The organism is Streptomyces sp. NPDC034043 (assembly GCF_055575675.1).
Genome location: NZ_JBVISF010000014.1, coordinates 56,362 through 112,514 on the forward strand (window position 1 = coordinate 56,362; position 56,153 = coordinate 112,514).

General features: G+C 72.5%; 56 protein-coding genes (2 of these 56 only partly in view). 40 read left to right on the top strand and 16 right to left on the bottom strand.

The annotated features are described in order from the left end of the window. The 18 genes from proS to ACZ51S_RS28100 all read left to right on the top strand — a co-directional run. On the top strand, positions 1-489 hold the final stretch of the coding sequence (gene proS / locus ACZ51S_RS28015; protein ID WP_468962346.1) for a proline--tRNA ligase. It extends 924 nt beyond the left edge of the window; only the last 489 of its 1,413 coding nucleotides appear in the window; its start codon lies beyond the left edge, outside the window; its stop codon occupies positions 487-489. A 202-nt stretch (positions 490-691) separates the two neighbouring features. Continuing rightward, positions 692-1,288, top strand: a complete 597-nt coding sequence (locus ACZ51S_RS28020; RefSeq protein WP_468478196.1) for a hypothetical protein — start codon at positions 692-694, stop codon at positions 1,286-1,288. Between the two features lie 281 nt (positions 1,289-1,569). Next, positions 1,570-2,007, top strand: a complete 438-nt coding sequence (rpsP, locus tag ACZ51S_RS28025) for a 30S ribosomal protein S16 (protein ID WP_125817063.1) — start codon at positions 1,570-1,572, stop codon at positions 2,005-2,007. A 2-nt stretch (positions 2,008-2,009) separates the two neighbouring features. Beyond that, on the top strand, positions 2,010-2,249 hold the full coding sequence (locus ACZ51S_RS28030) for an RNA-binding protein (RefSeq protein WP_007266827.1): 240 nt from the start codon (positions 2,010-2,012) through the stop codon (positions 2,247-2,249). 78 nt (positions 2,250-2,327) lie between these two features. Next, positions 2,328-2,915, top strand: a complete 588-nt coding sequence (rimM, locus tag ACZ51S_RS28035) for a ribosome maturation factor RimM (protein WP_388942029.1) — start codon at positions 2,328-2,330, stop codon at positions 2,913-2,915. Further along, entirely contained in the window at positions 2,915-3,736 is an 822-nt protein-coding gene (gene trmD / locus ACZ51S_RS28040) for a tRNA (guanosine(37)-N1)-methyltransferase TrmD (RefSeq protein WP_468478197.1), read from the top strand. Before rimM ends, trmD begins: the two co-directional genes overlap by 1 nt. Positions 3,737-3,869: 133 nt before the next feature. Continuing rightward, the gene (gene rplS, locus ACZ51S_RS28045) at positions 3,870-4,220 is read left to right on the top strand and encodes a 50S ribosomal protein L19 (protein WP_030227407.1); all 351 of its coding nucleotides are present in this window, start codon (positions 3,870-3,872) and stop codon (positions 4,218-4,220) included. A gap of 44 nt (positions 4,221-4,264) precedes the next feature. After that, positions 4,265-5,032 (top strand): signal peptidase I, encoded by a 768-nt coding sequence (gene lepB / locus ACZ51S_RS28050; RefSeq protein WP_468478198.1) that lies wholly within the window; start codon positions 4,265-4,267, stop codon positions 5,030-5,032. A gap of 124 nt (positions 5,033-5,156) precedes the next feature. Next, positions 5,157-5,984, top strand: coding sequence for a signal peptidase I (lepB, locus tag ACZ51S_RS28055; protein WP_468478199.1), 828 nt, complete (start codon positions 5,157-5,159; stop codon positions 5,982-5,984). 105 nt (positions 5,985-6,089) lie between these two features. Further along, on the top strand, positions 6,090-6,998 hold the full coding sequence (gene lepB, locus ACZ51S_RS28060) for a signal peptidase I (protein WP_468800456.1): 909 nt from the start codon (positions 6,090-6,092) through the stop codon (positions 6,996-6,998). Positions 6,999-7,042: 44 nt separating this feature from the next. Continuing rightward, on the top strand, positions 7,043-7,801 hold the full coding sequence (gene lepB / locus ACZ51S_RS28065; protein ID WP_468478201.1) for a signal peptidase I: 759 nt from the start codon (positions 7,043-7,045) through the stop codon (positions 7,799-7,801). After that, positions 7,791-8,294: an NUDIX hydrolase gene (locus ACZ51S_RS28070; RefSeq protein ID WP_468478202.1), complete on the top strand. Its 504-nt coding sequence runs from the start codon at positions 7,791-7,793 to the stop codon at positions 8,292-8,294. Before lepB (ACZ51S_RS28065) ends, ACZ51S_RS28070 begins: the two co-directional genes overlap by 11 nt. A gap of 55 nt (positions 8,295-8,349) precedes the next feature. Then, on the top strand, positions 8,350-8,670 hold the full coding sequence (locus tag ACZ51S_RS28075; protein ID WP_388942009.1) for a DUF2469 domain-containing protein: 321 nt from the start codon (positions 8,350-8,352) through the stop codon (positions 8,668-8,670). 116 nt (positions 8,671-8,786) lie between these two features. Then, positions 8,787-9,158, top strand: a complete 372-nt coding sequence (locus ACZ51S_RS28080; protein ID WP_468478203.1) for a YraN family protein — start codon at positions 8,787-8,789, stop codon at positions 9,156-9,158. Next, positions 9,158-10,780: a YifB family Mg chelatase-like AAA ATPase gene (locus ACZ51S_RS28085; RefSeq protein WP_468478204.1), complete on the top strand. Its 1,623-nt coding sequence runs from the start codon at positions 9,158-9,160 to the stop codon at positions 10,778-10,780. Before ACZ51S_RS28080 ends, ACZ51S_RS28085 begins: the two co-directional genes overlap by 1 nt. Next, positions 10,777-11,955 (top strand): DNA-processing protein DprA, encoded by a 1,179-nt coding sequence (dprA, locus tag ACZ51S_RS28090; RefSeq protein ID WP_468962347.1) that lies wholly within the window; start codon positions 10,777-10,779, stop codon positions 11,953-11,955. The genes ACZ51S_RS28085 and dprA overlap by 4 nt, the downstream gene beginning before the upstream one ends. 209 nt (positions 11,956-12,164) lie before the next feature. After that, positions 12,165-13,001 (top strand): RNA polymerase sigma factor WhiG, encoded by an 837-nt coding sequence (gene whiG, locus ACZ51S_RS28095; protein ID WP_388942000.1) that lies wholly within the window; start codon positions 12,165-12,167, stop codon positions 12,999-13,001. Positions 13,002-13,082: 81 nt separating this feature from the next. Continuing rightward, a complete protein-coding gene (locus tag ACZ51S_RS28100; RefSeq protein WP_468962379.1) occupies positions 13,083-13,640 on the top strand; it encodes a TetR/AcrR family transcriptional regulator in 558 nt (185 codons plus the stop codon). Here the strand turns inward: ACZ51S_RS28100 and ACZ51S_RS28105 are convergent. Then, on the bottom strand, positions 13,637-14,200 hold the full coding sequence (locus tag ACZ51S_RS28105; protein WP_468962348.1) for a peptidoglycan DD-metalloendopeptidase family protein: 564 nt from the start codon (positions 14,198-14,200) through the stop codon (positions 13,637-13,639). The genes ACZ51S_RS28100 and ACZ51S_RS28105 overlap by 4 nt on opposite strands. A 249-nt stretch (positions 14,201-14,449) precedes the next feature. On the opposite strand from ACZ51S_RS28105, the gene rpsB reads away from it, so the two are divergent. The 9 genes from rpsB to ACZ51S_RS28150 all read left to right on the top strand — a co-directional run bounded on the left by rpsB (position 14,450) and on the right by ACZ51S_RS28150 (position 24,356). Next, a complete protein-coding gene (gene rpsB / locus ACZ51S_RS28110) occupies positions 14,450-15,328 on the top strand; it encodes a 30S ribosomal protein S2 (protein WP_468166680.1) in 879 nt (292 codons plus the stop codon). A gap of 134 nt (positions 15,329-15,462) precedes the next feature. Beyond that, positions 15,463-16,299 carry a translation elongation factor Ts gene (gene tsf, locus ACZ51S_RS28115; protein ID WP_388941992.1) on the top strand — a complete coding sequence of 279 codons (837 nt, stop codon included), beginning with the start codon at positions 15,463-15,465 and terminating at the stop codon, positions 16,297-16,299. Between the two features lie 162 nt (positions 16,300-16,461). Further along, complete coding sequence (pyrH, locus tag ACZ51S_RS28120) at positions 16,462-17,241, top strand: UMP kinase (RefSeq protein ID WP_388941988.1); 780 nt, start codon at positions 16,462-16,464, stop codon at positions 17,239-17,241. Positions 17,242-17,335: 94 nt separating this feature from the next. Continuing rightward, positions 17,336-17,893 (top strand): ribosome recycling factor, encoded by a 558-nt coding sequence (frr, locus tag ACZ51S_RS28125; RefSeq protein ID WP_243630638.1) that lies wholly within the window; start codon positions 17,336-17,338, stop codon positions 17,891-17,893. Then, positions 17,893-18,969, top strand: coding sequence for a phosphatidate cytidylyltransferase (locus ACZ51S_RS28130; RefSeq protein WP_468803757.1), 1,077 nt, complete (start codon positions 17,893-17,895; stop codon positions 18,967-18,969). Before frr ends, ACZ51S_RS28130 begins: the two co-directional genes overlap by 1 nt. A gap of 177 nt (positions 18,970-19,146) precedes the next feature. Further along, the gene (gene rlmN, locus ACZ51S_RS28135) at positions 19,147-20,262 is read left to right on the top strand and encodes a dual-specificity RNA methyltransferase RlmN (RefSeq protein WP_388941981.1); all 1,116 of its coding nucleotides are present in this window, start codon (positions 19,147-19,149) and stop codon (positions 20,260-20,262) included. A gap of 265 nt (positions 20,263-20,527) precedes the next feature. Continuing rightward, positions 20,528-21,625, top strand: coding sequence for a thiamine ABC transporter substrate-binding protein (locus ACZ51S_RS28140; RefSeq protein ID WP_468803756.1), 1,098 nt, complete (start codon positions 20,528-20,530; stop codon positions 21,623-21,625). A gap of 50 nt (positions 21,626-21,675) precedes the next feature. Beyond that, positions 21,676-23,292 (top strand): ABC transporter permease, encoded by a 1,617-nt coding sequence (locus ACZ51S_RS28145; protein ID WP_468962349.1) that lies wholly within the window; start codon positions 21,676-21,678, stop codon positions 23,290-23,292. After that, entirely contained in the window at positions 23,292-24,356 is a 1,065-nt protein-coding gene (locus tag ACZ51S_RS28150; protein WP_468962350.1) for an ABC transporter ATP-binding protein, read from the top strand. The genes ACZ51S_RS28145 and ACZ51S_RS28150 overlap by 1 nt, the downstream gene beginning before the upstream one ends. Before the next feature lie 102 nt (positions 24,357-24,458). Here the strand turns inward: ACZ51S_RS28150 and ACZ51S_RS28155 are convergent, their stop codons facing one another. The 6 genes from ACZ51S_RS28155 to ACZ51S_RS28180 form a co-directional block, all read right to left on the bottom strand. Next, on the bottom strand, positions 24,459-25,364 hold the full coding sequence (locus ACZ51S_RS28155) for a DMT family protein (protein ID WP_388941968.1): 906 nt from the start codon (positions 25,362-25,364) through the stop codon (positions 24,459-24,461). 120 nt (positions 25,365-25,484) lie between these two features. Further along, positions 25,485-26,576, bottom strand: a complete 1,092-nt coding sequence (locus tag ACZ51S_RS28160) for an LOG family protein (protein ID WP_468962351.1) — start codon at positions 26,574-26,576, stop codon at positions 25,485-25,487. 26 nt (positions 26,577-26,602) lie between these two features. Then, complete coding sequence (locus ACZ51S_RS28165; protein ID WP_468477903.1) at positions 26,603-27,685, bottom strand: hypothetical protein; 1,083 nt, start codon at positions 27,683-27,685, stop codon at positions 26,603-26,605. Further along, positions 27,667-28,428, bottom strand: coding sequence for an ABC transporter ATP-binding protein (locus ACZ51S_RS28170; protein WP_468477902.1), 762 nt, complete (start codon positions 28,426-28,428; stop codon positions 27,667-27,669). Before ACZ51S_RS28170 ends, ACZ51S_RS28165 begins: the two co-directional genes overlap by 19 nt. A 174-nt stretch (positions 28,429-28,602) precedes the next feature. Beyond that, the gene (locus tag ACZ51S_RS28175) at positions 28,603-29,964 is read right to left on the bottom strand and encodes an aspartate aminotransferase family protein (protein WP_388941956.1); all 1,362 of its coding nucleotides are present in this window, start codon (positions 29,962-29,964) and stop codon (positions 28,603-28,605) included. Positions 29,965-29,967: 3 nt separating this feature from the next. After that, on the bottom strand, positions 29,968-30,471 hold the full coding sequence (locus ACZ51S_RS28180; RefSeq protein ID WP_007266859.1) for an Lrp/AsnC family transcriptional regulator: 504 nt from the start codon (positions 30,469-30,471) through the stop codon (positions 29,968-29,970). A gap of 170 nt (positions 30,472-30,641) precedes the next feature. Between ACZ51S_RS28180 and ACZ51S_RS28185 the strand changes: the two genes are divergently transcribed. Together ACZ51S_RS28185 and ACZ51S_RS28190 are read left to right on the top strand one after the other, a co-directional pair. Then, positions 30,642-32,081: a gamma-aminobutyraldehyde dehydrogenase gene (locus ACZ51S_RS28185; RefSeq protein WP_468477901.1), complete on the top strand. Its 1,440-nt coding sequence runs from the start codon at positions 30,642-30,644 to the stop codon at positions 32,079-32,081. Positions 32,082-32,193: 112 nt separating this feature from the next. Beyond that, positions 32,194-33,369, top strand: a complete 1,176-nt coding sequence (locus ACZ51S_RS28190; protein WP_468803752.1) for a polyamine ABC transporter substrate-binding protein — start codon at positions 32,194-32,196, stop codon at positions 33,367-33,369. Between the two features lie 73 nt (positions 33,370-33,442). Here the strand turns inward: ACZ51S_RS28190 and ACZ51S_RS28195 are convergent, their stop codons facing one another. The 5 genes from ACZ51S_RS28195 to ACZ51S_RS28215 form a co-directional block, all read right to left on the bottom strand. Then, positions 33,443-34,654 (bottom strand): serine hydrolase domain-containing protein, encoded by a 1,212-nt coding sequence (locus ACZ51S_RS28195; RefSeq protein WP_468803751.1) that lies wholly within the window; start codon positions 34,652-34,654, stop codon positions 33,443-33,445. 120 nt (positions 34,655-34,774) lie between these two features. Then, on the bottom strand, positions 34,775-35,509 hold the full coding sequence (locus tag ACZ51S_RS28200; protein WP_468477898.1) for a response regulator: 735 nt from the start codon (positions 35,507-35,509) through the stop codon (positions 34,775-34,777). After that, positions 35,506-36,714 (bottom strand): sensor histidine kinase, encoded by a 1,209-nt coding sequence (locus ACZ51S_RS28205; protein ID WP_468477897.1) that lies wholly within the window; start codon positions 36,712-36,714, stop codon positions 35,506-35,508. The genes ACZ51S_RS28200 and ACZ51S_RS28205 overlap by 4 nt, the downstream gene beginning before the upstream one ends. After that, the gene (locus tag ACZ51S_RS28210) at positions 36,711-37,415 is read right to left on the bottom strand and encodes a glycerophosphodiester phosphodiesterase (RefSeq protein WP_468477896.1); all 705 of its coding nucleotides are present in this window, start codon (positions 37,413-37,415) and stop codon (positions 36,711-36,713) included. The genes ACZ51S_RS28205 and ACZ51S_RS28210 overlap by 4 nt, the downstream gene beginning before the upstream one ends. A gap of 27 nt (positions 37,416-37,442) precedes the next feature. Then, positions 37,443-38,468 (bottom strand): adenosine deaminase, encoded by a 1,026-nt coding sequence (locus ACZ51S_RS28215; protein WP_468477895.1) that lies wholly within the window; start codon positions 38,466-38,468, stop codon positions 37,443-37,445. Positions 38,469-38,577: 109 nt separating this feature from the next. On the opposite strand from ACZ51S_RS28215, the gene ACZ51S_RS28220 reads away from it, so the two are divergent. After that, entirely contained in the window at positions 38,578-39,291 is a 714-nt protein-coding gene (locus ACZ51S_RS28220; RefSeq protein WP_468962352.1) for a DUF4190 domain-containing protein, read from the top strand. Positions 39,292-39,341: 50 nt separating this feature from the next. Here ACZ51S_RS28220 and ACZ51S_RS28225 read toward each other — a convergent pair whose 3' ends face one another. After that, positions 39,342-39,755 (bottom strand): NUDIX domain-containing protein, encoded by a 414-nt coding sequence (locus ACZ51S_RS28225; protein ID WP_468477893.1) that lies wholly within the window; start codon positions 39,753-39,755, stop codon positions 39,342-39,344. Continuing rightward, positions 39,752-40,306 carry an NADAR family protein gene (locus ACZ51S_RS28230; protein ID WP_468962381.1) on the bottom strand — a complete coding sequence of 185 codons (555 nt, stop codon included), beginning with the start codon at positions 40,304-40,306 and terminating at the stop codon, positions 39,752-39,754. The genes ACZ51S_RS28225 and ACZ51S_RS28230 overlap by 4 nt, the downstream gene beginning before the upstream one ends. Before the next feature lie 180 nt (positions 40,307-40,486). Here ACZ51S_RS28230 and ACZ51S_RS28235 point away from each other — a divergent pair, with 180 nt between their 5' ends. The 7 genes from ACZ51S_RS28235 to ACZ51S_RS28265 all read left to right on the top strand — a co-directional run bounded on the left by ACZ51S_RS28235 (position 40,487) and on the right by ACZ51S_RS28265 (position 48,346). Next, positions 40,487-42,031, top strand: a complete 1,545-nt coding sequence (locus tag ACZ51S_RS28235) for a gamma-aminobutyraldehyde dehydrogenase (RefSeq protein ID WP_468803749.1) — start codon at positions 40,487-40,489, stop codon at positions 42,029-42,031. Between the two features lie 33 nt (positions 42,032-42,064). Then, positions 42,065-43,312 (top strand): polyamine ABC transporter substrate-binding protein, encoded by a 1,248-nt coding sequence (locus ACZ51S_RS28240; protein WP_468887264.1) that lies wholly within the window; start codon positions 42,065-42,067, stop codon positions 43,310-43,312. 76 nt (positions 43,313-43,388) lie between these two features. After that, complete coding sequence (locus ACZ51S_RS28245; protein WP_468477889.1) at positions 43,389-44,537, top strand: ABC transporter ATP-binding protein; 1,149 nt, start codon at positions 43,389-43,391, stop codon at positions 44,535-44,537. Further along, positions 44,534-45,463 (top strand): ABC transporter permease, encoded by a 930-nt coding sequence (locus ACZ51S_RS28250; RefSeq protein WP_388941926.1) that lies wholly within the window; start codon positions 44,534-44,536, stop codon positions 45,461-45,463. The genes ACZ51S_RS28245 and ACZ51S_RS28250 overlap by 4 nt, the downstream gene beginning before the upstream one ends. Continuing rightward, positions 45,463-46,257 carry an ABC transporter permease gene (locus ACZ51S_RS28255; protein WP_467890998.1) on the top strand — a complete coding sequence of 265 codons (795 nt, stop codon included), beginning with the start codon at positions 45,463-45,465 and terminating at the stop codon, positions 46,255-46,257. The genes ACZ51S_RS28250 and ACZ51S_RS28255 overlap by 1 nt, the downstream gene beginning before the upstream one ends. Before the next feature lie 22 nt (positions 46,258-46,279). Further along, positions 46,280-47,698, top strand: coding sequence for an NAD(P)/FAD-dependent oxidoreductase (locus ACZ51S_RS28260; RefSeq protein WP_468803747.1), 1,419 nt, complete (start codon positions 46,280-46,282; stop codon positions 47,696-47,698). Positions 47,699-47,878: 180 nt separating this feature from the next. Continuing rightward, entirely contained in the window at positions 47,879-48,346 is a 468-nt protein-coding gene (locus tag ACZ51S_RS28265) for a bifunctional DNA primase/polymerase (RefSeq protein ID WP_468477887.1), read from the top strand. Between the two features lie 79 nt (positions 48,347-48,425). Here ACZ51S_RS28265 and ACZ51S_RS28270 read toward each other — a convergent pair whose 3' ends face one another. Beyond that, entirely contained in the window at positions 48,426-48,938 is a 513-nt protein-coding gene (locus tag ACZ51S_RS28270) for a phosphatase PAP2 family protein (protein WP_468803746.1), read from the bottom strand. Between the two features lie 407 nt (positions 48,939-49,345). Next, positions 49,346-50,680: a 4-aminobutyrate--2-oxoglutarate transaminase gene (gene gabT, locus ACZ51S_RS28275; RefSeq protein WP_388941913.1), complete on the bottom strand. Its 1,335-nt coding sequence runs from the start codon at positions 50,678-50,680 to the stop codon at positions 49,346-49,348. Between the two features lie 240 nt (positions 50,681-50,920). Between gabT and ACZ51S_RS28280 the strand changes: the two genes are divergently transcribed. From ACZ51S_RS28280 to ACZ51S_RS28290, 3 genes are all read left to right on the top strand, one after another. After that, positions 50,921-53,284 (top strand): ATP/GTP-binding protein, encoded by a 2,364-nt coding sequence (locus ACZ51S_RS28280; protein ID WP_468803745.1) that lies wholly within the window; start codon positions 50,921-50,923, stop codon positions 53,282-53,284. Between the two features lie 111 nt (positions 53,285-53,395). After that, complete coding sequence (locus tag ACZ51S_RS28285; protein ID WP_468803744.1) at positions 53,396-54,976, top strand: PucR family transcriptional regulator; 1,581 nt, start codon at positions 53,396-53,398, stop codon at positions 54,974-54,976. A gap of 198 nt (positions 54,977-55,174) precedes the next feature. Beyond that, positions 55,175-56,153: the 5' portion of an aldehyde dehydrogenase family protein gene (locus tag ACZ51S_RS28290; RefSeq protein ID WP_468962354.1), read on the top strand. The gene runs 467 nt beyond the window's last position; 979 of the gene's 1,446 nt are visible here — the first part of the coding sequence; the start codon lies at positions 55,175-55,177; its stop codon lies off the right edge, out of view.

Genomic DNA, 56,153 nt, shown 5'->3' on the forward strand with positions numbered 1-56,153 from the left:
GGTGCCCAGCTCAAGGCCGCGGGCATCCGCGCCCACGTCGACGACCGCGTCGACACCCCCTTCGGCCGCCGCGCGGTGGACTGGGAGCTCAAGGGCGTACCGGTGCGCATCGAGATCGGCCCCCGCGACCTGGAGGCCGGCACCGCGATGCTGGCCCGCCGGATCCCGGGCGGGAAGACCCCGGTGCAGATCGACGCCCTCGCCGACCTGCTGCCCAAGGTGCTCGACGAGGACCAGGCGCAGCTGCTGCGCGAGTCCCGCGAGCGCCGGGAGTCCCGTACCAGCGACGTGACCACGATCGAGGAGGCCGCCGAGGCCGCGATCGCGGGCGGCTGGGCGCGCATCCCGTGGGCCGACCTCGGCCCCGAGGGCGAGGCCAAGCTGGGCGAGCAGGCCGTCTCGGTCCGCTGCCTGATCGCCGAGGACGGGTCGGTTCCGGTGGCCGACGACGCCCCCGGTACGCTCGCGATCGTCGCGCGCTCCTACTGATTTCCCCTGGCGCCCCTGGCGTGCGGCAGCGGCCGCACTCCGGGGGCGTCGGCGTCGATACCCCTCGTTACGTACCGACTCATCCGGGGATATGCGCACCCGTCCTCGCTAGGACGCATCAGACTGAACTGACTGGTACGTGCAAAAAATTTGGAATGGCCCGGAATCGGAACACCGGGGCACCCCGGCTCGTTGTCACGACGTGAGCACGACACCACCTGTTCTCGCCGCAGAGCTGGCGCAGGCGTGGGCCGACATTCAGCGGTACCACCCCGAGCTGCCTGATCTTGCCGCGCCCGAGTCCCTGATCGGAGAGTCCTCGTCCGCCTGCGGCGCCGAGCTCTCCTTCGAGCGACTGCTGCACGAGGCAGTCCACGGCATCGCGGCCGCCCGCGGAGTGCGCGACACCTCGCGCGCCGGCCGCTACCACAACCGCAGATTCCTCGCGATCGCCGAGGAGATGGGGCTCGACCATTCCGAGGAGCCGCACGCCAGCAGCGGGTTCTCCCTGGTCACCCTCAATCCCGAGGCCAAGAGGCGCTACCGTCCCACCATCGAGCGGCTCCAGCGCGCCCTGAAGGCGCATACGGCGGCCACCTCGGCCGACACCAAGCGCAGCTTCCGGGGTCCGGCCGCCCGGCACGGCTCCTCGGGCGGCGGCGTCCGGGTCAAGGCGGTCTGCGACTGCGGCCGCAACGTCCGGGTGGTCCCCTCCGTGCTGGCTCAGGCGCCGATCGTGTGCGGCGGCTGCATGAAGCCCTTCCGGATCCCCGAGGCCGCCACCGCGGCCGCCTCCTGACGCGACGCCCCCCGGCGGGGCGGTGACGTGCCCGGACCGGGCCGGGGGCGGCCGCGGGGCGGCCGTACGGACCCGGCGACCGGACCGTCCCGCCGGGGCGGGGCGGCGCATCCCGCCTGTCGGGCGGGACGCGGGCATGTGGCACAATGGGCAGCTGTACTCGACAGTCGCATAGGACCCCTCTCTCCTCCGGCTGACGCGTCCATCGGGCACCCGAGTACCGCAACCCCACGTGGCATCTCAAGTGCCCAACCACGTCAAGTTCAGGAGACACCACTCCAGTGGCAGTCAAGATCAAGCTCAAGCGCCTCGGTAAGATCCGCTCCCCGCACTACCGCATCGTCGTCGCCGACGCCCGCACCCGCCGGGACGGTCGCGCGATCGAGGAGATCGGCATCTACCAGCCGACCTACAACCCCTCGCGCATCGAGGTCAACGCCGAGCGCGCGCAGTACTGGCTGTCCGTGGGCGCCCAGCCCACCGAGGCCGTCCTCGCCATCCTGAAGCTCACCGGTGACTGGCAGGCGCACAAGGGCCTCCCGGCCCCGGCGCCGCTGCTGCAGCCGGCGACGAAGGAAGACAAGCGTCGTTCCTTCGACGAGTTCGCCAAGGCCCTCGAGGGCATCGGCGAGGGCAAGGGCGAGGCCATCACGCAGAAGAAGAAGGCCGACAAGAAGGCGGACGAGGCTGAGGCCGCCGCCGAGTCGACCGAGGCCTGAGCATGCTCGAGGAGGCTCTTGAGCACCTCGTAAAGGGCATTGTGGACAACCCCGACGACGTGCAGGTCGCCTCGCGCAACCTGCGCCGCGGACAGGTGCTCGAGGTCCGGGTGCACCCCGACGACCTCGGCAAGGTGATCGGCCGCAACGGCCGCACCGCACGTGCTCTGCGTACCGTCGTGGGCGCCATCGGCGGCCGGGGGATCCGCGTCGACCTCGTCGACGTGGACCAGGTCCGCTGAGCAGTTGAACACCGGCACGGGCCGGGGAGGGCACACGTGCCCGCCCCGGCCCGTTGTCGTTCCGAACAGGAGTCAAAGGTGGAGCTGGTAGTCGCGCGGGTTGGCCGCGCCCACGGGATCAAGGGTGAGGTCACCGTAGAGGTGCGGACCGACGAGCCGGAGCTGCGGCTCTCGCCCGGCGCCGTGCTGCGGACCGAACCGGCGTCGGCGGGTCCGCTGACCATCGAGACGGGCCGGGTGCACAGCGGCCGGCTCCTGCTCCGCTTCGCGGGCGTCAAGGACCGCACCGGCGCCGAGGCGCTGCGCAACACCCTCCTGATCGCCGACGTCGACCCGGCGGAGCTGCCCGAGGAGGAGGACGAGTACTACGACCACCAGCTCATGGACCTGGACGTCGTACTCGAGGACGGCACCGAGATCGGCCGGATCACCGAGATCTCGCACCTGCCCTCGCAGGACCTCTTCATCGTCGAGCGCCCGGACGGCAGCGAGGTCATGATCCCCTTCGTCGGGGAGATCGTCGCCGAGATCGACCTGGAGGAGCAGCGCTGCGTCATCACCCCGCCGCCCGGGCTGATCGACGACCGCGCCGAGGTCGCGTCGGCGCGTGACGAGGCCGCGGCAGCGGACACCGAGGGCGCCGAGAAGTCCGGGGACGACGACTGATGCGGCTCGACGTCGTCACGATCTTCCCCGAGTACCTGGAGCCGCTGAACGTCTCCCTCGTCGGCAAGGCGAGGGCCCGCGGGCAGCTCGACGTACACGTGCACGACCTGCGGGAGTGGACGTACGACCGGCACAACACCGTCGACGACACCCCGTACGGCGGCGGTCCGGGCATGGTCATGAAGACCGACCCCTGGGGAGAGGCCCTCGACTCGGTCCTCGCCGACGGCTACGAGTCCGGCGCGCACGGCCCGGTCATGGTGGTGCCCACGCCCAGCGGCCGGCCCTTCACCCAGGAACTGGCCGTCGAGCTCTCCGAGCGCCCCTGGCTGATCTTCACGCCGGCCCGGTACGAGGGCATCGACCGCCGCGTCATGGACGAGTACGCGACGCGGATGCCGGTCTACGAGGTCTCCATCGGCGACTACGTTCTGGCGGGCGGGGAGGCGGCCGTACTGGTCGTCACCGAGGCCGTGGCCCGGCTGCTGCCCGGCGTGCTCGGCAACGCCGAATCGCACCGGGACGACTCCTTCGCCCCCGGCGAGATGGCCAACCTCCTCGAGGGACCCGTCTACACCAAGCCGCCGCAGTGGCGGGGCCGGGGCATCCCCGAGGTGCTGCTCAGCGGCCACCACGGGAAGATCGCGCGCTGGCGCCGCGACGAGGCCTTCCGTCGCACCGCGCGGAACCGCCCCGACCTGATCGAGCGCTGCGAGGCCTCCGCCTTCGACAAGAAGGACCGCGAGATCCTCAGCATCCTGGGCTGGAAGCCGTCCGGGGACGGCCGATTTTGGCGCAGGCCGGAGGCCGTGGAAGAATAGGCGGCTGCTGTGTGCTTCCGTACGCTCCTGCCACAGGGGGATCGCCGTACGGGGAGTGCCACGGCTCCCGAATTCTCTCCGGAAACCCGCACCGGCGACCTGTGGCGTCGTGCGAAGAAAGCAGACGAACAACATGTCTCACCTGCTCGATGGCGTCAACGCCGCCTCCCTGCGCACGGACGTCCCGGCCTTCCGCCCCGGTGACACCATCAACGTGCACGTCCGCGTGATCGAGGGCAACCGCTCCCGCATCCAGCAGTTCAAGGGCGTTGTCATCCGTCGCCAGGGCTCTGGCGTCTCCGAGACCTTCACCGTCCGCAAGGTCTCCTTCAGCGTCGGCGTGGAGCGCACCTTCCCGGTCCACTCCCCGATCTTCGAGAAGATCGAGCTCGTCACCCGCGGTGACGTGCGTCGCGCCAAGCTGTACTTCCTCCGTGAGCTCCGCGGCAAGGCCGCGAAGATCAAGGAGAAGCGCGACCGCTGATCTCCCCTCCGGGTCCCGGGGACGGGCGGATAGGCTCGCACCCGATGGACACCGAAGCAGAGCTCACACCACGCGGCCACTCCTCCCCCGAGCAGGGGGAGGGGCGGCCGCGTTCTGCTTTTTCCGGGTCCGGGTCCGGGTCTGATGCCGATGCCGGTGCCGGTTCGCGTTCCTGGCGGCGGGCCGGACTGCTCGGCGCGGTGTGCGCCGTCTTCCTGCTGCTCCTCGCCAACTTCGTCGTCCAGCCCTTCCAGATCCCGAGCCGTTCCATGGAGCCGACCCTGGAGGTGGGCGACCGGGTCCTGGTCAACAAGCTGGCGTACCGTTTCGGCGCTGTGCCGCAGCGGGGGGACGTGGTGGTCTTCGACGGCGCCGGGTCCTTCGTACGCGAACCCGCGGGCGGGAACCCGGTCGGTGACGCCGTGCGCGGGGCGTTCTCGGCGCTCGGGCTCGCGGAGCCCTCGGACACCCACTTCGTGAAGCGGGTCGTGGGCGTCGGCGGGGACGACGTGGTGTGCTGCGACCAGGGGGGCCGGATCCAGGTCAACGGGGTCCCGGTCGAAGAGCCGTACCTGTACCCCGGGGACTCGGCCTCGAAGGTGCCCTTCCGGATCGCCGTCCCCGCGGGGACCCTGTGGGTCATGGGCGACCACCGCTCCCAGTCCCGGGACTCCCGGGACCACCTGGGCGAGCCCGGCGGTGGGATGGTCCCGGTCGAGAAGGTGATCGGGCGGGCCGACTGGATCGGCTGGCCCGTGTCGCGCTGGGGCCCGGTGCCCGGGGCGCGGACCGGGGACGGCCCGCATGGGTAGCCGGGGCCGTCCGAGGGGCGGACGCCGGCCCGAGCCGGAGGGGGAACCCGAGCCGGAGCGGCCGCGGCGCAGGTCCGGGCCGAGGCAGGCGATGCCGCCCGCGCGGGAGGCATCCGGGGCTTCCGTGCCGGCCGCGCCGCCGTCGGCGCCCGGCGCCGACGACGGCGCGGAACCCGGCGGGCGGGCCGAGCGGCGCCGACTGGCGCGCAGGGTGCGCCGGCGCAGGCGTACGCGCCGGGTGGGCGAGCTGCCGCTGCTTGTGGCGGTCGCGCTGTGCATAGCCCTGGTGCTCAAGACGTTCCTGGTGCAGGCGTTCTTCATCCCGTCCGGCTCGATGGAGCAGACGATCCGGATCGGCGACCGGGTGCTGGTGGACAAGCTCACGCCCTGGTTCGGGTCGGAGGTCCGGCGGGGCGACGTCGTCGTGTTCAAGGACCCGGGCGGCTGGCTCCAGGGCGAGGCAGCGAGGCCCGCTCCGGCCCCCGCGGGCGTCAAGCAGGTCAAGCAGGTCCTCACCTTCATCGGGCTGCTGCCCTCGGCGGACGAGCAGGACCTGATCAAGCGGGTCATCGGCGTCGGCGGGGACACCGTCAAGTGCTGCGACGGCCGGGGCCGGGTGACCGTCAACGGAGCGCCGCTCGATGAGCCTTACGTGTCACCCGGCAACGCTCCTTCCGAGATCCGCTTCGAGGTGCGCGTACCGGCCGGGCGGCTCTTCGTGATGGGCGACCACCGCGCGAATTCGGCCGATTCCCGCTACCACCTCGACGAGGCCTTCGAGGGCACCATCGACGAGAAGGGCGTGGTCGGGCAGGCGGTCGTGATCGCCTGGCCCTTCGGTCACTGGCGCGGACTCGACCAGCCGGCGACCTTCCTGTCGGTGCCGGATCCCGTACGCGGCGGCCGGCGGCGCGGGCCCGGTCGGCGCCGCCGGGGCACGCCGTTCGCATAGTGTGGCCTTGGTCTCCCGCGCCTTAGGGAACTCCCGATCGTTAGGGAGGGGAGGGCCCGCGTCTGATCCCGGTGCGGGCGGCGGTTTTCCGAGTGAGGAGTGGATGTGGGGGATGTGGCGGTAGGCGCACGATCCGGACGCGATGAGGGTGAGGAGCGGCCGGACGACGCCGTCGGGCACGAGACCGGGGAGGAGGACGCCGAGGCCGGCAGGCCGCAGCGTTCCTTCTGGAAGGAGCTCCCGCTCCTCATCGGTATCGCCCTGCTGCTGGCCCTGCTGATCAAGACCTTCCTGGTGCAGGCGTTCTCGATCCCGTCCGACTCGATGCAGAACACCCTGCAGCGCGGTGACCGGGTGCTGGTGGACAAGCTGACCCCGTGGTTCGGCTCGGAGCCCGAGCGCGGCGAGGTCGTGGTCTTCCACGACCCCGCGAACTGGCTGGCCGGGGAGCCCACCCCGGAGCCGAACATCGCGCAGCAGATCCTCAGCAAGATCGGCCTGATGCCGTCCGCCGACGAGAAGGACCTGATCAAGCGGACCATCGCCATCGGCGGGGACACGGTGGAGTGCAAGAAGGGCGGACCGGTCGTCGTCAACGGCAAGGCGCTCGACGAGCCGTACATCTTCCCCGGCAACTCCGCCTGCGACGACTTCCCGTTCGGCCCGATCACGGTGCCCAAGGGCAAGATCTGGGTGATGGGCGACCACCGCCAGAACTCCCAGGACTCCCGCTACCACCAGCAGGACTCCACCCAGGGCTTCGTCCCGGTCAAGGAGGTCGTCGGCCGGGCCGTGGTCGTGGCGTGGCCGGTCACCCGCTGGTCCACGCTCCCCGTCCCGGACACCTTCGACCAGCCGGGCATCGGCAAGCAGCCCCCGGCGCCGCTGCACTCGCCGCAGGCGAGCGGGCTGGGCCCGGCCGGTATCGCGCCGGCCGCCCTGGGGCTCGCGGGGGCCGTCCCCGTCGTCCTGTGGCGCCGGCGGAGGCTGACCAAGGGGCGTACCGCCCGGTAGGGTGCCGCCCAGGTCGACGATCTCCGAGGCATGGGGGCGCCGCAATGGGCGGAACGCAGGCAACACGCACGCGCAGGGATGGCCGCGGAGGCCTCGGCAACACGTTGTCGGGGATCGCCGTGGCCATCGGCTTCGTGCTCTTCCTCGGCGGCTTCGGCTGGGGGGCGCTGGTGTACCAGCCGTACACGGTGCCGACGGACTCGATGGTGCCGACCGTACGGCCGGGCGACCGGGTGCTGGCCCAGCGGATCGACGGCGCCGAGGTGCGGCGCGGCGACGTCGTCGTCTTCACTGACACCGTGTGGAGCAGTTCCCCCATGGTCAAGCGGGTCGTGGCCGTCGGCGGCGACACCGTCGCCTGCTGCGGCCAGGGCGGCCGGGTGACCGTGAACGGCGCGCCGCTCGACGAGCCCTACGTGGACCGTGAGGGCGACGGGGCGGCGGCCGCGGGGAGCACCTCGTTCGAGGTGAAGGTGCCCGAGGGCAACCTCTTCCTGATGGGTGACCGGCGCGGCGGGTCCCTGGACTCCCGGGCGCACCTCCAGGAGGCCGGCCAGGGGACGGTGCCCCGCAAGGCGGTCCAGGCCCGGGTCGACGCCGTGGCGTGGCCGTCCATGACGATGCTGGAGCGGCCGCGGATCTTCGCCGCCCTGCCCGGCGGGATCTCCGCTCCCGGGCCGCTGCGGCTCCAGGTGACCGCGGTGCTGGCCGGCGCGGCCCTGGTGCTGCTGGGCGCCGCCTACGGGCCGCTCGCGCGGCTCACGGGGCGCGGGCGCGGGCGGGCGGCCTCCCATGGCCGCTGAGCCGTCCGGGACGCCCCCGCGGAAGGTCTCCCGGGTGATCCTGCTCGACCCCGAGGACCGGATCCTGCTGCTGCACGGCTTCGAACCGGACGACCCCGCCGACGACTGGTGGTTCACCCCGGGCGGCGGTCTGGAGGGCACCGAGACCCGCGAGCAGGCCGCGCTGCGGGAACTCGCCGAGGAGACCGGGATCACAGAGGTGGAACTGGGGCCGGTGCTGTGGCACCGGTACTGCGCCTTTCCCTTCGCCGGGAGGCGCTGGGAGCAGGACGAGTGGTACTTCCTGGCGCGTACCGCCCAGACCGCCACCGAGATGGGCGGTCTCACGGAGCTGGAGCGGCGCAGCGTCACGGGAGCCAGGTGGTGGACCTCCGAGGAACTCCTCGCGGCCCGTGAGACGGTGTACCCGACCAGACTGGCCGAGCTGCTCCGGACGCTGCTCGACGACGGTCCTCCGGGCGCTCCGGTGGTCCTCGCCCCGGAAATCGTTTAGGGGCGTACGGCGCTGGCGCACAATAGGGGGACGCACGGCTGAAGGGGAACATGCCATGAGTGCCGAGGACCTCGAGAAGTACGAGACCGAGATGGAGCTGAAGCTCTATCGGGAGTACCGCGACGTCGTCGGGCTGTTCAAGTACGTGATCGAGACCGAGCGGCGTTTCTACCTGACCAACGACTACGAGATGCAGGTGCACTCGGTCCAGGGCGAGGTGTTCTTCGAGGTCTCCATGGCGGACGCGTGGGTCTGGGACATGTACCGTCCGGCGCGTTTCGTCAAGCAGGTCCGCGTGCTGACCTTCAAGGACGTGAACATCGAGGAGCTCAACAAGAACGACCTCGAACTGCCGGGCGGTGACCTCCCCGGCTGATCCACGGGCCGGCTCACCCTCGCGGGTGAGCCGGATATCCACAACGCCCGGGTTGTCCACCAAGATCCGCACGGTGGGCCGGGACGCGGGACCGTCGGTGCCGGAGGTGGTGCCGGATGGACGCGAAGAGCGTGGCACAGCGGGCATTGGGGCGGTACGGCGAGGAGCTCGCCGCGCGGAGGCTGACCGAGTCCGGGATGACGGTGATCGCCAGGAACTGGCGGTGCCGGGCCGGGGAGATCGACATCGTCGCCCGCGACGGGGACGCCCTCGTCGTGTGCGAGGTCAAGACGCGCCGCGCGGGCGGTTTCGAACACCCCATGGCCGCCGTCCGGGCCGGCAAGGCCGAGCGGCTGCGCCGGCTCGCCGGGCGCTGGCTCGCCGACCACGGGGGGCCGCCGCCGGGCGGGGTGCGGATCGACCTGGTCGGAGTCCTGCTGCCGAGGCGCGGGGCGCCCGTGGTGGAGCACGTCAGGGGGGTGGCCTGATGGGGTTCGCGCGGGCCTGCTCCGTGGCCCTGGTGGGTGTCGAGGGCGTACTCGTGGAGGTACAGGCCGATCTGGAGCCGGGGGTGGCCGCCTTCACCCTGGTGGGGCTGCCCGACAAGACCCTGGTGGAGAGCCGCGACCGGGTACGGGCGGCGGTGGTGAACTCCGGCGCCCCGTGGCCGCAGAAGAAGCTCACGGTCGGACTCAGCCCGGCGTCCGTGCCGAAGGCCGGCGCCCATTTCGACCTGGCCGTGGCCGCGGCCGTCCTGGGGGCCGCCGAGGTCGTCGACCCCGCGAGGATCGCCGACCTCGTGCTCATCGGGGAACTGGGTCTCGACGGCCGGGTGCGCCCCGTCCGGGGGATCCTGCCCGCCGTACTCGCGGCCGCCGAGGCCGGCTACCGGCAGGTGGTGGTGCCGCAGCAGTGCGCGGCCGAGGCCGCCCTCGTCCCGGACGTCTCGGTGCTGGGCGTGCGCAGCCTGCGGCAGCTGATCGCGGTGCTGACCGGCGGGGAGGTGCCCGAGGAGGAGCCGCCCCAGGACACCGGGCGCCCGGATCCGATGCTCGCCGGGCTGGTCGTGCCCGGCGCCGGGCTCGGGACGGGCCTCTCGGGCCGGGGTGACGCCGCGGACTTCCCCGACCTCGCCGACGTCGCCGGGCAGCACGGCGCCCGCCGGGCCCTGGAGGTGGCGGCCTCCGGGGGCCACCACCTCTTCCTCAGCGGGCCCCCGGGCGCGGGCAAGACGATGCTCGCCGAGCGGCTGCCCTGGCTTCTGCCGCCGCTCACCCGACGGGACTCCCTGGAGGTGACGGCGGTCCACTCGGTCGCGGGAATCCTGCCGCCCGGCGAACCGCTCGTCGGCAGGGCCCCGTACTGCGCCCCGCACCACTCCGCGACCATGCAGTCGCTGGTCGGCGGCGGCGCCGGAATCCCCAGGCCCGGAGCGGTCTCCCTGGCGCACAAGGGGGTGCTCTTCCTGGACGAGGCCGCGGAGTTCAGCGGGAAGGTGCTGGACGCCCTGCGGCAGCCCCTCGAAGCCGGGCACGTGGTCATCGCCCGGGCCGCCGGAGTGGTACGGCTCCCCGCCCGCTTCCTCATGGTCCTCGCGGCGAACCCCTGCCCCTGCGGCCGCCACACCCTGCACGGGTCCGGCTGCGAATGCCCCGCCTCGGTGATCCGGCGCTACCAGGCCCGGCTGTCCGGGCCGCTGCTCGACCGGGTCGACCTGCGGGTCGAGGTCGAGCCGGTCACCCGAGCCGACCTGCTGGGCCGCGGCGGCCGCGGCGAGGCCACCGCCGCCGTCGCCGACCGCGTCCGCGAGGCCCGCGACCGGGCCGCCGCCCGGCTCGCCGACACCCCGTGGCGGCTCAACTCGGAGGTGCCCGGGCACGAGCTGCGCACCCGCTGGCCCGCCGGGCCGGGGGCGCTGGCGCTGGCCGAGCGCGACATGGAGCGCGGACTGCTCACCGCGCGGGGGCTGGACCGGGTGCTGCGGGTCGCCTGGACCGTCGCCGACCTGCGGGGCCGCGACCGCCCCGACGCCCTGGACGCGGCCGTCGCGCTGGAGCTGCGCACCGGGATCGCCCGGGGTGCGGCCCAGGCCATGGGGGCGGGGTCGTGAGCGCCGCCGGGTACGACCCGGAGCACCTTGCCCGGGCCGCGCTGACCCGGGTGCTGGAGCCGGGGGACGAGCACGGCGGGCGCTGGATCCGGGAGCTCGGGGCCGTCGGCCTGATACGGCTCCTGACCGGCCCCGAGCCGGAGTCCGGGACGCTGACCGGGGTGGGGCCCGAGCGGCTGGCCGGATACCGCAGGCGGGCCGCCGCCGCGGAGCCCCTGCGGGACCTGGAGAGCGCCGCCGGGGCGGGCGGCCGGTTCGTCTGCCCCGGCTCGGCGGAGTGGCCGACCCAGCTGGACGACCTCGGCGACGCCCGGCCCGTCGGGCTCTGGCTCAGGGGCCGGCCCCACCTGCGGACCTGGGCCCTGCGGTCGGTCGCCGTGGTCGGGGCCCGGGCGTGCACCCCGTACGGAGCCCACATGGCGCAGACCCTGGCCGCCGGGCTCGCCGAGCGCGGCTGGGTGGTCGTCTCCGGGGCGGCGTACGGGATCGACGGCGCCGCCCACCGGGGAGCCCTCGCCTCGGGCGGCGCCACGGCGGCGGTCCTGGCCTGCGGGGCGGACGTGGCCTACCCGCGCGGCCACGCCGGACTCCTGGGCCGGATCACCCGCCAGGGGCTGGTGCTGGGCGAGCTGCCGCCCGGGACCCATCCGACCCCGAGCCGGTTCGTCCTGCGCAACCGGGTCATCGCGGCCCTCACCCGGGGGACGGTGGTCGTGGAGGCCGCCCACCGCAGCGGCTCCCTGGTCACCGCCCGCCGCGCACAGGAGCTGGGCCGCCTCACCATGGGCGTCCCCGGGCCCGCCACCAGCGGCCTCTCGGCCGGGGTGCACGAGCTGCTGCGCGGCGAGGCGGTGCTTGTCACCGACGCCGACGAGATCGTCGAACTGGTCGGAGACATGGGTGAGCTGGCCCCCGTACGCCGAGGCCCGGTCCTCGCCCGGGACCTGCTGGAGCCCGGCGCCGCCCGGGTCCTCGAAGCGCTCCCGGCGGGCCGCCCGGCGGGCCTGGAGGAGATCGCCCTCGCCGCGGCCACGGGCACCGATGAGGTCATCGGCAGACTGTACGAACTTCACTCTCTGGGGTTCGTCGAACGGCAGGGCGACGGCTGGTGGTTGACCCCGCGGACGTCGCGAGAGGGGGTGCATTCCGGAGCCGACCGGCGAGGCGGTCGTTGACCTGGTGCGTTCCGGTGAAAGAGTGACGGCGATGACAGACGCGGTCCTCCCGGTGGCACTCGCCGGGACCGTGCGCGAGGCGCCGGTCCCGGGCCGCCCGCGCGAGGACGGACGCCGCTGCGCCCCTGCGCCATCCCGTACTCTTCGCGCACCGCGACACTTCCGTCACGCTACGCTCCCAAGGAATCCCGCTCCGGCAAAGGCGAAGCATGCCCCAGCACACCTCAGGGTCCGACCGCGCCGCGGTTCCCCCCGCTGCTCGTCGCAGCGTGCGGTCCACCGCGCCCTCGTCCCTGGAGGTGCTCTGGCGCTCATACAAGGACTCGGGCGACGAACGGCTGCGGGAGCAGCTGATCCTGCACTACTCGCCCCTGGTCAAATACGTGGCGGGCCGGGTCAGCGTGGGCCTGCCGCCCAATGTCGAACAGGCCGACTTCGTCTCCTCCGGGGTCTTCGGCCTGATCGACGCGATCGAGAAGTTCGACATCGAGCGGTCCATCAAGTTCGAGACGTACGCCATCACCCGGATCCGCGGCGCGATGATCGACGAGCTGCGCGCCCTGGACTGGATCCCGCGCTCCGTGCGGCAGAAGGCGCGGGCCGTGGAACGCGCCTACGCGACGCTGGAGGCCCAGCTGCGCCGCACCCCCACGGAGTGCGAGGTCGCGGGGGAGATGGGCATCGCGGTGGAGGAACTCCACACGGTCTTCAGCCAGTTGTCCCTGGCCAACGTGGTCGCCCTGGAGGAGTTGCTGCACGTGGGCGGGGAGGGCGGCGACCGCCTCTCCCTGATGGACACCCTGGAGGACACCGCCGCCGACAACCCGGTCGAGGTGGCCGAGGACCGGGAGTTGCGCCGCCTGCTCGCCCGGGCCATCAACACCCTCCCGGAGCGGGAGAAGACCGTGGTGACCCTCTACTACTACGAGGGCCTGACCCTCGCCGAGATCGGCAACGTCCTGGGCGTCACCGAGAGCCGGGTCAGCCAGATCCACACGAAGTCCGTCCTCCAGCTGCGCGCCAAGCTCGCCGACGTCGGCCGCTGAGCCGCGGCGTCCGGAGCGCGGCGGACAGGCCTTGCGGGACCTCCGTACAGTGGTGACGTGCCCAGGATTCGAGCGGCCTCCGTGGCCGAGCACCGGTCGATGCAGCGCGGCGCCCTGTTGGACGCCGCCCGTGCCCTGTTGTCCGAAGGCGGGACGGAAGCCCTGACCTTCCCCGCCCTCGCGGAGCGGACCGGGCTCGCCCGGTCCTCCGTGTACGAGTACTTCCGGTCGCGCGCGGCCGTCGTCGAAGAGCTGTGCGCGGTGGACTTCCCCGTGTGGGCCGCCGAGATCGAGGCGGCGATGGAGCGGGAGCACACCCCGGAAGCGAAGATCGAGGCGTACGTGCGCACCCAGCTGGGGCTGGTGGGGGACCGCCGCCACCGCGCGGTGGTCGCCATCTCCGCCGGCGAGCTGGACGCGGGCGCGCGGGAGAAGATCCGCGCCGCGCACGGCGGCCTGGTGGCGATGATCGTCGAGGCCCTGGGCGCCCTCGGGCTGGCGGAGCCCCGCCTGTCCGCGATGCTGCTCCAGGGCGTCGTGGACGCCGCGGCCCGCCGCATCGAGCTCGGCGCCGCCGAGGACCCGGCCGTGATCACCGAGACGGCCGTCGCCATGGTGCTGAGGGGCGTCGCCGTCTAGGGAGCCCCCGCGGCGGCGGCCGGGAGCAGTCGCGGTGTGGGCGGGGGGAGCAGGGTCAGCGGGTCGAGGTAGGTGTCCTCGCCCGTGAGGAGGCCCCAGTGCAGGCAGGGGCCCGGGCAGTGCGAGCCCTCCGTGAGCACGGCCACCACCTGGCCCGCCGCGACGGGCTCCCCCTCCGCGACCAGCGGCTGGACCGGTTCGTACGTCGTGCGCAGGCCGCCCGGGAGGGTGAGCGAGAGCACCCCCCGCCCCGCGACCCGCCCCGCGTAGTGCACCCGCCCGGGACCCACGGCCCGGACCTGCGCCCCGGCCGGCGCCGACAGGTCCACACCGCGGTGCCCGGCCGCGTACGGGGTCGGCGGCGGATCCCACCAGCGCGCCACGGACAGCGGCGCGGGCAGGGGGCGCACTCGCGGCGCCCCGCGCAGGCCCGCCGCCCCGTGCACCGGTACGCCGGGCGCCGCGGACGCGGGACCCGGAGCCGCCGGCACGGCGGGGGCCGGCGGCCCGGGCAGTGGCCGGGGCAGGGCCAGGAGCAGGATGAGCAGCAGTTTCGTCATGCCCCGCAGGATCCCGCGCGGGCGGCGTGACGGGTTCGCGCCTGTGGACGGCCGACGGGGTGTGGACAACGGCGTCACCCGGCATACCGCCGGGTCCCGTACACTTCTTGTGGCGATCCGGGTCACCGGGTCGACTTCGCACGCCCCAGCGCCGGCCGGTTCCGGTCAGGTGAAAGCGTCTCTCGGTCCCTCCAGGGGCAGGGCGCGGCGGGGCGTCAGGAACCAAACCGAGAAACCAAGGAGATGGCCATGGCCGTCGTAACGATGCGGGAGCTGCTGGAGAGCGGCGTCCACTTCGGTCACCAGACCCGTCGCTGGAACCCGAAGATGAAGCGCTTCATCTTCACCGAGCGCAACGGTATCTACATCATCGACCTGCTCCAGTCGCTGTCGTACATCGACCGCGCCTACGAGTTCGTGAAGGAGACCGTCGCGCACGGTGGCTCCATCATGTTCGTCGGTACGAAGAAGCAGGCGCAGGAGGCCATCGCCGAGCAGGCGACCCGCGTCGGCATGCCGTACGTCAACCAGCGCTGGCTGGGTGGCATGCTCACCAACTTCTCCACCGTCTACAAGCGCCTCCAGCGTCTGAAGGAGCTTGAGGCGATCGACTTCGAGGACGTCGCCGCCTCGGGTCTCACCAAGAAGGAGCTCCTGGTCCTCTCCCGCGAGAAGGCCAAGCTGGAGAAGACCCTCGGTGGTATCCGCGAGATGTCGAAGGTTCCCAGCGCCGTCTGGATCGTCGACACCAAGAAGGAGCACATCGCCGTCGGTGAGGCGCGCAAGCTGCACATCCCGGTCGTCGCGATCCTCGACACCAACTGTGACCCCGACGAGGTCGACTACAAGATCCCGGGCAACGACGACGCGATCCGCTCCGTCACCCTGCTCACCCGCGTGATCGCCGACGCCGTCGCCGAGGGCCTCATCGCCCGCTCCGGCGCTGCGACCGGTGACTCGAAGCCGGGCGAGAAGGCCGCCGCCGAGCCCCTCGCCGAGTGGGAGCGCGACCTGCTCGAGGGCGAGAAGAAGGCTGACGCCGAGGCCCCCGCGGCCGAGGCTCCGGCTGCCGAGGCCACCGAGGCCGAGGCTCCGGCCGCCGAGGCTCCGGCCGCCGAGCAGGCCTGACCCACTGAGAGTGCCCGGCGTTCATCCGCCGGGCATTCGCAGCACGGACGATGACGGCGGGGGAGCCGCGCCACGAGCGCGCTCCTCCGCTGTTCACCCGTAGATCTACGACTTCGAGAGAGAATCACAGACTCATGGCGAACTACACCGCCGCTGACGTCAAGAAGCTCCGCGAGCTCACCGGCGCCGGCATGCTGGACTGCAAGAACGCGCTCGTCGAGGCCGACGGCGACGTCACCAAGGCCAACGAGATCCTGCGCGTCAAGGGCCTGAAGGGTGTCGCCAAGCGCGAGGGCCGTTCCGCCGAGAACGGTGCCGTCACCTCCCTGATCGCCGAGGACGCCACCTCCGGCGTGCTCCTCGAGCTCAAGTGCGAGACCGACTTCGTGGCCAAGAGCCCGAAGTTCCTGGCCGTCGCCGACCAGCTCGCCGCCCACGTGGCCGAGACCAAGCCCGCGGACATCGAGGCGCTGCTGGCGTCCGAGATCGAGGCCGGCAAGACCGTCCAGGCGTTCGTGGACGAGGCCAACGCCAACCTCGGCGAGAAGATCGTCCTGGACCGCTTCGCGCAGTACGAGGGTGCTTTCGTCGCCTCCTACATGCACCGCACCATGCCCGACCTGCCCCCGCAGATCGGTGTCCTGGTCGAGCTGGACAAGGCCGACGCCGAGCTGGCCAAGGGCATCGCCCAGCACATCGCCGCCTTCGCGCCGAAGTACCTGACCGCCGAGGACGTTCCGGCCGAGGTCGTCGAGTCCGAGCGTCGCGTGGCCGAAGAGGTCACCCGCGCCGAGGGCAAGCCCGAGGCCGCGATCGCCAAGATCGTCGAGGGTCGCGTCAACGGCTTCTTCAAGGACGTCACGCTCCTCGGCCAGCCGTACGCGCTGGACAACAAGAAGTCCGTCCAGAAGGTTCTGGACGAGGCCGGTGTCACCCTGAAGCGCTTCACCCGCATCAAGGTCGGCATCTGAGTCCGTCCGTACGCGACGGACACCGGACCCCTATAGGGTCTGAAGCAGTCGTCCGTGCCCGCGCAGGACGACCGCAGATCTGACGAGGAGGCCATTGCCCCAGAGGGAACCGCGAGGACCCACCGGCAATGGCCTTCTTCGTATGTGCACGAGGAGATCTCCATGAATCAGGGCGTGGACCCCCACACCGCATCCGACGACAAGAGCGACCACGAGAAGAAGGGTCGCCGCTTCATGCTGAAGCTGTCCGGCGAAGCCTTCTCCGGCGGCGGCGGACTGGGTGTCGACCCCGACGTCGTGCACGCCATCGCCCGCGAGATCGCGGCCGTGGTCCGCGACGGCGCCGAGATCGCGATCGTCATCGGCGGCGGCAACTTCTTCCGCGGCGCCGAGCTTCAGCAGCGCGGCATGGACCGGGCCCGGTCCGACTACATGGGCATGCTCGGCACCGTCATGAACTGCCTCGCCCTCCAGGACTTCCTGGAGAAGGAAGGCATCGACAGCCGCGTCCAGACCGCCATCACCATGGGCCAGGTCGCGGAGCCGTACATCCCGCTCCGCGCCGTGCGCCACCTGGAGAAGGGCCGCGTCGTCATCTTCGGCGCCGGTATGGGCATGCCCTACTTCTCCACCGACACCACGGCCGCCCAGCGTGCCCTGGAGATCGACGCCGAGGCCCTCCTCATGGGCAAGAACGGCGTCGACGGGGTCTACGACTCCGACCCGAAGACCAACCCGGACGCCGTGAAGTTCGACGCGCTGGAGTACAGCGAGGTGCTGTCCCGGGACCTCAAGGTCGCCGACGCCACGGCCATCACGCTGTGCCGCGACAACCGGCTGCCGATCCTGGTCTTCGAGCTGCTCGCCGAGGGCAATATCGCCCGCGCCGTCAAGGGTGAGAAGATCGGCACGCTCGTGAGCGACCAGGGCACCCGGGTCTGAGCACACCGAGCCGGGCCCGCACGGGCCCGGTCCGGGCGGCCCGGACCGCCCGCGCCCGCCTGAACCATCCATATCTGACATGCAGGAGCACGTGGTGATCGAAGAAATCCTCCTCGAGGCCGAGGAGAAGATGGAGAAGGCCGTCGTCGTCGCCAAGGAAGACTTCGCCGCGATTCGCACGGGCCGTGCGCACCCGGCGATGTTCAACAAGATCGTGGCGGACTACTACGGTGCCATCACGCCCATCAACCAGCTCGCCTCCTTCGCCGTGCCCGAGCCGCGCATGGCGATCGTGACGCCGTTCGACGCCTCGGCGCTGCGCAACATCGAGCAGGCGATCCGCGACTCCGACCTCGGTGTCAACCCGAGCAACGACGGCCGCATCATCCGGGTGACCTTCCCGGAGCTGACGCAGGACCGCCGCAAGGAGTACATCAAGGTCGCCAAGAACAAGGCCGAGGACTCCAAGGTCTCCATCCGCTCCGTGCGCCGCAAGGCCAAGGACGCCCTCGACAAGCTGGTCAAGGACAAGGAGGCCGGCGAGGACGAGGTGCGCCGCGCCGAGAAGGAGCTCGACGACACCACCGCGAAGTACGTCGCGCAGGTGGACGAGCTGCTCAAGCACAAGGAAGCCGAGCTCCTCGAGGTCTGATGAACGACTCTCCCTGGGCCGCGGAGCCGGTTCCGGCGGGTCCCGCATACGATGCGCTGGTGGGCCCGCACACTGCGCCCATGCCCATCGTGCCCGATGCCGCCGGCCGTGCCTTCGACGACCGGGACGCACGCGATCGGGGGGCCGCCTTCGCCGGCGGCCCCCCGTTCCGCGCCGAGACGCCGTTGCAGGAGCCCATGCCCAGCCCCCCGCCTCCGCCACCGCAGGCCCCGCAGGACGCCTCGCCCCCGCCGCCGAAGAAGCGCGCGGGGCGGGATCTGCGTGCCGCCATAGGGGTCGGCGTAGGCCTCGGCGCGGTGGTCTTCGCTTCGCTGTTCATCGTCAAGGCCGTCTTCGTCGGCGTCATCGTCGTCGCGATCGTGGTCGGCCTGTGGGAGCTCACCTCCCGGCTCCAGGAGAAGAAGGGCATCAAGGCCCCGCTGGTCCCGCTCGCGGTCGGCGGAGCGGCGATGATCATCGCCGGATACGTCCGCGGGGCCGAGGGCGCGTGGGTGGCCATGGCCCTCACCGCGCTGGCCGTCCTCGTGTGGCGGATGACCGAGCCGCCCGAGGACTACCTCAGGGACGTCACCGCGGGCGTCTTCGCGGCGTTCTACGTGCCCTTCCTGGCCACGTTCGTCGCGATGCTGCTGGCCCCGGACGACGGTCCGCAGCGGGTGGTGACCTTCCTGGTCCTGACCGTGGTCAGCGACACCGGGGCCTACGCCGTGGGCTGGCGCTTCGGCAAGACCAAGCTCGCCCCGCGCATCAGCCCGGGCAAGACCCGCGAGGGGCTCTTCGGAGCGGTCGCCTTCGCGATGGCGGCCGGCGCCCTGTGCATGGAGTTCCTCATCGACGGGGGTGCCTGGTGGCAGGGCCTGCTGCTCGGCCTCGCGGTCGCGGTCAGCGCCACCCTGGGCGACCTCGGCGAGTCCATGATCAAGCGTGACCTGGGCATCAAGGACATGGGCACGCTGCTCCCGGGCCACGGCGGCATCATGGACCGGCTCGACTCGCTGCTGCCGACCGCTCCCGTGGTCTGGCTGCTGCTGGCGGCGTTCGTCGGTACCGGCTGAGCGGCCGCTCCGGGGCCGCGGGCCCGGGGGCGGACCACCGGCTGACGGGTCCGGGCCGGGTTATCCTGGAGGGCGCGCCGTGTTCACGCGGCGCGCCCTTTCCGTCCAGCGGCCGAGCCGCGGACCGGCCCTGCACGCGCGGGGTGACCCCCACCCCGTCGTACTGAGGAGTACCGCATGGCCCCCCGTCCCGCTCCGGGTGAGCTCACCTTCGTCGCCCCTCGCGGGGTCAAGAAGCCGCCCCGGCACCTTGCCGACCTGACCCCGGCCGAGCGCCGGGAGGCGGTGGCCGCGATCGGCGAGAAGCCGTTCCGGGCCAAGCAGCTCTCCCAGCACTACTTCGCCCGCTACGCGCACGACCCGGCCGAGTGGACCGACATTCCGGCGGCCTCGCGCGAGAAGCTCCAGCAGGAGCTGCTCCCGGAGCTCATGAACGTCGTGCGGCACATCAGCTGCGACGACGACACCACCCGCAAGACCCTGTGGAAGCTGCACGACGGCACGCTCGTCGAGTCCGTGCTGATGCGCTACCCGGACCGGGTGACGATGTGCATCTCCTCGCAGGCCGGCTGCGGCATGAACTGCCCGTTCTGCGCGACCGGCCAGGCGGGCCTGGACCGCAACCTCTCCACCGCCGAGATCGTGCACCAGATCGTCGACGGGATGCGCGCCCTGCGCGACGGCGAGGTCCCCGGCGGCCCCGCCCGCCTGTCCAACATCGTCTTCATGGGCATGGGCGAGCCGCTGGCGAACTACAAGCGCGTCGTCGGAGCCATCCGCCGCCTCACCGACCCCGAGCCCGACGGCCTCGGCCTGTCGCAGCGCGGCATCACCGTCTCCACCGTCGGCCTGGTACCGGCCATGCTGCGCTTCGCCGACGAGGGCTTCAAGTGCCGCCTCGCGGTCTCCCTGCACGCCCCGGACGACGAGCTGCGCGACACCCTCGTCCCGGTGAACACCCGCTGGAAGGTCCGCGAGGTCCTCGACGCGGCCTGGGAGTACGCGGAGAAGTCGGGCCGCCGCATCTCCATCGAGTACGCCCTGATCCGCGACATCAACGACCAGGCCTGGCGCGGCGACCTGCTCGGCCGCCTGCTCAAGGGCAAGCGCGTACACGTCAACCTGATCCCGCTGAACCCGACGCCGGGCTCCAAGTGGACCGCCTCGCGCCCCGAGGACGAGAAGGCCTTCGTCGAGGCGATCGCCCGCCACGGCGTGCCCGTGACCGTCCGCGACACCCGCGGCCAGGAGATCGACGGCGCCTGCGGCCAGCTCGCCGCCTCGGAACGATAGATTCCGGCTGCATTCCGGACAGCGGCCTGCCCGATTCGGCCACGGGGTACCCTGTGGCCGAACCAATTGCATATTCCGACAGGGGAGCGCCACAGCGCTGAGAGTGCGGTACCCGTCATCCGCAGACCCTCTGAACCTCGCCCCGGTCATTCGGGGTAGGAAGTTCGGTCACCACTCAAGCTGTTGCGCCCTGCCCGGCGACCGCTCGCGAAGAGCGCCGGGCGGGGCCGCGTCTTCTCCTGGTCATCCCAGGAGGAATACACCAGTGAGCACCACCAGGAAGATCGCGGGCACGGCGCTCGCGGCGGCGCTCGGCGTCACCACCCTCGGCGCCTGCGGCGGCGGCGAGGCCAAGGACACGTCCGCGGCGACCGGCGCCCCCAAGTCCAAGACGGTCACGCTCGTCTCCCACGACTCCTTCAACGTGACCGCCTCGGTCCTCAAGGAGTTCGAGCAGCAGAGCGGCTACACCGTCAAGGTCCTGAAGTCCGGCGACGCGGGCGCGGCCCTCAACCAGGAGATCCTCACCAAGGGATCCCCGCGCGGCGACGTCTTCTTCGGCGTCGACAACACCCTGCTCTCGCGGGCCCTCGACAACGGCATCTTCACCCCGTACGAGGCCAAGGGCCTGGACACGGTGAAGCCCGAGTTCGTCCTCGACCAGCAGCACCGGGTCACCCCGGTCGACTCCGGCGACATCTGCGTCAACTACGACAAGGCGTACTTCGCCGACAAGAAGATCGCCCCGCCGCAGACGCTGGACGACCTGGTCAAGCCGGAGTACAAGAACCTGCTCGTCACCGAGAACGCCGCGACCTCCTCGCCCGGCCTCGGCTTCCTCCTCGCCTCCGTCGGCAAGTACGGCGAGGAGGGCTGGAAGGACTACTGGAGCAAGCTCAAGGCCAACGGCGTCGAGGTCGTCGACGGCTGGGAGCAGGCCTACAACGAGCGCTTCTCCGGCTCCGCCGGCGGCAAGAAGGCCAAGGGCGACCGACCGCTGGTCGTCTCCTACGCCTCCAGCCCGCCGGTCGAGGTCCTCTACGGCGAGCCGCAGCCGGCCGATGCCCCCACGGGCGTCGCCACGGGCACCTGCTTCCGCCAGGTCGAGTTCGCGGGCCTGCTGAAGGGCGCGAAGAACGAGGAGGGCGGCAAGGCGCTCATCGACTTCCTGGTCTCCAAGAAGTTCCAGGAGGACATGCCGCTCCAGATGTTCGTGAACCCGGTCGTCAAGGACGCGAAGCTGCCGGAGCTGTTCACGAAGCACGGCGTGGTGGTCGAGAAGCCGGAGAACGTCGCTCCGGAGACCATCGCCAAGAACCGTGAGCAGTGGGTCAAGACGTGGTCCTCGCTCGTCGTGAAGTAGAGCGCCTTCCCGCGGAGGGCGGTCGCGCCACGGCCGTCAGATTCGCTCTGATGGCCGTGCCGCTCGCCTTCTTCGCACTGTTCTTCGCCCTTCCCGTGGCCGCGATCGTCGGCCGCGGGCTCAAGACGGACGCGGGCTGGCAGTTCGGCCGGATCGGCGAGGTCCTGGCCCGGCCCGACATCGCCGGCGTGCTCTGGTTCACCACCTGGCAGGCGCTCGCCTCGACCGCCCTCACCCTGCTCCTCGCGCTGCCGGGCGCGTACGTCTTCGCCCGCCTGGAGTTCCCCGGCAAGCAGCTGCTGCGCGCGCTGGTCACCGTCCCCTTCGTCCTGCCGACGGTGGTCGTCGGCAGTGCCTTCCTGGCGCTGGTCGGGCGGGGCGGGCTGCTCGACGAGCTGTGGGGCGTGCGGCTGGACACCACCGTCTGGGCGATCCTGCTCGCCCACGTCTTCTTCAACTACGCCGTCGTCGTACGGACGGTCGGCGGGCTGTGGGCGCAGCTGGACCCGCGCCAGGAGGAGGCCGCCCGGGTGCTGGGCGCCGGGCGGATCACGGCGTGGCGGCGGGTGACGCTGCCCGCGCTCGCGCCGGCGGTGGCCGCCGCCTCGCTGATGGTGTTCCTGTTCACCTTCAGCTCCTTCGGCGTCGTGCAGATCCTCGGCGGGCCCGCGTACGCCACCCTGGAGGTGGAGGTCTACCGGCAGACGGCACAGCTGCTGGACCTGCCGACCGCCGCCGTGCTGACGATGGTCCAGTTCGCGGCCATCGCCGCCGTCCTCGCCGTGCACGCCCGCACGGTGCGCCGGCGGGAGACCGCGCTGCGGCTCGTGGACCCGGCGCGCACCGCGCGCCCGCCGCGCGGCTGGGGGCAGCGCGGCCTGCTGGGCGGGGTGCTGCTGTCGGTGGTCCTGCTGGTGGTGGCGCCGCTGGCCGTGCTGGTGGAACGGTCCTTCGACGCGCCGGGCGGCTACGGCTTCGGCTTCTACCGGGCGTTGCAGGACGCGGGCTCCGGCGGCGGAACGTTTCTGGTGCCGCCGCTGGAGGCCGTCTGGAACTCCCTCCAGTACGCCCTCGCCGCCACCGCCATCGCCCTGGTCGTCGGCGGGCTCGCGGCCGCCGCCCTGACCCGGCGCGCGGGCCGCTTCGTACGCGGTTTCGACGCGCTGCTGATGCTGCCGCTCGGGGTGTCCGCCGTGACCGTGGGCTTCGGGTTCCTGATCACCCTGGACGAGCCGCCGCTGGACCTCAGGACCTCGTGGATCCTGGTGCCGCTGGCGCAGGCGCTGGTCGGGGTGCCCTTCGTCGTACGGACCATGCTGCCGGTGCTGCGGGCCGTGGACGGCCGGCTGCGGGAGGCGGCGGCCGTGCTCGGGGCCTCGCCGCTGCGGGCCTGGCGGGAGGTGGACCTGCCGCTGGTGCGGCGGGCGCTGCTGATCGCGGCGGGCTTCGCCTTCGCGGTCTCGCTGGGCGAGTTCGGCGCGACCGTCTTCATCGCCCGGCCGGACCGCCCGACGCTGCCGGTGGCCGTGGCGCGGCTGCTGGGGCGGGCCGGGGAGATGAACTACGGGCAGGCGATGGCCCTGAGCACGATTCTGATGCTGGTGTGCGCGGTGTCCCTGCTGGTGCTGGAGCGGCTGCGACCCGACAAGACCTCGGGAGAGTTCTGATGACCCTGCTCCAGCTCGAAGGGGTCTCGGTCCGCTTCGGTGACCGGGCGGTGGTGGACGCGGTCGACCTGGAGGTCGCCGCGCACGAGACCGTGTGCGTGCTCGGGCCGAGCGGCAGCGGCAAGTCCACCCTGCTGCGGGTGGTGGCCGGGCTCCAGCCGGTGTCCGGGGGGCGGGTGCTGCTCGGCGGCGCCGATCAGGCCGGAGTGCCCGTGCACCGGCGGGGGGTGGGCCTGATGTTCCAGGACCACCAGCTGTTCCCGCACCGGGACGTCGGCGGGAACGTCGCCTTCGGCCTGCGCGTGCGGGGCCCGCAGGCGGCGCTCCGCCCGGGGTCCGGGTTCCGCTCGCGTTCCGCGAAGGCGTCGAACGAGGCCCAGGTCGCGGAGCTGCTGGAGCTGGTCGGGCTCCCGGGGGCCCAGCGGCGGGCCGTCTCCTCGCTGTCGGGCGGCGAGCAGCAGCGGGTGGCCCTCGCCCGGGCACTGGCCCCCTCGCCCCGGCTGCTGATGCTGGACGAGCCGCTCGGCCAGCTGGACCGGGGGCTGCGCGAGCGGCTGGTGGTCGAGCTCCAGGGGCTCTTCTCCCGGCTGGGCACCACCGTCCTCGCCGTCACCCACGACCAGGGGGAGGCCTTCGCGCTGGCCGACCGGGTGGTGGTGATGCGGGACGGGCGGATCGCGCAGACCGGGACCCCGCTGGAGGTGTGGCAGCGGCCCGCGTCGGAGTTCGTGGCCCGGTTCCTCGGTTTCGAGAACGTGGTCCCGGGGACGGTGGCGGGTGCCGCCGCCACCACCGAGTGGGGCCGGGTGCCCGTCCCGGCCGGCACGCCCGAGGGGGAGCAGCGGCTGCTGATCCGTCCGGCGGGGGTGGTGCTGTGCGCCGCCGGCCTGGACTGCGTGGTGGAGTCCCGCACCTTCCGCGGCACGCACGTCGCCCTGCGGCTGAGGCCCGCGTCGGGGCCGGTGCTGGACGCCGAGTGCGAGCTGGCCGCCGCGCCGGCCGTGGGGGACCGGGTCGCGGTGGCCTTCAGCCCGTCCGAGGTCGTCGTCCTCCCGCGGGGCTGACGCCGGAGGCCACTGGGCTGGGCTCGTGGGGCCCGGCGTCTCCGGCGGGCGGCATCCGCCGGGTCACCGCGTACGGGGACCCGGCGGAGCGATCAGCGCCGGTCAGGCCACCGGCGCCGGAACCGGCTCCTCGGCGGGCTCCTCGGCCCCGTCGTGGTTGCCGTACCAGGCCACCGCGACGGCGCCGGCGACCGCCAGGAGGAAGCCGGTCACCGCGAGCCACGCCAGGCCCGGGCGGGACGCGTCGCCGAGCCACAGGACGCCGATCGCTCCCGGAAGCACCGTCTCGCCGACGACCAGGGCGGCGGTCGCGCCGTTCACCGAGCCGATCTGGAGGGCCACCGTGTGCAGGTACATGCCGCCGAAGCCCGCCACCAGGATGGCGTACAGCGCCGGGTCCGTGATGAAGGTGACCGGGTCGAAGGGGTCCACGCCGTCGAGGATGCGCACGCCCACGCCCAGCGCGCCGAAGGCCAGACCCGACAGCAGACCCGCCAGGATCGCGGCCCGGCCGCCCAGGAAGCGCACGGCCACCGTGCCGCCGACGATGATCACCAGGGTCACGGCCAGCAGCCACCAGTGCGTGGACATCGGGGCGTAGTGGTCGCCCTCGTGCCCGGCGGCGGTCGCCAGCAGCACCAGAGCCGCGCAGACGACCCCGATCGAGGTCCATTCCTTGCGGGTCAGGCGGATGCCCAGCATCTTCACGCTGAGGATGGCGGTGATCACCAGGTTGGCGCTGATCACCGTCTGGGAGAGGAACAGGGGCAGCATGCGGGCCGCCAGCGCGCCCAGTCCGAAGCCCACGAAGTCCAGGATGGTGCCGACGATGAACTCCCAGGTCATCGCGGCCTTGGCGGTGGAGGTCAGGTTCGGTCCGCCGTGGGCGGTCACCCCGGCGGCCTCGGGGGACATCCGGGCGGCGCGGCGCGAGCCCACGGCTTGCAGGACAGAGCCCGTGCCGTAGCAGATGGACGCCGCGACAGCGGTCAGCAGGCCTATGAGCACAGAGGGCTCCGTTCAACGTCTGGCAGGTGAAAAGGCGGTACCTCTGCCAGACGTCGTATCCGGCCGGGAAGTTGCCTCCGGAAGGGATTTCTTTTGACCGGTTCTTTGCCCGTCCGGGGCTCAGGCCATGGCCGCGAGCGCGTCCGGCACCTCGTCCACCGAGTCCACCAGCGCGATCCGGGACTCCATCGCCCGGCCCCGCGCCAGTTCCCGCAGCAGCGGCCACACGGGCAGGCGGGTGGTCCAGTGGGCACGGTCCACCAGGACCATCGGGGCCGGCTCGGACCGCGACTCGTAGTAGTTCGGCGTCGCGTTGTCGAAGACCTCCTGCACGGTGCCGGCGGCGCCCGGCAGGAAGACCACGCCCGCGTCGCACCGGGCGAGCAGCCCGTCCTCGCGGGTGGCGTTCGCGAAGTACTTGGCGATCTGCCCCGCGAAGGCGTTCGGCGGCTCGTGCCCGTAGAACCAGGTGGGGATCCCGACCGAGTCGCCGCCCGCGGGCCAGCGCTCGCGCACGGCGAAGGCCGCACGCGCCCAGTCGGTGACGGACGGGCTGAAGGAGGGCACCTCCGCCAGCAGCTCCAGCGCCTCGGTCAGCGCCTCGTCGGGCGCGGGCGCCAGGTAGGCGCCGAGGTTGGCGGCCTCCATCGCGCCGGGGCCGCCGCCGGTGGCGACCGTCAGCCCGGACCGGGACAGGGCCCGGCCCAGACCGGCCGCGCCGCGGTAGGCCGTACTGCCCCGGGCCATGGCGTGGCCGCCCATCACACCGACGACGCGGGACCCGGCGAGGCGTTCGTCGAGCGCGTCGGAGACGGCGTCGTCGTGGAGGGAGCGCAGCATGGAGGAGAACACGTCGCCGTCGGACCCGGCCTCCTGGAACCAGGCGTACGTCCGCGCGTCAGGGGTCGCCCCGTAGCCCTCGTCCAGTCCGGCGAACAGCTCCGCGGGGGTGTACAGCAGACCCCGGTACGGGTTGAACGGCAGGTCCGGTATCGGCGGGAAGACGAGGGCGCCGTCCGCGCGGACCTTCACCGAGGCGTCGGGCTCCATCGCGCAGCCTAGGAACACGGCCGCCGAGGTGTCGGCGGACAGCAGGGCGAAGGTCCGCTCCAGGAGGTTGAGCGACTGGATCCGGTAGCCGCTCAGTGAGCCGCCGGCGACGACCCGGTCGAATTCGGCGAGCGTCTCGATCTCGATGTCTGCGTTGACCATTCGGCCCACCCTAAGGGCCGGCCGTCTCAGCGGGTCAGTGCCAGTGACGTCAGCTGCGCCACACCCCAGCCGAGTCCCCCCGCCGCCCCGAGGAGCGCGACCGCCCGCAGGGCCACGGCGGTACGCAGCACCGTGCCCGGCGTGCCGAGCCCGGCCAGCGCCTCCCGCTGGGCGGAGCGGGCCTGCCGGGCCTCGACGGCCGAGAAGAGCAGGGTCCCGGCCGCGCACAGGGCCACCAGGGCGGCGGCGGGGCCGGTCAGCGGCCCGAGCGGGGTGACCGTTTCGCCCTGGCCGCGCAGGGCGAGGGCGGTGAGGGCGGCCGCGCCGACGGCGCAGAGCACTCCGAGCGGCCGTCCCAGCCGGGGCGCCTCCTCCTGGAGCCCGCGCCCGGCCAGCAGCCGGAGCAGACCGGGCCGCAGTGCCTGCACCAGGGTCCCGCAGGCGTAGGCCAGTCCGGGCCCGGCGAGGGCGAGCCCGACCGTGATCAGTACGCAGCCCGCCGGCACGGCGGCTCCGGCCGGCCGGGCGTACGCCAGGGCGGCGAGCCCGCAGGCGGTGAGCGCCACCCCCCACGGCACGCCGGTCTGCGGGGCCAGCCCGGAGTGCGGCGGGCGGGGGCGCAGGGCCAGGGCGGTGGCGGTGGCGGCCGTCAGCGGGACCAGGGCCAGCAGGGTGAGGGCGGCGGCCACCGGCAGCGGCCGGTCGGCGTGCAGCAGCCGGGCGGCGGTGCCGTCGAAGGGCAGTCCGGTGAGGTCGCCCCGCAGGTGGAGGAAGGCCGCCAGGGCCAGGGCGCCGCCGAGGGTGCAGGCGATGGCGGTGGAGACGGCCGCGACGAGGGTGAGCCGTACGGGGCCCAGCCCGGCGGCGTCGAGCCCCTCGCGGGGCCGGGTCGAGGGGTCGGTGCGGGCGACGGCGACGGCGAACTGCACGGTGGCGGCGAGCGGCACCAGCGCCCACAGCAGGCGGGGGAACGATCCGGCGGGCACGGCCGTCGCCTCCGCGAGGACGTACAGCAGGAGGAACCCGCTGCCGGCGGAGGCGGCCGCGACCAGCAGCCTGCGCAGCTGGACCAGGGGGCGGGAGCCGCGTACTAGGCGGAGAGGGAGCACGCGGCCTGGTCCTCCGTCGTCGGGCCGGCGGCCGCGGCGCCTGCCGGGCGGCCGTCGAGCAGGGCGAGACGGCGGTCCGCGGCGGCCGCGGTCTCCTCGTCGTGGGTGGCGAGCAGGACGGTGATGCCGTGGGAGCGGGCGGCCGTGGTGAGGGTGCGCAGCAGCAGCGTGCGCTCGGCCCGGTGCAGCGGGGCGGTGGGCTCGTCGGCGAAGAGGACGGCGGGCTCGGCGATCAGGGCGCGGGCCAGGGCGACCCGCTGGGCTTCGCCGCGGTTCAGCGCGCCGGGGCGCTTGCGGGCGAAGACGTCGAGGTCGAGGCGCTCCAGCCACGCGCAGGCGGTACGGCGGGCGGCGCGGTGGGGGGTGCCGGCGAGCAGCAGGGGCAGGGCGGCGTTCTCCCAGACCTTGAGCTCGGGCAGCAGCTGTGCTTCGGGCCCGAGCCAGGCGAACCGGTCGCGGCGCAGGCGCTCGCGGGCGGCGGCGCCGAGGGTGTGGACGGGGACGCTGTTGAACCAGACCTCGCCCTGCTCGGGCAGCAGCCGGCCGGCCAGACAGCGCAGCAGGGTGCTCTTGCCGCAGCCGCGCGGGCCGGTCACGGCGAGGATCTCGCCCTGGCGGACTCCGGCGGAGACACCGATCAGGCCGGGCGTACCGCTGTGGGAGTAGTGCAGGGACCGGGCCCAGAGCAGGTCGTCCTGCGGCGGGGCATGGTCGGGCCGGGCCTTGTCCGGTGGAGCCACCATGGCGTACACCTCCGTCCGGGGGAACGAAGCGGAGCCCTTTCGGTCACTGGCGCCGCATGGAGATGTAATGGGATGAACGTCTTGGATGCTGACAGCACACGGCCCGGATCCCCGCGTTCTACTCGAACGGAGGATCCGGGCCGTGTGTTCGGGCCAGTGCGGCCTCCGGACCGGTTAGAGCTTGGTCCACGCCTCGGTGAGCACCGAGCGCAGGATGCCTTCGATCTCGTCGAAGGTGCCCTGGTCGGCGATCAGCGGCGGGGCCAGCTGGATGACCGGGTCCCCGCGGTCGTCGGCGCGGCAGTACAGGCCGTTGTCGAAGAGCGCCTTGGAGAGGAAGCCGTAGAGCACGCGCTCGGTCTCCTCGTCCGTGAAGGACTCCTTGGTGACCTTGTCCTTGACGAGTTCGATGCCGTAGAAGAAGCCGTTGCCGCGCACGTCGCCGACGATCGGAAGGTCGTGCAGCTTCTTCAGGGTGTCGAAGAAGTTGCCCTCCTGGTCCAGCACGTGCTGGTTCAGGCCTTCCTTGTCGAAGATGTCGAGGTTGGCGATGGCCACGGCGGAGGACACCGGGTGCCCGCCGAAGGTGTAGCCGTGCAGGAAGGTGTTGTCGCCCTTGTAGAACGGCTCCGCGATGCGGTCCGAGACGATGCAGGCGCCGATCGGGGAGTAGCCCGAGGTCATGCCCTTGGCGCAGGTGATCATGTCCGGTACGTAGCCGAACTTGTCACAGGCGAACATCGTGCCGAGGCGGCCGAACGCGCAGATGGTCTCGTCGGAGACCAGCAGCACGTCGTAGGTGTCGCAGATCTCGCGCACCCGCTGGAAGTAGCCGGGCGGGGGCGGGAAGCAGCCGCCGGCGTTCTGGACGGGCTCCAGGAAGACGGCCGCGACGGTGTCGGGGCCCTCGAAGAGGATCTGCTGCTCGATCTGGTCGGCGGCCCAGCGGCCGAAGGCCTCCGGGTCGTCGCCGTGGATCGGGGCGCGGTAGATGTTGGTGTTGGGCACCTTGTGCGCGCCGGGGACCAGCGGCTCGAAGGGGGCCTTCAGCGCCGGCAGGCCGGTGATGGACAGGGCGCCCTGCGGGGTGCCGTGGTAGGCGACCGCACGCGAGATGACCTTGTACTTGGTGTGCTTGCCCTTCAGCTTGAAGTACTGCTTGGCGAGCTTCCAGGCGGTCTCGACGGCCTCGCCGCCACCAGTGGTGAAGAAGACCTTGTTCAGGTCGCCCGGGGCGTAGTCGGCCAGGCGCTCTGCGAGCTCGACGGCCTTGGGGTGCGCGTACGACCACACGGGGAAGAACGCGAGCTCCTGCGCCTGCTTGTACGCGACCTCGGCCAGCTCCTTGCGGCCGTGACCGGCGTTGACCACGAACAGTCCGGCGAGACCGTCCAGGTAGCGCTTGCCCTTGTCGTCGAAGATGTAGGTGCCCTCACCCCGCACGATGGTGGGGACGGGCGCGTTCTCGTACGACGACATGCGGGTGAAGTGCATCCACAGGTGGTCGTACGCGGTTTTGGAGAGGTCCTGGCTCACGGGCTATCGAGTTCCCCACATGTAGGTCTGCTTCTTCAGCTTCAGGTAAACGAAGCTTTCGGTTGATCGCACGCCGGGGAGCGTGCGGATCTTCTTGTTGATCGTTTCGAGCAGGTGGTCGTCGTCCTCGCAGACGATTTCCACCATCAGGTCGAACGACCCCGCGGTCATCACGACGTACTCGCACTCGGCCATGGCGGTCAGGGCGTCGGCCACCGGGTCGAGGTCTCCCTCGACGTTGATGCCGACCATTGCCTGACGCCGCAGGCCCACGGTGAGCGGGTCCGTCACGGCGACGATCTGCATGACGCCCTGGTCGAGCAGCTTCTGCACGCGCTGGCGCACCGCCGCTTCGGACAGGCCCACGGCCTTGCCGATCGATGCATAGGGACGGCGGCCGTCCTCCTGCAGTTGCTCGATGATCGCCAGGGACACAGCATCGACCGAAGGGGACGGTTGTCTGTTCCTGGAATCTGCGCTTCGACTGACCACGACCTCACTGTGCACGAGGAGTCGTCTGTTCCGCAACCCGTAATCGATGAAATCCGTTGTCGCGGGTCTTCGATTACACGGATTTCGTAGGTGGTGGCGTCCGGCTCTGTCGAAAGCGTCGACGGAGAGGCTAGGCTTGGCAGGTCGTCTCATTCGTTGGACATGTGATCAGGAGAGTGGCTGTAGTGACCACCGAACTGCGTCGTCTGCGCAACTACATCGGCGGGGAGTTCAAGGACGCCGCTGACGGGCGGACCACCGACGTGGTCAACCCCGCGACCGGCGAGGTGTACGCCACCGCCCCGCTGTCGGGCCAGGCCGACGTCGACGCCGCCATGGCGGCCGCCGCGGCCGCCTTCCCGGGCTGGCGCGACACCACGCCGTCGGAGCGCCAGAAGGCGCTGCTGAAGATCGCGGACGCCTTCGAGGCGCGCGCCGACGAGCTGGTCGCCGCCGAGTCGCAGAACACCGGCAAGCCCCTGGCCCTGACGGCCAGCGAGGAACTGCCCCCGATGGTGGACCAGATCCGCTTCTTCGCGGGCGCCGCGCGCCTGCTCGAGGGCCGCTCGGCCGGCGAGTACATGGAGGGGATGACCTCGATCATCCGCCGTGAGCCGGTCGGCGTCTGCGCCCAGGTGGCGCCGTGGAACTACCCGATGATGATGGCCGTGTGGAAGTTCGCCCCGGCGATCGCCGCGGGCAACACCGTCGTCCTCAAGCCCTCGGACACCACCCCGGCCTCGACCGTGCTGATGGCCGAGATCATCGACTCGATCCTGCCCAAGGGCGTCTTCAACGTCGTCTGCGGCGACCGTGAGACCGGCAAGGCCATGGTCGAGCACTCCACCCCGGCGATGGCCTCCATCACCGGCTCGGTGCGCGCCGGCATGCAGGTCGCCGAGAGTGCCTCCAAGGACGTCAAGCGCGTCCACCTGGAGCTCGGCGGCAAGGCCCCGGTCGTGGTCTTCGAGGACGCCGACCTGGCCAAGGCCGTCGAGGACATCGCGGTCGCCGGCTACTTCAACGCCGGCCAGGACTGCACGGCCGCCACCCGCGTGCTCGTCCACGAGTCCGTCCACGACGAGTTCGTCTCCGCGCTCGCCAAGGCCGCCGCCGACACCAAGACCGGCCAGCCGGACGACGAGGACGTGCTGTACGGCCCGCTGAACAACCCGAACCAGCTCAAGCAGGTCGCGGGCTTCATCGAGCGCCTCCCCGCCCACGCCAAGGTCGAGGCGGGCGGCCACCGGGTCGGCGAGAAGGGCTACTTCTACGCCCCGACCGTCGTCTCCGGCCTCAAGCAGGACGACGAGATCATCCAGAACGAGGTCTTCGGCCCCGTCATCACGGTCCAGTCCTTCACCGACGAGGCCCAGGCCCTCGAGTACGCGAACGGCGTCGAGTTCGCCCTCGCGTCCTCCGTCTGGACCAAGGACCACGCGCGCGCCATGCGCATGTCCAAGAACCTCGACTTCGGCTGCGTGTGGATCAACACCCACATCCCGCTCGTCGCCGAGATGCCGCACGGCGGCTTCAAGAAGTCCGGCTACGGCAAGGACCTCTCCGCCTACGGCTTCGAGGACTACACCCGCATCAAGCACGTGATGACCTCGCTCGACGCCTGATCCGCGGCCGTCGCACCGGCGGCGGCGCACTGATCACCGCATGGCCCCGAAGGGGCGGGCAGTAGACATCTTGTCTATTGCCCGCCCCTTCGTGCTGTCCGAGGGTGAGGCCATGCCTGAACTCGTCTCCCGCCGCGCGGCGCTGCGCGGCCTCGGTGCCGCGGGCCTGCTCGCCGCCCTGGCCGGCTGCGGTGTGCCCGCCGCGTACGTCCCGGAGGACCGGCGCGGGGGCCGGGACCTCTCGGACCGCGACCGCGCCCTCGCCTTCTCCAACTGGCCGCTCTACATCGACACCGGCGACCAGGACGAGGAGAGCCGTCCGACGCTGGAGGCCTTCACCCGCAGGACCGGCATCGAGGTCCGCTACACGGAGGAGATCAACGACAACGACGAGTTCTTCGGCAAGGTCGGCCCGGCCCTGATGAACTACCAGGCGACCGGCCACGACCTGGTCGTGGTCAGCGACTGGATGGCCGCCCGCTTCGTCCGCCTCGGCTGGGCCCAGAGGATGGACCGCTCGGCGCAGCCCAACGTCGCCGAACACCTGGATCCGCAGCTGCGTTCCCCCGCCTTCGACGAGGGCCGGACGCACACCGTCCCCTGGCAGTCCGGGATCACCGGCATCGCCTACAACCGCAAGGCACTGGGCCGGGAGATCAAATCCGTCAGGGACCTCTGGCACCCGGACCTGGCGGGCAGGGTGACCCTCTTCTCCGGGCTCGACGAAGCCTTCTCCCTGCTGATGCAGGGCAACGGAACCGACGTCACCCGCTGGACCGAATCCGACTTCCACCGGATGTGCGACCAGGTCGAGAGCATGGTGAAGAAGAAGCACATCCGCCGCTTCACCGGCAACGACTACACCTCCGATCTCGGCAAGGGCGACGTCCTGGCCTGCCAGGCCTACTCGGGCGACGTCATCCAGCTCCGGGCCGACAACCCCGACATCGAGTTCGTGGTCCCCGAGGAGGGCGCCGAGCTGTGGGCCGAGAGCCTGCTCGTCCCGAACCTCGCCCGGCACAAGGCCAATGCCGAGGCACTCGTCGACCACTACTACGACCCGGCGGTGGCGGCCCAGCTCGCGGCGGCCGTCAACTACGTCTGCCCGGTGCCCGCCGCCCGCGAGGTCCTGGCCGCCTCCCCGGACAAGGAGACCGCCCGACTGGCCGAGAACCCGCTGATCTTCCCCGACGAGGCGATGCGCGCGCGCCTCGCCGTCGCCCGGGACATCTCCTCCGCCGAACGCCCCTCCTTCGCCAAACGCTGGAACGCCATCGTCGGACTGTGACCACGGTCCGGCCGGACACGACCCCGGGGAGAGCGCGGCACCGACTCGGGCGGCACCGGCTCGGCCGCACCGGCTACTTGGCGAACGCCGCCCCGACGATGCCGTAGGCCACCCGGTTCATGTCCGGTCCCTTGGCGTCGGTGGAGTTCACCGAGTAGACGAGGGTGCGGGACAGGTCGCGGGTGCCGCCGATGACCGTGCTGTAGCCGTGGCGCGCCCCCGTCTTGCCGTAGACCTTCGTGCCGTCCGCCAGGAGGAACTCCTTCATGCCGGCCGTCTGCACGGCGTGCGCCCCGGTCCCGCTCGCGGCGTCCGGCACGTCGGGCACCGTGAACATCTCCTCGAGCTGCGCCTTCGGGACGACCTTGCCGCCGAACAGCGCCACCGTGAAGCGCTCCAGGTCCGCCGTGGTCGATATCAGGTCCCCGGCGGCCCAGTTGGAGGAGGAGTTCCACTCCGATACGTCCACCAGCGAGCGGCTCCCGTCGGCCTCCTCCACCGCCTGGTAGCCGTGGTTGTGCGCGCCGGGTATGCGGTTCTGGGTACGGGACGGGAACGAGGTGTGGCGCAGGCCCAGCGGCTTGGTGATCCGGTCGGACACGGCCTTCTCGTACGTCGTCCCCGTCAGCCTCTCGATGAGCACGCCCAGCACCGTGTAGTGGATGTTGCTGTAGCGCTGCTTCCGGCCCGGGTCGTACTCCGGGCCCTTGGCCACCGCGTTGGCGATCAGCGCCCGCGGGTCGACCACGTCGAACCGGTGCGCGTACTCGTCCTCGAAGGCGTCTCCGGGGCCGTCGGCGGACCGCAGGCCGCTCGTGTAGTTCAGCAGTTCCCGCACCTTGACCGGCTTGAAGCCGCCCGGGCCGCCCGGCAGCAGCCCGGGGAGGTACTCCTGCACCGGCCGGTCGAGGTCCACCCGGCCTTCCGCGGCGAGCTGGAGCACCACCGCCGCCGTGAAGGTCTTCGTCACCGATCCGGCCCGGAAGCGGGCGTTCTCGATCGCGGCGCGCCCGCTGCGGACGTCGGCGACGCCCGAGCTGCCGCGCCAGCCGCCGCTCGTACCGCCCACCCGGACCAGAGCCGCCGTCGCGTCCTCGTTCCGCGCCCCGACACCCGCGATCGCCTTCTCCAGGGCCGCCGCGTCCGGCGGCGTGGTGAAGGAGGGCGGGGCGACCCCCGCCGAGACGGGCGCCGGCGCCGGAGCGGCCTGCGCGGCGGCCACCGGTCCGGCGGCGACTCCCAGGACCAGAGCGGCGGCGAGCAGCGTGCGCGTACGTGCCTTCATGACGGTTCCCCCTGTGTGCGGTCCGTTCCGCGGGGCCGACTGCCCCGATGACCTCAATGCTGCGGGTCACGGGGGCAGTCGCGGATCACCGACGAGAGGGGTCTTCAGCGGTACGACAACTCACCGGCGCGAGGGATCCGACACGCCGCCCCCTCCCTCCCCGGAGGGAGAAACCCCCGAGGGAGAGAACCCGGCGCCCGGCGCGATCAGCCCCGTCTCGTACGCGCAGATCACCGCCTGGATCCGGTCCCGCAGCCCCAGCTTCGCCAGCACGTTCCCCACGTGCGACTTCACCGTGTGCTCGCTCACCACCAACGCCGCCGCGATCTCCGCGTTCGACAGCCCCCGTCCCAGGTGCAGCAGCGTCTCCCGCTCCCGCGCGGTCAGCACCTCCAGCCGCTCCGCGGCGAGCGCGGGAACGGACGGCCGGGCCGTCGCCGCCGTGTACTCCTCGATCACCCTCCGCGCCACCGACGGCGCCAGCAGCGACTCGCCCGCCGCGACCACGCGTACCGCGTGCACCAGGTCGTCCCGCCGCACGTCCTTCAGCAGGAAGCCGCTCGCCCCGGCGTGCAGCGCCTCGTACACGTACTCGTCCGAGTCGAAGGTCGTCAGCATCACCACCCGGCACGCACTGCCCGCCGCGAGCGCCCGGCAGGCCTCGATCCCGTCCAGCACCGGCATCCGGACGTCCAGCAGCGCCACGTCCGGCGCGAGCCGTTCCACGGCCGCCACCGCCGCCGCCCCGTCGCCGGCCTCCGCCACGACCTCGATGTCCTCCTGGGCGTCCAGGATCATCGCGAAGCCGCTGCGCACCAGTTCCTGGTCGTCGGCCACCACCACACGGATCGTCAATTCCCCACCTCCAGCGGCGAGGCTACCGAGGCCGGCAGGGTCACCCGCACCGTGAAGCCCCTCCCGTCCGCCCCCGGGCCGGTCCGCGCCGTCCCGCCGTGCGCCGCCGCCCGCTCACGGAGCCCGATCAGCCCGTGTCCGTGCCCGTGCCCTCCGCCCGCGGTGGGCGCCGGGCCCCTGCCGTCGTCCGTGACCGTCACCGTCAGCGCGTCCACCCCGTACTCCAGGCGTACCTCCACCAGCGAGGCCCCCGCGTGCTTCACCACGTTCGTCAGCGCCTCCTGCACCACCCGGTACACCGTCGCCTCCAGTGCCGCCGGCAGGTCGCGCACCCCACCCGTCCGTCCGTACGACACCGCGAGCCCGCCGCCCCGCACCCGGTCCAGGAGCACCGGCAGCTCCCCGATACCCGGCTGCGGCGCACGCGGGGCCGCCGCCGGCTCCTCCGCCCGCAGCACCCCCAGCATCGTCCGCAGCTGCGCCATCGCGTCCCGCCCGGTCTCGGCGATGGCCTCGAACGCGGCCTCCGCCCGGGCCGGGGCCGCGCGCACCGCCACCGGCCCGGCCTCCGCCTGCACGATCATGATGCTGACCGCGTGCGAGAGGATGTCGTGCATCTCCCGGGCTATTCGGGCCCGTTCGCGTGCCGCCGCCTGCTCGGCCTCGATCCGGTTCGCCCGCTCCAGTTGCGCCGCCCGGTCCTCCACGGCCGCGGTGTAGGCCTGCCGGGTGGCCTGGAGCCGCCCCAGTGCGAAGGCCGCCGCGAAGACGAACAGCGAGAACAGCAGCTCCCGCGCCGACCCGGTGTTGAGCGCCACGGAGACGGCGATCACCACCGTCAGGAGCCCGCCCATGACGAGCCGCACCCGCGCCGGGCTGAGCAGCGCGATCGTGTAGACGCAGATCAGCCCGGCGTACGGCAGCGGCTGCCCGGGACCGTCCAGGCCCAGCTGGTAGACGGAGCCCGCCGCGATCACCCCGGACACCGCCGTCACCGGAGCCCGCCGCCGCCACACCAGCGGCACCGTGCCCAGCGTCGTCAGCAGGTACGCGGTCCAGGTGGCCGGCGGATGCTGCGGGTCGCGGGGCACCACGAACGGGATGGTCGTCGCCACCTGCACCAGCAGCGCCAGCCCCAGGTCCTGCCGGCGCGGGTCCGCCCGCAGCACCCGCCCGCGCAGCCCTCCGGCCGGCGGGCGGGTCACCGGCCGAGCTCGGCCCGTACGGCGGCCAGGGCGTCCACCCGGTTCGTGGTGACGGAGTCCACCCCGGCCCGCAGCAGGCGGCGCATCGACCGCTTGGTGTCGGCCGTCCAGGCCGACACCAGCAGCCCGTCCCGGTGCAGGGCCTGCGTCAGCTCCCGGCTGACCAGGCCGAAGCGGTAGTTGAGCCACCGCGGGGCCACGGCGTCGATCAGCACGCGGCGCGGCGGCGACAGGGTGGTCCAGGTCAGCGCGATCTCCGCGTCCGGGTCCGCGGCGCGGACCGCGAGCATGGTGTTCGGCCCGGCGCAGTAGTACGTACGGTCGCGCGCCCCGCACTCGCGCACCAGGCCGACGACGGTCTTCACCGTCTCGTACGCGGCACCCGGCAGGTCGATCATCAGCCGTCCGTCCTCGGCCCCGGCCTCCGTCAGTGCCTGGCGCAGCGTCGGGACCCGGCCGTCCGTGAGCTCCTTCAACTGGGCCGCCGTGACGGCGTCGAGCCGCACGTCGTGCCCCCACAGCCGCTCCAGCGTCTCGTCGTGGAGCAGGACCGGCACGCCGTCGCGGGTCAGCCGTACGTCGACCTCCACCGCGTCCGCCCCCCGGGCGAAGGCGGAGCGGACGGAGGCGAGGGTGTTCTCACGGAACCGGTAGGGATCGCCGCGGTGGCCGACGGCAGTCAGGTTGCTCATGCGTCCCATTCTCGGGGGCGCGGGGATCAAGTGGGGTCAGCGGGCGAGCCATTCGGCGGTGTACGCGTCGATCTCCGCGACGAGCTCCGCCTTGCCGGCCGGGTCCAGGAAGGAGGCCTCGACGGCGTTCTTGGCGAGCTGCGCGAGGCCGCGCTCGTCGAGGTCGAGGAGGCGGGCGGCCACCGCGTACTCGTTGTTGAGGTCGGTGCCGAACATCGGCGGGTCGTCGCTGTTGATGGTGACGAGCACTCCCGCCGCCACCATCTCCTTGACGGGGTGCCGGTCGAGGTCGGTCACCACGCGGGTGGCGATGTTGGAGGTCGGGCAGACCTCCACCGCGATCCGGTTGTCCGCCAGGTACTTCAGCAGTTCCGGGTCCTGCGGGGCGGTGGTGCCGTGGCCGATGCGTTCGGCGCCCAGCTCGCGGATGGCGTCCCAGATGGTTTCCGGCCCGGTGCTCTCGCCCGCGTGCGGGACGCTGTGCAGCCCGGCGGCGCGGGCCGCGTCGAAGTACGGCTTGAACTGGGGGCGCGGGACGCCGATCTCGGGGCCGCCCAGGCCGAAGGAGACCAGGCCCTCGGGGCGCAGGTCGACCGCGAGGCGGGCGGTCTCGGCGGCGGCCTCGGGGCCGGCCTCGCCGGGGATGTCGAAGCACCAGCGCAGGATGACGCCGAGCTCGGTCTCGGCCGCCTTGCGGGCGTCCTCGATGGCCTCCATGAAGGCGTGCTCGTCGATGCCGCGGCGGGTGGAGGAGTAGGGGGTGATGGTGAGTTCGGCGTAGCGGATGTTCTGCCGGGCCATGTCACGGGCCACTTCGAAGGTGAGGGTGCGGACGTCGTCCGGGGTGCGGACCAGGTCGACGACCGACAGGTAGACCTCGATGAAGTGGGCGAAGTCGGTGAAGGTGAAGTAGTCGGCCAGCGCCTCGGGGTCGGTGGGGACCCTCGAGTCGGGGTGGCGGGAGGCGAGTTCGGCCACGATGCGCGGGGACGCCGAGCCGACGTGGTGGACGTGCAGTTCGGCCTTGGGCAGCCCCGCGATGAAGGGGTGCAGGTCGGGCATGGGGGCCTCCGGGAGGACACGGGTCGGGCGGTTCGGCCTCATCGTAGGCAGGCCCCGGCGGTGTCGGCGGCAGCGCTTAGCATGGCCGTACGAGAGAGGGGGGCGCCGTATGACCGACCACAGCCCTGAACCGAGGGACCCGTGGGCGCCGCCCGAGCGGCCGGCGGCCGGCCCGGAGAAGCAGCCTGGGGCGCAGCCGGCCCCGCCGGTGCCGCCGGTGCACGATCAGCCGACGGTGGCGGGCATGCCCGGCGCGAACCCGGCGCCCGGCCCCTCCGGGTATCCGCCGCCCCAGCCGGTCCCGCCGGCCGCCGCTCCGTACCCGCGGCCGCCGGCCCCCGGGTCCGCGTACGGGTACCCGGCGCAGCCGGCCGGCGGCGCGTACGCCTACCCGGGCGCGCCCGTGCCGCCGGGCCATCCCGGCTACCCGGGCCAGCCCGGTCACGCGGGGTACCCCGGATATCCGGGCGGGCCGGGATACCCGTACCCGTACTGCGTGCCTCCCGCGAGCAACGGCTTCGGGATCACCGCCCTCGTGCTCGGCATCCTGTCGGTGTTCGTCTGCGCCACCATGGTCGGCCCGATCGCCCTCGGTATCGCGGCGATCGTCTTCGGGGCGCTGGGCCGGGGCAAGGCCGCCCGCGGCGAAGCCACCAACGGCGGTGTGGCCCTGGCCGGCATCATCCTCGGCGCGGTCGGGGTCGTGCTCGGCATAGGCATGACGCTGCTCGTCTTCCTCGTTCCCGAACTCGAGGACCACGACGGCGGCAGCGACTCCCCCTCCTCCGTGTCCCAGATCGACACGCCCCGCGAACGGGCCTGAGCGGCAGCCGCACTCCGGCCCCCGGCCCGCCCGGCTGCGCCCCCTCCGGGTCAGAGCGGGGCGGCCGACAGCAGCGTCGGCACCATGTACGGCCCGTCCGGGGCGGTGCGGGCCAGCGGGACCCAGGACAGCCCCACCATCCGGGGGCACGGGCACTCCAGGTCCCCGTCGACCCCCAGGACCGGATCCCCGGGTGCCACCTCCACCCGGAAGCAGGTGGTCCACCCCGACGGGTACGGCGCCTCGAAGGCGTACCGCACCTCCAGGGGGCGCAGCCCCGTCTCCTCGGCCACCTCCCGCCGGACCGCCGCCTCCAGCTCCTCCCCGGGCTCCACTCCGCCCCCGGGCAGCGTCCAGTACTCCGCCCCGTCATGGAGCCCGGACGCCCCCCGGTGCCGCTCGCGCACCATCAGCAGGAGGCCGCCGCGCACGATGACGGCCGCCACCCGGCGCCGCCGCGTCACGCCCCCTCCGCGCGCAGTCGCTCCCGGGCCTCCATCAGGGCGAAGCCCAGCAGGTTCAGGCCGCGCCAGCGGGCGGGCTGGAGCGCCCGCTCGTCATCGGCGGCGAGCCCGATGCCCCAGACCCGGTCCAGGGGGCTCGCCTCGACCAGCACTCGCGTCCCCGTGCCCAGCAGGTAGGAGCGCAGCGCCGGGTCGGAGCCGAACTTGTGCACGCTGCCCTCCACGACCAGCGCGAACCGCTCCCGCTCCCAGACCGTCTCGTCGAACCGGCGCACCAGCCGTCCGGCCTTCTTCGCCGCCGCCGGACTGCCGGCCTCCAGCGCGGCGCGCTCGGCTTCGGCGTCTCCGAACAGGCGCGCCTTCCCGGCCATCATCCAGTGCTCGGCCGTGGCGTAGCGGACGTCACCCACCGTGAAGGGAGACGGCCACCACTGGCTCAGGCAGCTCGGCCCGAGCCTCCCGTCGGGCCGCGGCCGGTGCCCCCAGAACGGCAGGTACTTCACCCGCTGACCCCGGCTGACCTGCTCGATCAGCGTGTCCACCATGTCCATGCACGCGAGTGTCGCAGTCACCACGGACACTCCGTACGGGATTTCGGGGATGCCTCGACATTTGGTCGACCGATTCCGTCGCGTGATCAAAAGGCAACAACGGAATCCCTTGGCGCGGGGGATCACCTCTGCCAGGATCGGCACTCAATTCGAGCTGTAGCTACGGAGAGCGTGAGAGCGATGGGTAACCGCTTCCAGGTCAAGGACCGCTTCGCAGACGGCGCGCAGTACATCGACGGACGGCTCCGCTCCGGCACCTCGGGGCGGTCGCACACCGTGGTAGACCCCGCCACCGGCGAGGAGGTGCTCACGTACGAGCTGGCCGGCCCGGCGGACGTGGACGAGGCGGTGGCCGCCGCCAAGCGGGCCTTCCCCGCGTGGTCGGCCGCCACTCCGGGTGAGCGCTCGGACGCCCTGCACCGGCTGGCCGGCGTACTGGCGGAGCAGGCGGAGGACTTCGCGTACGCCGAGTCCCTCCAGTGCGGCAAGCCGCTCAGGCTGTCGACGGAGTTCGACGTGCCGGGGACCATCGACAACACCGCCTTCTTCGCCGGCGCGGCCCGCCACCTCCAGGGCCAGGCGGCCGGCGAGTACTCGGCGGACCACACCTCCTACGTGCGCCGGGAGGCCATCGGGGTCGTCGGCTCCATCGCCCCCTGGAACTACCCCCTCCAGATGGCGGCCTGGAAGATCCTCCCGGCCATCGCCGCGGGCAACACGATCGTCCTCAAGCCCGCCGAGCTCACCCCGCTGACCTCCCTGATGTTCGCCCAGGCGGCCAAGGAGGCGGGGATCCCCGACGGCGTGGTCAACATCGTCACCGGCGCCGGGCGCGACGCCGGCGAGCACCTGGTCGGCCACCCCGACGTGGTGATGACCTCCTTCACCGGCTCCACCGCGGTCGGCAGGAGGGTCGCCGAGATCGCGACCGCCACCGTCAAGCGGCTCCACCTGGAGCTCGGCGGCAAGGCGCCCTTCGTCGTCTTCGACGACGCCGACCTGGAGGCCGCCGCCCAGGGCGCGGTCGCCGCCTCGCTCATCAACACGGGCCAGGACTGCACCGCCGCCACCCGCGCCTACGTGCAGCGCCCCCTCCACGACGCCTTCACGGCGCGTGTCGCCGAGCTGATGGAGACCGTCCGCCTCGGCGACCCCTTCGACCCGGCCACCGACCTCGGCCCGCTCGTCTCGCACGCCCAGCGCGACCGGGTCGCCGCGTTCGTCGAGCGCGCCCGCTCGTACGCCACCGTCGTCACCGGCGGCGAGATCCCGCGGACCGGGGAAGGGGGGACCAGCCTCGCCGCGGGCGCGTACTACCGGCCGACCCTCATCCGCGACGCCGCGCAGGACAGCGAGGCCGTCCAGTCCGAGATCTTCGGCCCGGTCCTGGTGGTCCTGCCCTTCGACACCGACGACGAGGGCCTGGCCCTGGCCAACGACACCCCGTACGGTCTCGCGGCCTCCGCCTGGACCCGCGACCTCTACCGGGCGGGCCGCGCCACCCGCGAGCTCAAGGCGGGCTGCGTCTGGGTCAACGACCACATTCCGATCATCAGCGAGATGCCGCACGGCGGCTACAAGGCGAGCGGCTTCGGGAAGGACATGAGCGCCTACTCGTTCGAGGAGTACACGCAGGTCAAGCATGTGATGTTCGACAATACTGCGGTGGCCGCGAAGGATTGGCACCGCACGATCTTCGGGGACCGACAGAAGCCGGCCGTCTGACCAGTGGCCATTCCTCCCGAAAGGGCAACGCGCATGGAGCAGTTCGAGCCCGACCGCCTCTCGGCGGCGCAGACCGCCGCGATGCGGCGCAGCCTCAGCAGCGGACGGGGCGCCCTCACCCGCCGCTCGCTGCTGCGCGCCTCCGGCGTCGGGGCGCTCACCCTGGGCGGCCTCTCGGCCCTCACCGCCTGCGGCATCCCGCCCGCCAAGCGGGAGGGCGGCGCCGTGGCGTCCGACGACCACTCGGACAAGGAGAAGGAGATCGTCTTCTCCAACTGGACCGAGTACATGGACACCAGCGACGACGAGAAGACCCGTCCCACGCTGGAGGAGTTCACCAAGCGGACCGGGATCCAGGTCAAGTACACCGAGGACATCAACGACAACGTCGAGTTCTTCGGCAAGATCCGCCCGCAGCTCGCGGCCGGCCAGGACACCGGCCGGGACCTGATCGTCGTCACCGACTGGCTCGCCGCCCGCATCATCCGTCTCGGCTGGGCGCAGAAGCTGGACCCCTCCCGCCTCCCGCACGCCTACGCCAACCTGATCCCGCAGTTCCGCAGCCCCGACTGGGACCCGGGCCGCGCCCACAGCTACCCCTGGACCGGCATCGACACCGTCATCGCCTACAACTCCAAGGCCACCGGCGGCAAGAAGGTCGACTCCGTCACCCAGCTCCTCGACGACCCCTCGCTCAAGGGCCGCGTGGGCTTCCTCACCGAGATGCGCGACAGCGTCGGCATGACCCTCCTCGACCAGGGCAAGAACCCGGCGAACTTCACCACCGCGGACTTCGACACGGCGATCGGCCGCCTCCAGAAGGGCGTGGACACCCAGCAGATCCGCCGCTTCACCGGCAACGACTACACCGCCGACCTCGACAAGGGCGACCTGGCGGCCTGTCTCGCCTGGGCGGGCGACGTCATCCAGCTCCAGGCCGGCAACCCGGACATCAAGTACGCGATCCCCGCCGCCGGATACATCACCTCCAGCGACAACCTGCTGGTCCCCGTCAAGGCCCGGCACAAGGCCAACGCCGAGAAGCTCATCGACTACTACTACCAGCCCGAGGTCGCCGCCCGGCTGGCGGCGTTCATCAGCTACGTCTGCCCCGTCGACGGCGTCAGGGAAGAACTCGCCAAGATCGACCCGGCGCTCGCGGACAACCCGCTGATCGTGCCGGACAAGGAGATGGCAGCCAAGGCCCACGCCTTCCGCTCCCTCACCAGCGAGGAAGAGACGGCGTACGAGGAGAAGTTCGCCAAGCTCATCGGCGCCTGACCGGGCCCACGCACCGGCACCCCACCCGCGCCCCGTCCGTCCCCTTCCCCCGACACACCACCGAAGGCCCAGGCCCATGACCGACAAGACCGCGAGCGGCGACGTACGCCTCGCCGGGATCAGCAAGCACTACGGCTCCTTCACCGCGGTGCATCCGCTGGACCTCACCATCCCCCAGGGCTCCTTCTTCGCCCTGCTCGGCGCCTCGGGCTGCGGGAAGACCACCACCCTGCGCATGATCGCCGGCCTGGAGGAGCCCTCCACCGGCACCATCGCCCTCGGCGACCGCGAGGTCACCCACCTGCCGCCGTACAAGCGCCCGGTGAACACCGTCTTCCAGAGCTACGCCCTGTTCCCGCACATGGACGTCTTCGAGAACATCGCGTTCGGCCTGCGCCGCCGCGGTGTCGCCTCCGTCAGGAAGCAGGTCGACGAGATGATCGGCCTCGTCCAGCTCGGCGAGCACGCCCGCAAGAAGCCGCACCAGCTCTCCGGCGGGCAGCAGCAGCGCGTGGCCGTCGCCCGCGCCCTCATCAACCACCCCCAGGTCCTCCTGCTCGACGAGCCGCTGGGAGCCCTCGACCTCAAGCTGCGCCGCCAGATGCAGCTGGAGCTCAAGCGGATCCAGACCGAGGTGGGCATCACCTTCGTCCACGTCACGCACGACCAGGAGGAGGCCATGACCATGGCCGACACGGTCGCCGTGATGAACGGCGGCCGCGTCGAGCAGATGGGCGCCCCCGCCGAGCTGTACGAGAACCCGCGCACCACCTTCGTCGCCAACTTCCTCGGCACCTCGAACCTCATCGAGGCCTCCGTCGAGTCCACCGGGTCCGACGTGACCGTCTCCGCCTCGGGCACCACGCTGCGGCTGCCCGCCGCCCGGTGCTCGACCACGCCCCGCGCGGGCGGAAAGCTCCTCGTGGGCGTGCGCCCCGAGAAGATCTCCCTGGTCCCGGCGGCCGAGGAGTCCGCCGTCGCGGCCGGCCGCAACAAGGTCGCGGGCAAGATCGCCGATTCCTCGTTCATCGGCGTCTCCACCCAGTTCGTCATCGACAGCCAGATCTGCCCGGGCCTGGAGGTGTACGTCCAGAACATCGAGCGCGACAGCCGCCTCGTCCCCGGCGCCGACGTCGTCCTGCACTGGAACCCGGAGCACACCTTCGGCCTGGACGCCGCCCAGGACATGGAGGCCGGCATCGAGACGGTCGAGGAGGGCGCATGACGGCCACCGCGGCGCCCCCCGAGGCCCCCGCGCCCGCCGGGCCCCCGGTCCACCGGGCGGCCCTGAAGAAGCGCCTGGTCCCGTACTGGCTGCTGCTCCCCGGCATCCTGTGGCTGCTCGTCTTCTTCGTGCTGCCGATGATCTACCAGGCCTCCACCTCGGTGCAGACCGGCTCGCTCGAAGAGGGCTTCGAGGTCACCTGGCACTTCCGGACCTACTGGGACGCCCTGACCGAGTACCTCCCGCAGTTCCTGCGCTCCCTGCTCTACGCCGGCACCGCGACCGCGCTGTGCCTGCTGCTCGGCTACCCGCTGGCCTACCTGATCGCCTTCAAGGCGGGCCGCTGGCGCAACCTGCTGCTGGTCCTCGTCATCGCCCCCTTCTTCACCAGCTTCCTGATCCGCACCCTGGCCTGGAAGACGATCCTGGCCGACGGCGGCCCGGTCGTGGGCGCCCTCGACGCGGTGGGCTTCCTCGACGTCACCAGCTGGCTCGGGATGACCGAGGGGAACCGGGTCCTGGCGACACCGCTCGCGGTGGTCTGCGGCCTGACCTACAACTTCCTCCCCTTCATGATCCTGCCGCTCTACACCTCGCTGGAGCGCATCGACACCCGCCTCCACGAGGCCGCGGGCGACCTGTACGCCACCCCCGCCACGGTGTTCCGCAAGGTCACCTTCCCGCTGTCGATGCCGGGCGTGGTCTCCGGGACCCTGCTCACCTTCATCCCGGCGAGCGGCGACTACGTGAACGCCGAACTGCTCGGCTCCACCGACACCCGGATGATCGGCAACGTCATCCAGTCGCAGTACCTGCGGATCCTCGACTACCCGACAGCGGCCGCGCTGTCCTTCATCCTCATGGCCATCGTGCTGATCATGGTCACCATCTACATCCGCCGAGCGGGGACGGAGGACCTGGTCTGATGCGTTGGCTCCGCCGCAATCTCGTGGTCATCGCGGGCCTCGCCACGCTCGCGTACCTGATCCTGCCGAACGTCGTCGTGACGGTGTTCTCCTTCAACAACCCCACCGGACGGTTCAACTACGCCTGGCAGGAGTTCTCCCTCGACGCCTGGAAGGACCCCTGCGGGGTCGCCGACCTGTGCGGCTCCCTCGCGCTCTCCCTCCAGATCGCCCTGTGGGCCACCATCGGCGCCACGGTCCTCGGCACCGCCATAGCCTTCGCGCTGGTCCGGTACCGGTTCCGGGCGCGCGGTGCGGTGAACTCGCTGATCTTCCTGCCGATGGCCATGCCCGAGATCGTGATGGCCGCCTCGCTGCTCGCCCTCTTCCTCAACATGGGCATCCAGCTGGGCTTCTGGACCATCCTCATCGCCCACGTGATGTTCTGCCTCAGCTTCGTCGTCGCCGCCGTCAAGGCACGCGTCCTGTCGATGGACCCGCGCCTGGAGGAGGCCGCCCGCGACCTCTACGCCGGACCGGCGCAGACCTTCCTGAGGGTCACCCTGCCGATCGCGGCCCCCGGAATCGCGGCGGGCGCGCTGCTGTCCTTCGCGCTCTCCTTCGACGACTTCATCATCACCAACTTCAACTCGGGCAACACCGTCACCTTCCCCATGTTCGTGTGGGGATCGGCCCAGCGCGGTACGCCCGTCCAGATCAACGTCATCGGCACGGCGATGTTCGTCATCGCGGTGCTGGTGGTCCTCGCCGGCCAGTGGGCCGGCAACCGCCGCAAGAAGGCACAACCGAAGTAGATCCCGTAGGGAGTTGGAAGACATGGCCCCAGTCGCCATGCGCAGTGTTGCGAAATCCCTTTCCGAAGCGAAGCCGGTCTCGTACTGGCTGGACGACCCCGGCCGCCCGGCTCCGCAGCCGGCCCTCACCTCCGACGAGCGCTGCGACCTGCTGGTCGTCGGAGGCGGCTACAGCGGCCTGTGGACCGCGCTGCTCGCCAAGGAGCGCGACCCCGGACGGGACGTCGTACTGATCGAGAGCAAGGAGGCGGGCTGGGCCGCCTCCGGCCGCAACGGCGGTTTCTGCGCGGCCTCCCTCACCCACGGCCTGGCCAACGGCCTGGCCCGCTGGCCCGGTGAGCTGGCCAAGCTGGAGGAGCTGGGCGCCCGCAACCTCGACGCCATCGAGGAGGCCGTCGCCCGCTACGGCATCGACTGCGACTTCGAGCGCACCGGCGAGATCGACGTGGCCACCGAGCCGCACCAGGTCGAGGAGCTGCGGGAACTGCACGAGCAGGCCCGCCGGCTGGGCCTCGGCGCCGGCTCCGAGTGGCTGGAGGGGGAGGAGCTGCGCGCGGAGATCGACTCGCCCACCTTCCTCGCGGGCCTGTGGGACCGCGACGGCGTGGCCATGCTCAACCCGGCGAAGCTGGCCTGGGGCCTGAAGCGGGCCTGCCTGGAGCAGGGCGTGCGGATCTACGAGAACACGCGCGGCCTGAAGCTGGCGCAGGCGGGCGCCGGGATGACGGTGGAGACCCCCTACGGCACGATCCTCGCCCGCCGGGTCGCGCTGGGCACCAACATCTTCCCGTCGCTGGTGCGCCGGATCCGCCCCTTCACCGTCCCGGTCTACGACTACGCGCTGATGACCGAGCCGCTGGACGAGGCACAGCTGGCCTCGATCGGGTGGAAGAACCGCCAGGGACTGGGCGACAGCGCCAACCAGTTCCACTACTTCCGGATCACCAGGGACCACCGGATCCTGTGGGGCGGGTACGACGCGGTCTACCCCTACCGGGGGAAGCTCGACTCCGAGTACGACCACCGCCCCGAGACCTACCTCAAGCTCGCCGAGCACTTCTTCACCGCCTTCCCGCAGCTGGAGGGGGTGCGCTTCAGCCACGCCTGGGGTGGCGCCATCGACACCTGCTCCCGCTTCTCGGCCTTCTTCGGCACAGCGCACCGCGGCAGGGTGGCCTACGCCGCCGGGTACACCGGCCTGGGCGTGGGGGCCACCCGCTTCGGCGCCGACGTGATGCTGGACCTGCTCGACGGCCTCTCCACCGAGCGCACCCGGCTGGAGATGGTGAGGTCCAAGCCCATGCCGTTCCCGCCCGAGCCCCTCGCCTGGACCGGGATCGCCCTCACCAAGTGGTCGCTGGCCCGCGCCGACGCCCGGGGCGGCCACCGCAACCTGTGGCTCAGGACGCTGGACCGCCTCGGGCTCGGCTTCGACAGCTGACCCCCGTACGTCCCCGCGCACACGCGTACGCCGGCACGCGCGTACGCCCCGGCGCACGCCCGCGGTCCGTCCGTGTGCGCTTCACCTCCACGGAGTAACGCAACCCGCGTCATAGCCCCGCCCGGCCCCGCTCTCTCCCGGTGAGAACCACACCGAGAACGAGACGACGGAGGCCGGGCGATGACGCTCCCGGGAGCGAGGACCGCGGTGGAATGGCTGGTTTCGGCGGCACCGGATCCGGCTGCATGCCGCTGGGAATGGGAGCGCAACCCCCTCGGGGTCGCCCTGCTGCCGGCCGGCCGGCAGTGGGACGTGCTGATCGTGCCGGGGGAGCTGGGGCGGCCCGCCCTCGACGTGCTGCGCCTGCTGTCCGGTCCGCCCGGCCCGGTGCTGGCCGACTTCAAGGACGCCAAGGTGGGTTTCTTCGTGCCCCCGGGCACGGCGGCCCGCTGGATCGGCACGGGCGTACGGGGAGCCGGGCGCGGGACCTGGATCGTGGTCCCGTACCCCGGCCGGGCGACCGGCGGGGTCCGCTGGCTGGAGGTCCCGGACGGGCGCGGCACGCTCACCGACCCGGCGGTGCTGGAGCTCGCGCTGCACGAGGCCGCGGCGGCGCGGGCGCGGGCGGAGGAGTCCCGCAGGCCCTGACCGCACGGCCCCCACGGGCTCCGGCCGCCGCCGCTCCCCGGCGGCGGACCGGGCTCCCCCCCCCCGGTGCGGCCGGGACTCAGCTCCCGCCCCGGCCTCCGGCCGCCCGGCGCACCCCCAGCAGCAGCGGCACGCACAGCAGGACGCTGGCCAGCACGTCGAGGGGCCAGTGGAACCCGCGCAGGACCAGGCCCGCGGCCGTCGCCGCCGACAGGGCGAGGGCGGCCGCCACCGGCCAGGGACGGCGGGTGCAGGGGGCGAGGAGCAGCGCCGCGCCCACGTAGGCGGTCAGGGCCGTCGCCGTGTGGCCCGAGGGGTAGTACCCGGCGGCCCAGGGCTCCAGCGGGCCCGGGCGGGCGGTCCACGCCTTGAGCGGGACGATCAGCGCCGGCACCAGGGCCATCGCCAGGCCGGCCGCGAGCGCGGCGACGCGCCGGCCGCGCCAGACGGCGTACGCCATGGCCAGCACGAGGACGGGGACGGCGACCGGGACGTTGCCCAGGTCCGCGAGGCGCTCGGTGACCGCGTCCGGGACGGTGCGCACGAGGGCGCGGCTGAGCGCGTGGTCCGGGACCAGGAGCGGCCCCGACACCAGGACCTGCCAGGTGATCAGGGCGAAGAGGCCGAGGCACAGGGCCGTCGGGAGGATGGCCGGCCACCCCGGAACAGGGGGGATGGTTCCGGGGCGGCCGCCCTGACCGGGTTGCCGTTCGCCCCGGGGGGTTTGGGGCGGACGGCCGTCCGATCTGCGAGGAGTGTGCGCGAACGCATGACCAGTACGGCGCTGGGGAAGCCCGGTACCGGTGTCGCCCCCGGTCTCCCGGAAACGGTCTGTCTCACTCATCTGCAGAAACCGTACGCCAGCGAAAGGGGGACCGACAGCGGGAACGCGCTCCCGCCATCGGCCCCCCACAGCTTCTTCACAGCGCCGCCCCGTTACCGGTGGTAGGGGGCGGGTGCCGCGTCCAGGCGTTCTAGGCCTTCGAAACTGACGTTCGGTCAGAGGGCCGCGAAAGCGCCCTCGATGATGTCCAGGCCCTCGTTCAGCAGGTCCTCGCCGATGACGATCGGCGGGAGGAAGCGGAGCACGTTGCCGTAGGTGCCGCAGGTGAGGACGAGCAGGCCCTCGGCGTGGCAGGCCTTGGCGAGCGCGCCGGCCGCCTCCGGGAACGGGGTCTTGGAGACCGGGTCCTTCACCAGCTCGATCGCGATCATGGCGCCGCGGCCGCGGATGTCGCCGATGATCTCGTACTTCTCCTGCATGGCCGTCAGACGGGCCTTCATGACGGACTCGATCTTCTTCGCCGCGGCGTTGAGGTCGAGCTCCTTCATGGTTTCGATGGAGCCGAGCGCGCCGGCGCACGCCACCGGGTTGCCGCCGTACGTGCCGCCCAGGCCGCCCGCGTGGGCGGAGTCCATGATCTCGGCGCGGCCGGTCACGGCGGCGAGCGGCAGACCGCCCGCGATGCCCTTGGCGGTGGTGATCAGGTCCGGGACGATGCCCTCGTCCTCGCACGCGAACCACTGGCCGGTGCGGCAGAAGCCGGACTGGATCTCGTCGGCGACGAAGACGATGCCGTTGTCGTTGGCGAACTTCACGATCGCAGGGAGGAAGCCCTTGGCGGGCTCGATGAAGCCGCCCTCGCCGAGGACCGGCTCGATGATGATCGCGGCGACGTTGTCGGCGCCGATCTGCTTGGTGATCTGGTCGATCGCCTGGGCGGCGGCCTCGGGGCCGCAGTTCTCGGCACCGGTGGGCCAGCGGTAGCCGTAGGCGACCGGGACGCGGTAGACCTCGGGGGCGAACGGACCGAAGCCCTGCTTGTACGGCATGTTCTTCGAGGTCAGCGCCATCGTCAGGTTCGTACGGCCGTGGTAGCCGTGGTCGAAGACGACGACGGCCTGGCGCTTGGTGTACGAACGGGCGATCTTGACGGCGTTCTCGACGGCCTCGGCGCCCGAGTTGAACAGCGCCGACTTCTTGGCGTGGTCGCCCGGGGTCAGCTCGGCGAGCGCCTCGCAGACCTCGACGTAGCCCTCGTACGGCGTGACCATGAAGCAGGTGTGCGTGAAGTCGGCGAGCTGCGCGGACGCGCGGCGCACCACGGCCTCCGCGGAGGCGCCGACCGAGGTCACGGCGATGCCGGAGCCGAAGTCGATCAGGCGGTTGCCGTCGACGTCCTCGATGATGCCGCCGCCCGCGCGGGCCGTGAAGACGGGGAGCACGGAGCCCACGCCGCCGGCCACCGTCTCGAGGCGGCGGGCCTGCAGCTCCTGAGACTTGGGGCCGGGGATCGCGGTGACGATGCGACGCTCCTGCGGGACAGCGGTCATAGAGGGCTCCTGGGGGGTGTTTTCGGACGCACTTGTGTCTTTGTCCGCAGGCTAGGCCCGGCGGAGGGGGTAAGGCATGCTCCGTTCGGGAGTGGTGTCCGCGTGTCCTTGTCCGCGACGGCCATAGGAAGGAACCGGCACCCGTCCCGCGGATCACCGCGGGGTGCGGGGCCAAGGGCCCGGCCGGGCACTAGATTGAGCGCCGCGGCGCGTTGGGAACGGGCAGGGGGCAGGGGTTTCATGAACACCGAGGGCACGCACGACGGACCGTCGACCCGCGAGGGTCACGTCCCACGGCCAGCGGGCCCGCAGCCGCCGCCAGGGGCCCCGCCGAAGCCCCGGCACGCCCCCGCCGTCGGCGGCCCCTTCACCGACTGGCTGCGCACCCCGCGCCCGGGGGCCGAACCGGGCGTCTGGCGCTTCGGCCACGTCCCGCGCGCCGGGAGCGAGGAGGACCCCGCCACGGACCGGTCGCTGCTCAGCGGCGTGGTCATCTCCTTCCTCGCCTGCGTCCTGCTGTGGTCGCTGATCACCGACAACTACATCCCGTACACCGACCTGCCGGTCAAACTGCTCACCCCGCACGACTGGTGGGAGCTCGGCGGCGCGCCCAGACCCGGGCCCGGCGTCGCCGCGCTCCAGGCGTACATGCTGCTCGTCACGGGGGCGCTGGTGGTGTGGTTCAGCCGCCTCGGCTCGTGGGGCCTGGCCTTCGAACGGCTCGTCGCGGCCCGCGGACCCCGTGCGCGCGTCCTCGGCGCGGCGGCGCTGGCCCTGTTCGTCGTGGTGATCATCTGGACCCGGACCGTGCCCCTCCTCAGCCTCGTCGGCGGCCACCTGCCCTACGCGGAGATGAGCCCGGGAGTGCAGCAGCTGGTCACCTGCCTCGTGTACGGGGTGGTCCTGGCACCGGTCCTGGTCTTCTTCGCCCGGCTGGCCCGCCGGCCCGCCCCCGCCCCCGGGCCCGGGACCGCACCCGTGGAGGCGGCCCCCGGCGCCGACCCCGCCGACTGGCCGGAGCTGCGCGCGGCCGGACTCTCCGCGGCCGCCGAGCGGCTCGGCGCCGAAGCCGCGGCCGGGCGGATGAACGACGTGGACTACACCCGCATCCGGCGCGCCTGGGATTCCGTACGGGCCGACCCCAGCCGGCTGCGGGCCTTCGACACCGCAGTACGGGAGAAGGGCGCCGCCGCCTGCGTCCACCCCTCCGGCGACCGCGACCTGCCGGTCCGGGCCGCCCGCCACGACCTGCTGGCCCGCCAGGTGCTGCTCGGCACCGTCGAGGACGGGGAGCGCAACCCCTACGCCCGCCGGGGCACCGGGATCGCCCTCGACCCCGGCGTGCTCGGCACCTCCCTGCTGGCCGTCGGCCCCTCCGGCACCGGCAAGACCGCCCGCCTCGTCCGGCCCGTCGTCGAATCGCTCGCGCTCCAGGCGCTGGCCGGCCGGGCCGCCGTCGTCGCCGTCGGCGCGGCCGGTACCCAGCTCGGCCCCGACAGCGCCTACGACATCGTCGTGCGCGTCGGCGACCCCGCCTCCGTCCACGACCTCGACCTCTACGGCGGCACCGCCGACCCCGACGAAGCCGCCGGCCTCCTCGCCGAGGCCTTCGTCGGAGACGTCCCCGGCATCGACGTGCGCCGCGCCGCGACCACCCTCGCCCAGCTGATCGGCCCCTTCCGGGAGGCGTACGGCCGCTTCCCCGCCGTCCCCGAACTGCGCGAACTGCTCGACGGGGTGCCCTCCGCCCTCACCGCGCTCCGCCAGGCACTGGAGGGCACCGGCCGGCAGGCCATGCTCCGCGAGCTCGACGCGCGCCTGCGCCAGCAGGGGGCCCCCGGGGACCCCGGCCCGGCGCTCGCCGACCGGGCCGCCCTCCTCGACCGGCCCGCCTTCGCCGGCTTCTTCGACGTCGGGGCCTACGACGCCGCGGCGGCCGCCGGCGGCTTCGAGCGGCGGGGCCGCCCCTTCTCCCTGCGCGCCCTCGAACACCCCGTACGGGTCCGCGTCGACCTCCCCGAACGCGGGCACGCCGACGCGTCCCGGATGCTGGCCCGGCTGCTCCTCGCCCAGTTCAACGCCTCCGCCGCCGCCCGCGCCGACCGCTCGCTGTTCGCCTTCCTCGCCCTGGACGACGCCGCGCACACCCTGACCCCGGAGACCGTCCGCGGCGTACAGCGGCTGCGCTCGGCCAACGCCGGGGTGCTGCTGACCCTGCGCACCCTGGACGACGTGCCGGAGGCCCTGCGCACGCCGCTGCTGGGCGCGGTCGGCTGCCGGATGGCCTTCTCCGGGGTCACCACCTGGGACGGGCAGCGCTTCGCCGAGGCCTGGGGCACCGAGTGGGTCGAGACCCGGGACGTCACCCACCGGACCGTCTTCGCCGACCAGCCGCTGACCCGGGCCCTCCACGCCTTCCGCAAGCTGGTCACCGGGAAGGCCGTGACCACCGACGCGGTCACCGTGCGCCAGGTGGAGCGCGAACGCTGGTCCGCCTCCGAGCTGGCGCACGCCGTCCCGCCCGGCTGCGCGGTGCTGTCGCTGACCTCCGTACAGGGGGAACGAGCCGCTCCGCTGCTGCTCCGGCTGTCGGGGACCGGCTGAGGACCGGCTGAGGGGACCCGTACGGGGTGGCAGAATCGAAAGGGGTCGTTCATACGACGTGGCGAAGACCCGCTCCGCGGCCCCGTCCCCTCCCTCCCCGTCTGGAACCCGATGCCGCTCACCCTTGCCTCGCTCGTCCAGCACTCGGCGCTCAAGCTCACCGTCCGGGCCGGGGAGAACCGCCTCGACACCCCCGTGCGCTGGGCCCACGTCAGCGAGCTCGCCGACCCCGTGCCGTACATGGAGGGCGGCGAGCTGCTGCTCGTCACCGCGATGAAGCTCGACGCGGACGACCCCGAGGAGATGCGCCGCTACGTCCGGCGGCTGGCCGCCGCCGGGGTCGTCGGCATCGGCTTCGCCGTCGGGGTCAACTACGAGGCCATTCCCGAAGCGCTGCTCCAGGCCGCCCGCGAGGAGGACCTGCCGCTGCTGGAGGTGCCGCGGCGCACCCCGTTCCTCGCCATCAGCAAGGCCGTCTCCGCCGCGCTGGCCGCCGACCAGTACCGCGCCGTGACCGCCGGCTTCGAGGCGCAGCGGGAGCTGACCCGGGCCGCGCTGTCCCCCGACGGCCCGGCCGACCTGCTGACGAAGCTGGCGGCCCACGTGCACGGCTGGGCCGCGCTGTACGACACCTCCGGCGCCGTCGTCGCCGCCGCCCCCGACTGGGCGGCGCGGCGGGCCGCCCGGCTCACCCCCGACGTGGAGCGCCTGCGGGAGCGGCCCGCGCCGGCGAGCGCGGTGGTGGGCGGCGCCGAGGACCGGGTCGAGCTCCAGTCCCTCGGCACCGGGCGCCGGGCCCGGGGCGCCCTCGCCGTCGGGACGGCGGCCCCGCTGGGCACCGCCGAGCGGTACGCGGTGCACTCCGCCGTCGCGCTGCTGACCCTGACCACCGAGCGCTCCCGGTCGCTGCACGACGCGGAGTCCCGGCTGGGCGCGGCCGTGCTGCGGATGCTGCTGGAGGGGGAGCCGGAGCACGCGCGGGCCGTGGCCGGGGACCTGTACGGGGCCCTGCTGGAGGCCCCGTTCCGCATCATCGTCGCCGAGCCGGCGCTGCCCGGGACGGCCCAGCCGGAGGGGCTGGCGCTGCTGGCCGACGCGGTGGAGTCGGCGGCGGCGCGGACCGGGGAGACGCTGCTGGTGGTCCCGGAGCCGGGCCGGCTGGTGGTACTGGCCGCCGACGGGGGCTCGGCGGCACAGGCGTGCGCCGACCACGCGGAGGCCCAGGAGTCCCGGCGCGGCCGGGACGCGGCCGGGCCGGAGCCCGACGAACTGGTGGTCGGCCTGTCGGCGCCGGCCGGCCCGGCGGGGGTCGCGGCGGCCCTCAAGCAGGCCGACCAGTCCCTCGCGGTGGCCCGGCGCCGGGGAAGGGCGCTGGTCGAGCACGAGGACCTCGCGGCGGGCTCGGTCCTGCCGCTGCTCGCCGACGACGCCGTACGCGCCTTCGCGGACGGCACCCTGCGGGCCCTGCGGGAGCACGACGCGACCGGCCGCGGCGACCTGGTGGCCTCCCTGCAGGCATGGCTCTCCCGCCACGGCCAGTGGGACGCCGCCGCCGCCGACCTCGGCGTCCACCGCCACACCCTGCGCTACCGCATGAAGCGCGTCGAGGAGATCCTCGGCCGCTCCCTGGACGACCCGGACGTCCGCATGGAGCTGTGGCTCGCCCTGAAGGCCGGCCCGCCGGCCCCCTGACGCGCGCGCCCCTCCCCGCGCACCCCTTCCGGCGCGCGCCGCACCCGCCCGAGACCGGGGCGCCGGGGGAGGGACAGTGCCAAAGCGGAGCAGGGGCGCGGGAAGGTGCTCCACGCCGGATAAACACCGAAAGCCCGGCGGAGTCCTACCGTGGTGGGGACAACGACCCACCGCACACTCCGAAGGGCCGGGATTCGCATGACTTCCACCCACGCCTTCTGGCTCGCCGGCCGCCAGGCCACCGGCCAGGACAGCTTCGACGTCCACAACCCGTGGGACGGACGTCTGGTCGGCACGGTCAGCGTGCCCACCGACGCCCAGGTCGAAGAGGCCGTGGCCGCGGCGTACGCCGTGACGGCGGAGTTCTCCGCGACCCCCGCCCACGTACGCGCCGCCGCCCTGGACCACGTGTCCAAGCGGCTCGCGGAGCGCACCGAGGAGATCGCCCAGCTGATCTCCGCCGAGAACGGCAAGCCCGTCAAGTGGGCCCGCGGTGAGGTCGGCCGTGCGGTGTCCGTGTTCCGTTTCGCCGCCGAAGAGGCCCGCCGCTTCAACGGCGGAGAGGCCCAGCGCCTGGACACCGACGCCGGCGGCGTCGGCCGCCTGGCCCTGACCCGCCGCTTCGTCAAGGGCCCGGTCCTCGGCATCGCGCCGTTCAACTTCCCGCTGAACCTGTGCGCCCACAAGGTGGCCCCCGCCATCGCCGTCGGCGCGCCGATCATCCTGAAGCCGGCCCCGGCCACCCCGCTCTCCGGCCTGATCCTCGGCGAGCTGCTCGCCGAGACCGACCTGCCGGCCGGCTCCTGGTCCGTGCTGCCCGTCGCCAACGACAAGATGCCGGCCCTGGTCAAGGACGACCGCCTCCCGGTCATCTCCTTCACCGGTTCCGACACCGTCGGCTACGCCATCCAGCAGTCGGTGCCCCACAAGCACTGCACCCTGGAGCTGGGCGGCAACGCCGCGGCCGTCGTCCTCGCCGACTGGTCCTCCGACGCCGACCTCGACTGGGCCGCGACCCGCATCGCGACCTTCTCGAACTACCAGGCCGGCCAGTCCTGCATCTCCGTGCAGCGCGTGATCGCCGACGCCTCCGTCTACGACCGCCTCGTGGAGAAGGTCGTCGAGAAGGTCCGGGCGCAGATCACCGGCGACCCCTCCGACGACGCCACCGACGTCG

Coding starts and splice junctions, on each gene's coding strand:
- ACZ51S_RS28030 (WP_007266827.1), top strand. CDS start 2,010: ATGCTCGAGGAGGCTCTTGAGCACCTCGTAAAGGGCATTGTGGACAAC.
- trmD (WP_468478197.1), top strand. CDS start 2,915: ATGCGGCTCGACGTCGTCACGATCTTCCCCGAGTACCTGGAGCCGCTG.
- rplS (WP_030227407.1), top strand. CDS start 3,870: ATGTCTCACCTGCTCGATGGCGTCAACGCCGCCTCCCTGCGCACGGAC.
- lepB (WP_468478198.1), top strand. CDS start 4,265: ATGGACACCGAAGCAGAGCTCACACCACGCGGCCACTCCTCCCCCGAG.
- lepB (WP_468478201.1), top strand. CDS start 7,043: ATGGGCGGAACGCAGGCAACACGCACGCGCAGGGATGGCCGCGGAGGC.
- ACZ51S_RS28070 (WP_468478202.1), top strand. CDS start 7,791: ATGGCCGCTGAGCCGTCCGGGACGCCCCCGCGGAAGGTCTCCCGGGTG.
- ACZ51S_RS28075 (WP_388942009.1), top strand. CDS start 8,350: ATGAGTGCCGAGGACCTCGAGAAGTACGAGACCGAGATGGAGCTGAAG.
- ACZ51S_RS28080 (WP_468478203.1), top strand. CDS start 8,787: ATGGACGCGAAGAGCGTGGCACAGCGGGCATTGGGGCGGTACGGCGAG.
- ACZ51S_RS28085 (WP_468478204.1), top strand. CDS start 9,158: ATGGGGTTCGCGCGGGCCTGCTCCGTGGCCCTGGTGGGTGTCGAGGGC.
- whiG (WP_388942000.1), top strand. CDS start 12,165: ATGCCCCAGCACACCTCAGGGTCCGACCGCGCCGCGGTTCCCCCCGCT.
- ACZ51S_RS28105 (WP_468962348.1), bottom strand. CDS start 14,200: ATGACGAAACTGCTGCTCATCCTGCTCCTGGCCCTGCCCCGGCCACTG.
- rpsB (WP_468166680.1), top strand. CDS start 14,450: ATGGCCGTCGTAACGATGCGGGAGCTGCTGGAGAGCGGCGTCCACTTC.
- tsf (WP_388941992.1), top strand. CDS start 15,463: ATGGCGAACTACACCGCCGCTGACGTCAAGAAGCTCCGCGAGCTCACC.
- pyrH (WP_388941988.1), top strand. CDS start 16,462: ATGAATCAGGGCGTGGACCCCCACACCGCATCCGACGACAAGAGCGAC.
- ACZ51S_RS28130 (WP_468803757.1), top strand. CDS start 17,893: ATGAACGACTCTCCCTGGGCCGCGGAGCCGGTTCCGGCGGGTCCCGCA.
- rlmN (WP_388941981.1), top strand. CDS start 19,147: ATGGCCCCCCGTCCCGCTCCGGGTGAGCTCACCTTCGTCGCCCCTCGC.
- ACZ51S_RS28145 (WP_468962349.1), top strand. CDS start 21,676: ATGGCCGTGCCGCTCGCCTTCTTCGCACTGTTCTTCGCCCTTCCCGTG.
- ACZ51S_RS28150 (WP_468962350.1), top strand. CDS start 23,292: ATGACCCTGCTCCAGCTCGAAGGGGTCTCGGTCCGCTTCGGTGACCGG.
- ACZ51S_RS28160 (WP_468962351.1), bottom strand. CDS start 26,576: ATGGTCAACGCAGACATCGAGATCGAGACGCTCGCCGAATTCGACCGG.
- ACZ51S_RS28170 (WP_468477902.1), bottom strand. CDS start 28,428: ATGGTGGCTCCACCGGACAAGGCCCGGCCCGACCATGCCCCGCCGCAG.
- ACZ51S_RS28190 (WP_468803752.1), top strand. CDS start 32,194: ATGCCTGAACTCGTCTCCCGCCGCGCGGCGCTGCGCGGCCTCGGTGCC.
- ACZ51S_RS28195 (WP_468803751.1), bottom strand. CDS start 34,654: ATGAAGGCACGTACGCGCACGCTGCTCGCCGCCGCTCTGGTCCTGGGA.
- ACZ51S_RS28210 (WP_468477896.1), bottom strand. CDS start 37,415: ATGGGACGCATGAGCAACCTGACTGCCGTCGGCCACCGCGGCGATCCC.
- ACZ51S_RS28215 (WP_468477895.1), bottom strand. CDS start 38,468: ATGCCCGACCTGCACCCCTTCATCGCGGGGCTGCCCAAGGCCGAACTG.
- ACZ51S_RS28220 (WP_468962352.1), top strand. CDS start 38,578: ATGACCGACCACAGCCCTGAACCGAGGGACCCGTGGGCGCCGCCCGAG.
- ACZ51S_RS28230 (WP_468962381.1), bottom strand. CDS start 40,306: ATGGACATGGTGGACACGCTGATCGAGCAGGTCAGCCGGGGTCAGCGG.
- ACZ51S_RS28235 (WP_468803749.1), top strand. CDS start 40,487: ATGGGTAACCGCTTCCAGGTCAAGGACCGCTTCGCAGACGGCGCGCAG.
- ACZ51S_RS28240 (WP_468887264.1), top strand. CDS start 42,065: ATGGAGCAGTTCGAGCCCGACCGCCTCTCGGCGGCGCAGACCGCCGCG.
- ACZ51S_RS28245 (WP_468477889.1), top strand. CDS start 43,389: ATGACCGACAAGACCGCGAGCGGCGACGTACGCCTCGCCGGGATCAGC.
- ACZ51S_RS28250 (WP_388941926.1), top strand. CDS start 44,534: ATGACGGCCACCGCGGCGCCCCCCGAGGCCCCCGCGCCCGCCGGGCCC.
- ACZ51S_RS28255 (WP_467890998.1), top strand. CDS start 45,463: ATGCGTTGGCTCCGCCGCAATCTCGTGGTCATCGCGGGCCTCGCCACG.
- ACZ51S_RS28260 (WP_468803747.1), top strand. CDS start 46,280: ATGGCCCCAGTCGCCATGCGCAGTGTTGCGAAATCCCTTTCCGAAGCG.
- ACZ51S_RS28265 (WP_468477887.1), top strand. CDS start 47,879: ATGACGCTCCCGGGAGCGAGGACCGCGGTGGAATGGCTGGTTTCGGCG.
- gabT (WP_388941913.1), bottom strand. CDS start 50,680: ATGACCGCTGTCCCGCAGGAGCGTCGCATCGTCACCGCGATCCCCGGC.
- ACZ51S_RS28280 (WP_468803745.1), top strand. CDS start 50,921: ATGAACACCGAGGGCACGCACGACGGACCGTCGACCCGCGAGGGTCAC.
- ACZ51S_RS28285 (WP_468803744.1), top strand. CDS start 53,396: ATGCCGCTCACCCTTGCCTCGCTCGTCCAGCACTCGGCGCTCAAGCTC.